Genomic DNA, 56,931 nt, shown 5'->3' on the forward strand with positions numbered 1-56,931 from the left:
TCGCGTTTGTCCCATAAATATATATGTCCCGACGTTCCAGTTGGGGTTGGAGACGCAGTAATGGCTACTGGAACTGTTGCATTCTTCAACGACACTGGCGGCTACGGCTTTATCGAAACCGAGGACGCGGACGAGGACGTGTTCTTCCACATGGAGGACGTCGGCGGTCCCGACCTCGAAGAAGGACAGGAGGTCGAATTCGACATCGAGGAGGCCGATAAGGGTCCCCGAGCCACGAACCTAACGCGCCAATAACGCCAACAGCGAGACGTATCGCCTTTCTCAACTGATCGGTTCGAGAGCGATAGCGCCGTTCAACATCGGCGTCACGAGAGCGGACACGCTTCTGATCGGCCTTCACTGGTCCGGCGACCACCGCACGTCCGAGAGCGTCCGCTGGACGGCTTCCTCCCCGACGGCCTCCGCGAGGTGTTCGAATCCCTGGCGAACCGACCTGTCGTCGGCGTTCGCGACGAGCCGCGAGACGATGAACTCCGGGGTCGACTTGCCGACCGTTCCGAACCGCGGCTGATAATCGACGCGCAATGCGAGATCGCCGGTCAGTCCCTCGGCAAAGATCCCGTCGATCCGAGCCCGGTCGGGAAGCGGACTTAGGTCGTCGGCGAGGTGGGTCACGTACACGCCGAGCGCGCCGCGATCGACGGTTAAGTCGACGAGTCCGTTCAACAGATCGGCGGCTCGACCCGGTTCGGTGATCGCCTCGAACTCGTCGACGAGCATCAGGGTTCGTCCGGACTCGACGAGCGGCGGGACGATCGACTTGAGCGTCGACTCGAGTACACCGGCGTTAAACGAGGCGTGACGTCGATGAAAGACGATCCGGTCGAAGCGGCCGATCTCGGCGTGGTCGGCCGGAACTGGAAGTCCCATCGACGCGAGTAGCGCGACCGCACAAAGGGTCTCCAGAAGCGTCGTCTTTCCGCCGGAGTTGGCTCCCGTAAGGACCGTCACTCGATCGCCGGACGGGGGTCGTTTCGCTTCGGATCTCTCCCCATCGTATTCGGGAAGCGAGTGCGCTCCGACCGCGTAGGTGACCGGACGGACTTCGCCTTCAAGGAATGGATTCCGAGCGCCTTCGACGGCGAGTCCATCGCCTCCGAGGACCGGCTGCGACAGGTCGCGTTCGGCCGCGAACCGACCCAACGAGAGTTCGAAGGCAGCTTCCGAGACCACCTCGACGGCAGTCTCGACGTCCCCGTCGGCATCGTGAATCCGCTCACGGAGATCCGCCGCGACGGCCTCCTCGCGCTGTTCGAACTCCGATTCGAGATCCTCGACGAGGGATCGAAGCGTTCCCGAGACGAAATCCGCCGCATCGACCGCCTCCACGGGTGCAGCCGCGCGGATGCGTCCGGGTTCGATGGCCGTCCGATCGGCGACGTGCTCGACGACGCCGCGTTTGAACGACTCGAAGTCCCGCACCGTTCCCTCGCGAACCTCATCGATGACGTCGAAGGCGGCGTTCTCGAGGTCACGTGCTGCTTCCAGACGGTCGCGAAGTCGGTCGAGTTCCTCGTCGGCGCCTTCGAGAACCGTTATCTCGACGTCGTTGCCGTCTCCGTTTTCGCCGTCGGTTTCGGCCCGTCCACCGGATCGTCTTTGGACGTACCCGAGCGCGCTCGCGGCCTCACGGAGCGCCTCGGCGTCCAACGTCGCGATCGGAGCGAAGGGGCCGTCCTCGACTGCCACCGTCCCGAGCGCGAGGGCGGTCTCGACGGCGACTCTGTCCGTCCCGCCGGCCGCGTCGTACTCCTCGAAGGCATCGAGGACGACCGCGCGGTCGCCCTCGTCGAGACGTTCCCAGGCATCCCGCGCCGCAATCACGTCCGCGAGCCGGGTTTCGATCGCGTCCCGGTCGGAAAGGGGGGTGAGAACGCGGATCCGATCGCCGGCGTGTGCAGTAAGCGCGTAGGTCGCAGCCAGCGCGAGGAGGTCGTCGTAGACCGACCGCGCGTCGCCCGTTGCGAGGACGCCCATGCCGGCTTCGCCGTTCGCCCGCCGAAGGATCCGTGTGGCCCGTCCGCGCGGGATCCCGGCATCGACGAGAGCGCGAACGTCCGCGGACTCGATCGCCTCGACGGCCCGTTCGACGCCGAGCGTCTCTCTGAGTCGCTCGCTCGTCTTGGGACCGACGCCCCAGTAGTCCTCCAGTCGCATATCCCATCGTCCTCGCGGGGTGCCTTGGTGTTTTCGTCCGGGCCGGTGTCCCTCCGTGATCGGATCGGTATCGGATCGCGTCGTGCGATCGTCGGACGTCCGTCCGCCGACAACCAATACTTAATAGGCGCGCTCGTGACCGCATGGGTATGCAACCGACGCCAGATGAGATCACGAGCCTCGTCGGCCGCGAGGTGTACTCGAACAACGGCGTGTTCGTCGGCGAAGTCGAAGACGTCCGTCTCGACATCGAGTCCCGTGCCGTGACCGGACTCGCACTCACCGAACTCAACGTCGAACTCTTCCGGAACCGCGTCCAGTCAGGCGAGGGTGTCATCGTTCCATATCGATGGGTGCGAGCGGTCGGCGACGTGATCTTGATCAACGACGTGATCGAGCGACTGGAATCCGACGAGGAGGAATCCGGAGAAGCGGTCGTCTGAGCCGTCCCCCGTCCGCCAATCGGCGTCTCGATCGTCGACGGGCATCCCGGATCGGACATCCACCCGGCACCTGGACCCGTTGGTTCGTGAGTCGGTCGTGTCGTTATAGCGAACGGGACCGAATGACTCCGTTCCGCCGTTCCGGGCGGGGTGGTAGCTTGCAATTTCGATAACACCCAATAGGGAGGCGCGTGAGAACCTACTCGTGGCCGAACGTCCACACAGCCAAGCGGCCGAGTCGGTTCTGAAAGCCACCGACACGACCGCCGAGGGGTTGTCCTCCGAGGAGGCGCAAGAGCGACTCGCGGAGCACGGCGAAAACGAGATCACCCGTGTGAGCGAACGAACGGCGCGAGACATTCTCCTCGCACAGTTCGACAGCGTTCTCATCTGGGTGCTACTGGCCGCGGCCATGCTCTCGATCTGGGTCGGCCACAGTATCGACGCCATCCTGATACTCATCATCATCGTCGCCAATGGGGCGTTCGGCTTCCTCCAGGACTACCGGGCCGAACGAAGCCTCGAAGCGCTCCGGGAATTGACGTCGCCGACGGCGACCGTTCGACGAGACGGGTCGACGGTCGAGATCGATTCGATCGAACTCGTTCCCGGTGACGTGGTCGAACTCAAAAGCGGAGATGTCGTTCCCGCAGACGGGCGGCTGCTCGAGGAGACTGACCTCGAGATCGACGAGGCGGCACTCACGGGCGAGAGCGAACCGGTCTCGAAGTCGGTGGCAGCGGTCGATCCCGATGCGCCGATCGCCGAGCGCGAGAGTATGGTGTACAAAGGGACGAACGTCACCCGCGGCAGCGCGGTCGCCGTCATCACGACGACGGGGATGGACACCGAAGTCGGGGCCATCGCTCGGGAACTCGCAGCCACTGAGGAGACACGAACGCCGCTCCAGCAGGAGTTGGATGAACTCGGCCGTCGCCTCGGCACCGGGATACTCCTCGTAGCCGCGTTCGTCGTTCCACTGTTGTTGCTTCGTGAGACGCCACTCATTCAGGCCGGTCTGACGGCGATTTCGCTTGCGGTCGCAGCGATTCCGGAGGGACTTCCGGCCGTGGTGACGCTGACTCTCGCACTCGGAGTGCGAACGATGGCTGACGAGAACGCTCTCGTCCGCCGGCTACCGGCCGTTGAGGCGCTCGGTTCCGTCGACGTCATCTGTACCGACAAAACCGGCACGCTTACCGAGGGACGGATGACCGCCAGCAGGGCGTGGATAGCCGACACCGTTATCGACCTCGACGAGACGGGAGCGGAACTACCGAACGACCGCGCCGAACTCCTGTTGCGAGCCGGCGCGCTTTGCAACGATGCGACCCTCGAGGAGGGTGACCCGACCGAGCAGGCGCTGGTCAAGGCCGCCGACGATCACGGGTTCGATGTCGAGGCGTTGCGCGATCAACAGCCACGTACCGACGAGATCCCCTTCTCTTCGGAGAGGAAGTGGATGGGAACCATCCATGACGACGTGGGATACGTCAAGGGAGCTCCGGACGTCGTCCTCTCGAAGTCCACCCGCGTGCTCACGGACGAGGGGCCAACCGATCTCACGTCGGCGACAGCCGAGCGCATTCGCGAACAGGTCGACTCGTTTGCCGACGATGCACTCCGCGTGCTCGCAGTAGCGTATGCTGAGGATCCGGAGGACATCGAGGAGGAGTTGGTGTTCGTCGGGCTGGTGGGAATGATCGACCCCCCGCGCGAGGAGATCGCCGATGCCCTTGCGGCGACCGAGCACGCAGGCATCGACGTGAAGATGGTGACCGGCGACAACGTCCGCACTGCAGGCGCGATTGCCGCCTCGATTGGAATGGGGCGGACGGTCATGGAGGGCCACGAGATCGAGGAGTTGGACGACGAGACACTTTCTGAACGTGTCGAGGCAGTCGACGTGTTCGCCCGTGCGTCTCCCGATCACAAGGTTCGAATCCTGCGCGCACTCAAGCAGAAGGGACACGTCGTCGCGATGACGGGCGACGGCGTCAACGACGCCCCGGCGCTGAAAAACGCCGACATCGGCGTCGCGATGGGGATACGCGGAACCGACGTTGCCAAACAGGCCAGTGATATGGTCCTTCTGGACGACAACTACGCGACCATCGAGCGAGCAGTCGAACGCGGTCGAGCGATCTTCGATAACGTCTGGAAGTTCGTTGCCTATCTCCTGAGCGCGAACGTGGCGGAGGTCGCGATCGTTTTTATAGCCTCCCTGTTCGGCTACCTCATTCTCCCGGCGGTTCAGCTGCTGTGGATCAACCTTCTCACGGACGGATTGCCGGCACTGGCGTTGGGCGCAGATCCACGGAGCGGCGACGTGATGGATCGGCCGCCGCGCGACCCTGATCGGGGTATCATCGACCGTCATATGCTTGGCTTCATCGGCGGAGCCGGAACGATATCGACGGTTATCGCGCTCGGATTGATGTTCTACGTCCTCGGCGGGGCCGCCGACATCACGCCGTATGTGATGACGATGGTGTTTACGCTGTTCGTCGTTCTCGAATTCGAGAAATTATACGTCATTCGGTGGTTCCGGGATACGCCGACGTTCTCGAACCCATGGCTCGCACTCGCGGTCGGATCGTCGATGGGGTTGCAACTGGCCGTTCTGTACACCCCACTCAACGAGTACTTTGGAACGGTGCCACTCGGGATCGCCGACTGGTCGATCATCGGTATCGTACTCCTCGTCGCGCTCCCCGCGTATCTCGCTGTCGTCGTCACGATCAAACGATATCTCCCGATGGAAGACTGAGAGATGCGGATTCGAAGGACAGCCCCGGCTCACTCCCCGCCCAAGCGTATACGAACGGAGTGAGCACGACGACTACCTCGGGACACCGCCATCTGGTTGTGAATCGGGTTCGGTCACGAACCCTTTCACGGCCGGTACGGGGCACGCTTTTAGTGGGACCCGGCGTCACATCGATCTATGGCCACACTCCGGCGCGTCGTCGTCGACGTATTGAAACCTCACGACCCACCCCTCATCGAGTTCACCGATCAGATCACGGACACAGAGAGTATCGAGGGGGTTTCCTCGTCCCTTATCGAGTTGGACACCGAAGTTCAAAACATCAAGTTGACTTTCGAGGGTGAAGATCTGGATTTTGCGGCGATCGAGGACACGATCGAATCTCTCGGCGGGACGATCCACTCCGTCGATGAGGTCGCTTGTGGTGAGTATATCGTCACGGACCGTCGGACGCTACAGGATGGGTGACGAGCCATGGCATCGATGCGACAGCTTATGCGGCGTCTCCTTCGGAAGGAGGACGTTCGTGCGATCTCGCGTCGATATTTCATCTCGAACGGATTTGACGGCACGCTGACGAGTATCGGAATCGTCGTCGGCGCCGTTCTCTCGGGGGTCCCAGACGGCCTCACCGTTATCAAGATCGGGCTTGGTGCAGCAGTCGGTCTTGGAACGTCGGCCGTCTGGAGCGTGTGGGAGATCGAGCGAGCCGAAACGCAGGCGGAGATCAAGCGGATCGAACGGGCGATGCTCACGGATCTCGATGATACCCGTATTCAACGCGAACAAAGCGGTGCCCGGCTCCTGCACGCGACGATGAGTGGGTTGGGTCCGCTCATCGGTATCCTCATTCCGATAAGCCCGTTCGTGTTTGAAGGCACCCTGGTAACGATGCAGGAGGCCGCCCTCATCGCGGTCGGTCTCGGCATTGGCGTGTTAGGCGTGTTCGGAGCGTACATGGGATCGATATCCGGACAGCGATGGTACGTTGCAGCAGTTCGGATGGGAATCGCCGGATTGGTGGTCGCCGTGATCAATCTCTTCATTCCGGGATGACTCCGAATCGACTACCGATCTATTTGTCAGTACGAACCGACTATCCGATATGGAACACGCCGAATACGTGTATACGGTGGGGATGGACCAGTCGGAACTGGACGAGTGCCTTCGAGACGGCGAACACGGCATCCTCGCGCTGGCGGACGGCGACGACGCCTACGCGGTCCCATTGAGCTACCACTACGACGGCGATCGGATCCTTCTTAGAGTGAGTAGCCAGGGGGACGGTGCGGAGAAAACACGGTTTCTGGAGACGACTGATACAGCGACCTTCGTCCGGTATGGCGCCTTGAATGGCGACTCGTGGAGCATCCACATCCAGGGCGCAATCCATCCCTGGAGCGAAGATGTGGATGAGGCCACGCTTAACGAGTGGTTCCCGCCGTTTCGGATCTTCGATGAGTCGATCGAGGACGTCGAATTCACGCTGTATGAACTGGTGCTTGAATCCGTCGTCGGTCGACGAACGACTTCCGTTTCCGAGTGACGTCCGTCCTCCTCTGAACCCGTCCCGTCATCGGAGGGCGGCCACCGACCCGATCGCTAGGAGCCGTTCGAGTTCTCCGAGGAGGATCCCTCGACGCCCATCGCGTCGAAGAGTTTGCGTCTGACTGCCTCCTCGGTGAGCGACAACAGCGTATCGCGGTTTTCGTCGTTGCTCTCGATCCCGGTGAAGATCCCGAGCGGGATCTCAACGGACCCCTGTGTCGAGTGGCCGGTCGTCTCACCCATATCCTCGAAGGCCTCCTGAAGGACGCTGCCAATGTTAATACGGATGTCCTTCGATCGTGCGGCAAGGTGGATATGCTCGTCGGCGACGCCTAACACGGCAGTCGTGGTGATTCCCTCCAGATTGAGCAAGTGTTGGGCGGCCTGTGAGAGCGCGTCCCGATCGCGGATGAACCCGGCACTCGAAAAGAGATGGCTCCCCTGGACCTGCCGGTTCTGGATCGCCTCGGCGAGCACGTCGAGGGTCTCGGGTGACATCGACGGTGATTCGACCTGTTCGAGCGTGTCGTGGTTGGCGAACGGATGGAGATAGGCTGCGGCGGTCAGGTCCGCTGGCGTGGTATCGCGTTTGAAATCCAGCGTCTCCGCGCGGATTCCGTATAATAGTGCCGTGGCGACCGCCTCCGAGGGAGAGAGATCGAACTCCTGGAGGTATTTCGTGAGAATGGTCGACGTGGAGGAGACGTTGGTTCGAATATCGACGAAGGGGGCATCCAGTTCTGCCTCCGCCTCGAGGTGGTCGATATAGATATCGACGTCCGCGTCGATCGTCGCCTCCGGATCCCCCGATTTGGCGTGGTCGACGATGGCGATCGTCTCGTACTCCGAAAGGGATTGTGCCTCCTCACGCGAGAGGAGGTCGATTCCGAGCAGGTTCACGAACGCGCGGTTCTCCTGGTGGCCGATGTCACCGGGATGGAGAATGTCGGCGTCGACGTCGAACGAATCGGCGATCGCCTGCAGTGCCGTCGCGGAGGCGATCGAGTCCGGGTCCGGGGTGTCGTGGGTGAGGATCGCCATCTCGCCGTCGGTTTCGGTGAGGATGTCGCCGAGCTGGCGAGCCATATACTCGAGTTCGCCGGTCTCAAGCGACCGGAGCGCGGAGTCGGCGATGACGGTGGAGGGGTTGATGACGACGTCGGCGCCGAGGTCCCGAAGTTCGTCCTCGCTTACGGGATCGGAGGCGCGAACGACCACGTAGTGGTCGCCACCGGCATCGCGAAGCGCCTCCACGGCAGCCTTGTTGGCGTCGACGTCCGAGGCGAGAATGAGCACGATATCCCGGTCGGCGACGGCGTCCGCGACGCTTGGATCGGAGATGTCCTGCACCTTCGCGTTGAGATCCTGATCGCGGAGGGCCTCGACTCGGCTCTCGTCGCAATCGAGGATCAATACGTCCTTGTCGCGGTCGGTCAGCGATTCCGCGACGGCGTGGCCGACGCTGCCACACCCGAGGATCGCGTATCGCGTCCGTGCAGTCCCGCTCGCCCCTACACTCATGGGTATGCGGGATCGGATCGCCCCACACTTAACAGACCCGCTTGCAGTGTTCGATATCGTGCTCGATATTCGCACGGAGACGTCACGGTGATCGTCCGGGGAATGGTGCTCCGTGGGCGATCCGTGACGACGATCAGGAGCAGCCGGGAAGACGAAAGTCCTTTTATGGTGTCCGGGAAAGTGGACGATGAGGGCCGGTAGCTCAGTTAGGGAGAGCGACGGACTCTTAATCCGTCGGTCGGGGGTTCAAATCCCTCCCGGCCCGTTTTTTCGGCGACCGACACAGAGCAGTGCAATGCGATGAGAGATTCGAACCCGGGGAGTCGCGTGCAACGAACGCAGTGAGCGAGCACGTCTCTACTCGGGTCAACTCCCTCCGGCCGACGTTTCGGCTCCCTCCTGGCTCGCGGTCCAAATCTCGCCCCGCGCTTTCGTTCCCTAACCTCCTGTGAGGTAGGGAGGATGGATCGGAGCGATCCGTTATCGATTCGTGTTCGACAGCGTAGCGCCACAGTCCGGACACGTCTCGTCGTTCGTCGTCGCCGGCGCATCACACGCCGGACAGAAGATCCGATCGCACGGGGGTTCGCCCATGGCTGATCGTTTCGGCAGGATCCGAATGAAGATTGTGGCGCGATAGCTGGTGCCGACCGCGGCGATCGATACCCTACGCGTGGCCCTGCTCCGCGAGCGCATCCTCGATGGCTGCGAGCAGATACTCGACGTTCTTCGGACGAGCGGAGTACCCCATACAGCCGATCCGCCAGATGTCGCCGGCCAGATCGCCGAGTCCCGAGGCGATCTCCAGGTCGTATTCCGCGAGCAGATGGTCGATCACCGCGGCGTCGTCGATGCCATCGGGAACGCGAACCGCGTTGAGGCTCGGCAGCCAGTACTCGTCGGGCGCGTTCATCTCGAGGCCCAGATCCTGCAGGCCAGCCTTCAATCCGCCGGCGATCTCGCGGTGGCGTTCCCAGCGGTTCTCGATGCCCTCCTCGGCGACGAGCCGAAGCGCCTCACGGATCGCGTAGACGTTCGTGATCGGCGCAGTGTGGTGATAGGACCGATCGTCGCCCCAATAGCCCTCAAGTAGCGAGAGGTCGAGATACCACGATCGGGAATCGGTCTCGCGGTCGAGAACCTTGTCCATCGCGCGGTCCGAGAGCGTAAGCGGACTCGCACCCGGCGGACACGAGAGGCACTTTTGGGGCCCCGAGTACGCGACGTCGACGTCCCACTCGTCGACGCGCAACTCCACGCCGCCAAGCGAGGTCACGCAGTCGGCGATCACGTACGCGTCGTGATCGTGGGCGATCGAGGTGAGTTCGGGAACGTCCGGCTGGAGAACGCCCGTCGACGTCTCGGCGTGGACGAACCCAAAGACGTCCGGCTGATGTTCCGCGAATGCCGTCTCGACGTCGACCGGATCGAGCGGCTCCCCCCACGGCGCGTCGACCTCGACGACCTCCCCGCCGGCCCGGCGTGCCATCGAGGCCATCCGTCCGCCGAAGTAGCCGTTCGTCGGGACCAACATCGTGTCGCCGGGCTCCACGAGGTTGCCGATCGCCGCCTCCATCGAGGCGGATCCGGTCCCCGAGACGGGGATGGTCCATTGGTTGTCGGTCCGGAAGGTGTAACGCATCAGCTCTTGGACCTCGTTCATGATCTCGATGAACGAGGGATCGAGGTGACCAACGAGCGGCGTGCTCATCGCCCGCAGGACGCGCGGGTGGACATCGCTGGGGCCCGGACCCATCAGCGTTCGGTCGGGTGGCGTCAGTTCTCCGATCTGCGGCGCGTCCTCGGGTGTCCCCGGTGAGTCGGACATGCCTTCGGCTACCGAGCGACGGGTAAAAAGTTCGACGGAGAGTGATTCGGGACTGAGATGTTTCGCCGGCGACGCCGAAACTGATCGAGACCCCGGAACTTCTTGTAGCGGCGCGGCCGAGTGACGGCCATGCAGACAGTCGTTCTCGCCGCGGGAGAGGGCACGCGAATGCGACCGTTGACCGCCGATCGACCGAAGCCGATGTTGCCGGTCGCGGGAAAGCCGCTCGTCGCCCACACCGTCGAGACCGCCATCGCGGCGGGCGCTTCCCGGATCGTTCTCGTCGTCGGTTACGAGGCCGACGCGGTCCGAACGTACTTCGAGGAGGCTGACGCCGATCTCGACGTTCCGGTGACCTTCGTCACTCAGGATCGACGACGCGGGACTGCCGATGCGGTCGCCAGCGCCGTCCCGGCGCTCGATGACGGCCCTTTCGCCGTACTCAACGGCGACGCGCTCTATGAGGTCGCAGACCTCCGCTCGTTGTTCGAGTCCGGTCCCGCGGTCGGCTCGTATCGCGTCGAGAACCCCTCCGCCTATGGCGTGCTCGAACGTGGCGAACGAGGCTATCTCGAAGGCGTGATCGAGAAGCCGGACGACCCGCCCTCGAATCTGATAAACACCGGCGCATACGTCTTTCCGGCCGAGACACGGGATCGGCTCGACGTCGCCGAAAGCGATCGCGGCGAACTCGAGTTGACGGACGCGCTCCAGCGCGCCTGTGAGTCCGTTGACGTCGACGTCGTTCCGGTCGATCGGTGGCTCGACGTCGGCCGACCGTGGGAGCTCCTCGAGGCGAACGAATGGAAACTTGCGGACCTCGACACCCGTGTCCGAGGAACGGTGCACCCGGATGCGACGATCACCGGCGACGTCGTGATCGAGGACGGTGCGCGGATCAAATCCGGCGTCGTGATCGACGGACCGGCATACGTGTCCGCGGGCGCGACGGTCGGACCGAACGCGTACGTTCGAGGTGCGACGTATCTCGGTGCGGATACCAAGATCGGTCACGCGGTCGAGGTCAAAAACAGCGTCGTCGACGACGGATCGAGCCTCGGTCACCTCTCGTATCTCGGCGACAGCGTGCTCGGACGCAATGTGAACTTCGGGGCGGGCACCAACGTCGCGAACCTCCGTCACGACGGGAACTCGGTCGCGTTCACGGTGAAGGGGGACCGCGTCTCAACGGGCCGACGGAAGTTCGGCGTCGTCTGCGGGGACCGCGTCAAGACTGGGATCGACACGTCGATCAACGCCGGCGTCCGTCTCGACACGGAGACGACCACCGGACCGGGCGAGACCATCACTCGGGATCGGTGAGTCCCGTCGCGGGGATCCTTTCTTGGAATCGAATTCCGCGGCACCCACCAGATATATCACCGACTCTCACCTGTCGTGAACCGGAACATGTCACGGAACCCCCCCGAGTCGAACGCGGGCCCGGAAACCGCCGTCGTGCTCGCCGCCGGCGAGGGGCGACGGCTACGCCCGCTTACCGCCCACCGGCCGAAGCCGATGCTTCCGGCCGCAACGCGGCCGATCCTCGAACACGTCCTCGACGCACTCGTCGACGCCGACGTGAGGGACATCCACCTCATCGTCGGCTACGGCGGTGACCGCGTCCGATCACACGTCGGCGACGAGTACCGTGGTGTCGGAGTTACCTATCACGAACAGACCCACCAACTCGGCAGCGGACACGCGCTGTTGCAGGCCCGGGAGGCGATCGAGACGCCGTTCCTCGTCGTCAACGGTGACCAGATCGTCGACACGGAGATGGTCGCCGAGGTTCGGACGGGTCACGGACACGGGGCGGGGCCGGCCACCATCGCGGTCGTCGAGGCCGACAGAGCCCCACAGTACGGTGCCGTCGCGATCGAGGCCGGCCAGGTGACGAAACTCCTCGAGCAACCGGGCGGAGATGACTATCGACTGCTCAATGCGGGCGTGTACGCGCTCGAACCGGAGATCTTCGGGACCCTCGACTCGGTCGACCCACGCGACGGATCGATCCTATTGCCCGACGCCATCGCAAAACTGGTTTCGGAGGGGGCGAACGTGCAGGCAGTCCAAACCGATGCGTACTGGCGAGACGCCACCTATCCGTGGGATCTGCGGACGCTGACGCGGGAGATCCTCTCCAATCGCGACGTATCGCTACCGGAGGTTCGTCGGAATGTCTACGTCGCCGACGACGCGCGGATCCACGGGACTGCGACGCTCGTTCCTCCGGTTGCGATCGACGAGGGCGTTGTCGTTCGTGCCGGGGCCGTGGTCGGTCCACACGCCGCAATCGGAACCGGCTCCACGATCGGCTCGGGCGCGGTCGTCCGTGATACGGTGGTGGATGCCGATGGCCGCATCGGCTCGAACGCGACCGTCGTCGATCTCGTTTCCGGGGAGAACGTCCACGTCGGCGCAGGCGCCACGATTCCGGGCGGACCGGGAGATGTGCGACGAGGAACGAGAATTCACGAGGCAGTCGAGATCGGTGCAGTCCTCGCCGATCGTGGCGAACTCGGCGGCGGCTCGGTCACGGAACCGGGCACGATCATCGGCCATGACGCGCGCGTCGGACCGGGCGCGACCGTAGACGGCGAGATCGATTCCGAAAGCGAGGTGGTCCGGTAATGTGCGGGATCGTCGGCTGTATGGGCTGTCCGAACGGGACGCTGGAGACCCTGATGGACGGGCTGGGTAATCTGGAGTATCGTGGCTACGACTCTGCGGGCGTCGCGCTCGGACCCGTTCTGGAGACTCGAAAACGGGCGGGCGAACTCGATGAGCTTCGGAAAACGGTAGCCGAGGAGCCGCCGACCGGCGATTTCGGAGTCGGGCATACCCGCTGGAGCACGCACGGTCCGCCCGCCGACCGGAACGCACACCCACATACCGACGAATCGGGGCGAGTCGCAGTGGTTCACAACGGGATCATCGAGAATTATCAACGGATCCGAGACGAACTGGAGGCGGAGGGCGTCACCTTCACGAGCGAGACGGACACGGAAGTCGTTCCCCACCTCATCGCCCGCGAACTCGAGAGCGGATCGGACGCCACGAATGGGGATGGCGGATGCTCGCCCGCCGATGCCTTCCACGCGGTCGTGGATCGCCTCGAGGGGAGTTACGCGCTCTGTGTCGTGGTCGATGGCCACGAGGCGATCTTTGCCGCGAGACAGGGATCGCCGCTCGTGATGGGCGTCGACGAGCGTGCGACGTATCTCGCAAGCGACGTTCCGGCTTTCATCGAGCGGACGCGGGATGTCGTCTTTCTGGAGGACGGCCAGCGGGTTGAACTTCGACCGGACGACTGGACGGTAATGGACGCGGACCGATCCCCGGTCGAAGTCTCGGTCGAAACGGTCGAATACACCGCTGAGGCGACCGGGAAGAGTGGCTACGACCACTACATGCTAAAGGAGATCAACGAGCAACCCGACGCGCTTCGACAGTGTCTTTCCGGACGTCTCGACGAGCTCGACGGAACGATCGAGATCGAGGAGCTCTCCGACCTCGAGGAGCCGACTTCCGTACAGATCGTGGCCTGTGGGACGTCATACCACGCAGCAGTGTACGCCGCGACGTTGTTGCGTGGGGCGGGCGTGCCGGCCGCGGCACACCTCGCGAGCGAGTACGCAACCGCGCCGGCGCCGCTTGGCAAGGGAACGCTCGTCATCGGAGTCACCCAAAGCGGAGAGACCGCGGACACCCTCGCTGCGCTTCGGGAGGCGCGCGCGAGGGGCGCGAGGACGCTGGCGGTGACGAACCAGGTAAACTCGACGGCGGCTCGCGAGTGCGACGACGTCGTCTACATCCGGGCGGGCCCCGAGATCGGGGTCGCCGCGACGAAGACGTTCTCCTCCCAACTGATGGCCACCCTCCTGTTGACGGAGGATCTCGTCGGTCTCGCCGAAGATCTCGATCCACTCATCGAGGCACTCCGGGATCTCCCCGGTGCTATACAGACGGTTCTCGACACCACCGATGCCCGCGAGGTCGCCGCGGAGATCGCCGATTCGGACGCCTACTTCTTCATCGGTCGAGACAGACAGTTCCCGGTCGCACTGGAAGGCGCGTTGAAATGTAAGGAGATAAGCTACGAGCACGCGGAGGGGTTTGCCGCCGGAGAGCTGAAACACGGACCGTTGGCGCTTGTCACGCCCGCTACACCGGTGTTCGCGATCGTCACCGGCGATGGCGAGCGCGCCCGAAAGACGATCGGGAACATAAAGGAAGTCGAGGCGCGCGACGCGCCGGTCGTGGCCGTGACGGACGGTCGTTCGGAGGCGGAACGATACGCCGATCTCGTTCTCGAGATCCCCGAGACACATCCGCTTACCGCGCCCGTGTTGACCAACGTGCAACTGCAGCTCGTGTCCTATCACCTCGCCAACGATCTGGGCCGACCGATCGACAAGCCACGAAACCTCGCAAAGAGCGTGACTGTGGAGTGATCGGCGGGTCTCCGACGAGACGGAGCCCCACGGGTCCGACTCACAATTCCTATACGGCGGGATCGACTATCGAGTAGCAATGCCCGAAACGCCGGATCGATCCGGGGACCCGACCGTAACGCCCCTGGACGAACCGCCATCCTCTCCGTCAGCAGCCACTGGAGAGACGCCGAAGCCGGGATCGGTGACCGTCGTCGGAACCGCTCACGTCTCCTCGGAGAGCGTCACCGAGGTCGAAGAGACGATAGATCGCGAGCGCCCGGACGTCGTCGCAGTCGAACTCGACGAAGGGCGATATCGCCAGCTTCAGGGGGGAACGCCCGACGATCTCGACGCCAGTGATCTCCTGCGTGGCAACACCGTCTTTCAGTTCCTCGCCTACTGGATGCTGTCGTACGTCCAGTCCCAGTTGGGCGAACGGTTCGATATCGAGCCTGGCGCGGATATGATGGCCGCCGTCGAGACCGCCCAGTCGCTGGGGCTCGACGTCGCGTTGGTCGACCGCGACATTCAGACGACTATCCAGCGGTTCTGGGCCCGCATGACCATCCTGGAGAAGCTCCGTATGGTCGGTGGACTCGCCTTCGGCATCACCGATCCGCGGATCGTCGGGGTGACGATCGGACTGATCGTGGGGATTCTCGTTGGTCCCGCGATCGCGTTATTCGGCGGCTCGATCGGCGTCACCGAAGTCCTCCTCACCCGGGTTGCCGGCGGCGTACTCGTAGGAGGCGTGATCGCGTATCTCTTCGAGAGAGGATCGCCGATCGTCTCCGATCCCGACGATCGATTGTTCGTCGCGCTTGGAACCGGAATCGCGACCGCGATGGTGGTTGCGGGGACCGGCGTTCTCGATGGCCCGCTCAATGCCGTGTTCAGCCAGTTTACCATCCGTGCGATCGGCAGCCTTGGACTTGGCCTGCTTTCCGGAGTGGGCGTCGGACTCGTCATTGCCTCACTCATCGGACTCCTCGGTGGTAACGAGTTGCAAACCGAGGAGGGGATCGACGGATTGGACGTCGAGGACCTCACGGATGCGGATGTCGTGACCATGATGATGGAGGAGTTCCGGCAGTTTTCCCCCGGCGGTGCCGAAGCCCTGATCGACGAACGTGACGCCTTCATCGCGCACCGGCTCGTCGCGCTCCGCGAGCAGGGCTTCGACGTCGTTGCCGTCGTCGGCGCGGGGCACAGACAAGGGATCGAATCATATCTGGAAGACTCCTCGCGTCTCCCGGCAATGGAGACGCTCGTCGGCCACGAGCGAAACGCCGGACGCGGGATCCCGTGGGGAACGATCATCGGGTACGGCATCACGGTCGTGTTCGTCGCGTTCTTCCTCCTGCTCGCGATGGCGGGCGTCCAACGGGGGTATCTCCTGCGGGTGTTCGCTGCGTGGTTCGCGATCAACGCCGCCTTTGCGTTCACGTTTGCTAAGCTGGCCGGGGCACGCTGGACGTCCGCCGGGGTCGGCGGCGCGGTCGCGTGGATGACGTCGATCAACCCGATGCTCGCGCCCGGCTGGTTCGCCGGATGGGTCGAGCTTCGGAGCCTGTCGGTCAACGTAAGCGATATCGCCACGCTCAACGAGGTCATCTCCGATGAGACGAAACCGATGTCCCGGATCATCTCCGAGATGTTCGAGGTTCCCCTGTTTCGGCTCATCATGATCGTCGCGATGACGAACGTGGGAAGCGTCGTCGCGAGCTTCCTGTTCGCGACGTATCTACTGCCGCTGTTCGGTGCCGAACTCGGCGGAATCGACGGCGTCTCCCGATTGATGATCGAGGGAGCACGCCAAAGTGCGGAGACGATCTGGGAGGTGCTCGTAACGCGATGACTGCCCGACAAAATTCCCGTGGCGTCCGGATCGGGGGCCTTCAGTTCAGCGGCACCGAACTCAAGGATCTCCTGGTGGCCTGGATAGCACTCGGTATCGCTTTCGCGATCTTCTTCGAGGGAGGTGCGGGGGCGATCGGGTCGCTGCTTTCGCCTACCGGCATCGTCCTGGTGTTCGTCAGTCTGGCAACCGCCGGCGTGGCGTTTCTGTTTCACGAGGTCGGACACAAGGTCGTCGCGGTTCGATACGACCAGATCGCCGAGTTTCGGGCGGATCACGGAATGTTGTTTCTGGCGGTGATGTCCGCCCTTCTCGGATTCATCTTCGCCGCGCCCGGCGCGGTTCATCACCGAGGACGGATCACCCACCGCGAACACGGCCACATTGCGCTGGCAGGCCCGGCCGTGAACCTCGTGTTGAGCGTCGTGTTCGTGCCGATACTGTTCATCGGGTTCGCGACCGCTTCGGATATCCTGTCCGTGCTCGGCGCGCGTGGGGTCGCGATCAACCTGTTTCTCGCGGCATTCAACCTGATTCCGTATGGTCCCCTCGACGGGCGGACCGTGATCACCTGGAGTAAACCCGTCTGGGCGATCACGTTCGCCGTTTCGGCGATCGCGACGGTCGGCTTTCTGATCTCGGGGGCCGGCGTGTACGCGTTCTGATTCGGAGCGCGACCAGCGACGATCGAGCGAGCGGTCACACTCGCTATCCCCGCCGGCAAGCGGTGTGTTTTTCCACCGGCGCGCCACCTTCACGACTATGAGCGACGAGGAGACCACGAACGAGGAGAAACCGAGACTCACGTACGCGGACACCGGAGTCGACATCGACGCGAGCGAGGCCGCGACGGCGGCGCTCGTCGATGCGGTCGGCGACTCGAAGGGCGATTACGCCGGATTGCTCGACATCGGGGACCGATATCTGGCGCTTGCGACCGATGGAGTTGGAACGAAACTGCTCGTAGCCGAGGCGCTTGACGACTACTCCACGATCGGCATCGACTGCATCGCGATGAACGTCAACGACCTCGTGGCTGCGGGGGTTCGACCGGTCGCATTCGTCGATTACCTCGCGGTGGAGGAGCCGGACGAGACCTTCGCCGAACAGGTCGGAGATGGACTCGCCGTCGGCGCGGAACGTGCCGACATCGAGCTGATCGGCGGCGAAACGGCCGTGATGCCCGAAGTGGTCCGTGGACTCGATCTTGCCGGAACCTGTGCGGGTCTCGCCGCGAAGGGTGCCGTCTTCGAAGGCGTCGCCGAACCGGGCGATGCGATCGTCGGGTGGCCGTCCTCCGGGATTCACTCCAACGGATTGACACTCGCTCGCGAGGCGGCGACGCGAAACCACTCCTACACGGATCCCTTCCCGTATGACGGCTATTCGACGATCGGAGAAGCTCTCCTAGAGCCGACCAGGATCTACACCGATCTCCTTGACCCGCTTCGCGAACACGGCGCTCGTGGCGCCGCTCACGTCACCGGCGGTGGATGGGGGAACCTCGAACGGCTCGGCGAGAACCGCTATGCGATCGACGACCCCTACGATCCACAGTCGGTCTTCGAGTTCGTGCGAACGGAGGGGAACGTCTCCGCTGAGGAGATGCATCGAACGTTCAACATGGGGACGGGATTCGTCGCCGCGATCGATCCGGATCGGGCCAAGGAGTTGGCCGACGCGAGCGACGGTCGCGTGATCGGTCACGTCGAGGACGGGGACGGCGTGGCGATCCGCGGACTCGAACTCTGAGGCGCAGGTCGGACGGGAAAGCTGTCGCTTCCGGGAACATGGCGAACAGGGCACACGGCACACCGCTCCATCCCGGCACGTGCCACACCCGCCTTGACCGAGGATAGGTCGATCGTCAACGCACGCGGGGGCTGGCGCGCAATCGGTGATAAACCTGGCTGGAGAGTAGTGGAGGGAGGAGCACGAACGGAGACCGGCCGTCGATGATGTCGTCGTTACGCGCCGTTCGACTCAAGAGAGGTGTGCGGCGATGTCGGCCTCGGTGATTATTCCGACCGTTTCGCCGCCATCCGTCACCATGACGGCCTTGTAGTGATCGAGGAGGTTCCGGAGTTCGTCGACGGTGGCGTCGGGAGCGACGGTCGGGAACGACTCGCTCATGACCTCGCTGACCGGGAGCTCGCTTACGTCCTCGCCGGCGTGGACGATGTCGCTTTGGCTTATCGATCCGACCGGGATCCCGCTTTGTAACACGGGAAGCTGCGAGTAGGCCTCCCGTTCCATCAGTTCCACGGCATCACGGGCGGCGTCGTCGGGAGCGACGCTTATCACGTCCTCATGCATCAGATCGCGTGCCCGGACGACCTCGCCTTCCGCCTCCTCAAGCGCATTGACGATGCGCCGAAGCGTCGAGAGTCGAGGGTCGACGTCCCCGCCCTCGATCCGAGCGATCAACGGCTGTGAGACGCCCGCCGCGTCGGCGAGCTCACTTTGGGTGAGTCCGAGGGAGGTTCGACGCTCGCGCAGGTCCTGTGGGGTCGGAAGCTCCATACACGCTATAACTAACGGTTATTAGAAAAGCTTTCGGCGTCGATCTTTCTCGCCCTGGAACGACGCGTGAACGATGATCGGCGTTATTCTTCGTCGCCCTCGTCCCTCTCGACGACCTCGATCACCTCAAGCGGGACGTCACGAAGCGCCCCACCGACCTCGCTTTTCGCGATGCGGGAGGCGTGTTCCTCGCTGTCCGCGTTGAAGATCTCGATCTCGAGCAGCAGTCCGACGAGGGCCGTTCCGGCGGCGATGAACGCCGAATCGAACGGCTCGCCACAGGCCGGACACGGCGTGGCGCCGACCTCGACCTCTACGTACTGTTTGTCCGTCTCGTTGAGCCGCTTTCCGGCCTCGCTGACGGCGACGCCGATCGCGTCATCGACGTCGTCGACATCTCGAACCAACCAAGCAGCCTCCATCGCGACAAAGTAGTTGCTCATACCCGATTGAGGAGGTCCGGGGTTTCGTGCTTTGCGGTTTCCATCCGGTGTGGCCAAACCCCGGGTTTCGTGGCCGATCAATAGGCGGACGACTGAGAACCCATCCTGATACGTTATGCGGATAGTGGCTCGCACCCAGCGATCGTATCCGGAGTGGAGTTCGACGATCGGCACGACGTTCGCCGAATCGGATCGTTTTCGGAAGATCGCCGGAAGCCGCCGGGACCTCCGGACGGAACGTATATATACGGGGGAGGACTGGCGGCAATCGAAGACCGATGATAACCCGCCTGTATCGAATCCTCCGGACCGGCCTCACACAGTTGACCATCGCCTTCGGGATCGCCGTCTTCCCGTTCGCACTCGCAGCACACAGGGCTGGGATCCCGTTTTCGATCCCGGTCCGACGGCTCGTCGAGGTGGCCGGCGCGACCGAGTGACGGGTATCGAATGATGGGCACGAATGATGGACACAGCTGAGTGACGGATGCGGCCGAGTGGCGGGCATGATCCGAAACTCCCGTTGCGACCGAAGGGTTGCCTTTATCAGCGCCGGCGGCGAACGCGTACCTAATGCGAACATCGACAGGCGATCTCACGGAGGAGCTGTCCGACGACCGGCCGGTCTTCGGACCGGAGCTTGGCGAGTTCTCCGAGAGCGAGCGGCGCGCGGCGGAGGCAGGCGATGAGGAGGGCATGAAGACCGGAACGACAACCGTCGGTCTCACAACCGAGGACGGGGTCGTTCTGGCCACGGACATGCGGGCCTCGATGGGCTATATGGTCTCCTCGAAGGACGTCCAGAAGGTCGAGCAGATCCACCCGACCGGCGCGTTGACCATCGCCGGATCGGTCTCTGCCGCCCAGTCGCTCATCTCCACGCTCCAAGCGGAGACGAACCTCTATGAGGCTCGTCGTGGCAAGGACATGTCGATGGAGGCGCTCTCGACGCTGACGGGCAATCTCCTTCGGTCGGGCGCGTTCTTCGTCGTTCAGCCGATCCTCGGCGGCGTCGACGAGGAGGGTCCACACATCTACTCGATCGATGCGTTGGGCGGAACCACGGAGGAGGACTACACCGTCACCGGCTCCGGATCCCAGTACGCGCTCGGCGTTCTCGAACAGGAGTTCAACGAGGAAATGGCGATCGAGGACGCAAAGACTCTCGCAGCGCGGGCGATCGAGTCTGCCGTCGAACGGGACCTCGCGTCTGGAAACGGCATCAACGTCGCCGTCGTCACCGAGGAAGGCGTTGAGATCACTCGGCACAAGGAGTTCGACGAGGTTCTGTAACCCCGACAGACGTTCCTTACCACTCCGAGAAGCCACCGTCGACGAGCGTCTCCGACTGTTTTCGAATGTATTCGCGTTGTGTCTCCTCGACGGCCACCGCAAATGGGTCCCCGTCGTCGATCCGCTCGCTGACACGATCGCGTTTCCAACTCGCCGGCGTGATCTGCTCGTGGGCACGCCAGCGAAGCGGCGCGATCCACCGTTCGGCCTCCGAGGGGGAACAGCCCGCCGATTCGAGCCCCGCGACCGCGTGGTTTAGCAGATCCTCGAAGATCTCCTCGTGGTCGGTAGTCAGGTCGCCGTGGTTCGCGATCCAGTTGAGGTCGGCGTCAAGCCCGTCGGCGACGGCCGCATAGAAGTTCTCGTGGGCGCGCTCCCACGGAAGGTCGACGACTGGATGTTCGCGTCTCGGAAGCTCCTCCAGCAGCCCCGCGAAGGCGGCTTGGAAGGCGATCGAGTCGCGGACCGTCGGCTGGGCCGCGATCGGCCGAAACTCGATGCGCGCGTTGGCCGCAGAGCGGGTCGCCCCGTCGAAGACCGGACGGACCCACCGCCAGTAGGTACCGTGTTTCGTTCGGAAGGTCGCGAAGTCGTCGTCGAAACGCGTTCCCGGTTCGGGGTCCATCGGGACGAACGCCTCGTCCGCGGCGATCCGATCGACCGCCTCCTCCGTGGTCTCGAGGTCCGCCGGAAATCGGACCTTCGGATCGGCGGTGCGGTCGTTCAGAACCGACTCGAAGACGTGGATCCGGTTTTCGCGTGCCCCCTCGGAGAGCACGCGTTCGGCGTCCCAGTCGTCGTCATACATCTCCGGCGGGAAGAACGGCGAGTTGACTCCGAGCGCCAGGAGCGGACCCGCGATCCGGAGCGCGTACCGAAAGTGAACCGGCAGCGTCGCGGCCTGAGAGACCTGATAATGGGGCTGGATGGACGTGATTAGGCTCTCGGGCATGACCGTCCCGGTCGTAAAGGAGACGCCGGGTGCAGAAAGCCGCGTCTGCCGGTCGGTGTCATCCCCGCCGGTCGCGTTGGCCATCGCGTGATAGCGAACGGCGTCAGTCATGTTCGTCGCAATCCGGATTCCATCGATCTCGACGCTGTCGTCGAGATACTCCGTGGCCATCTCGCCGGCGGGCGGGATCGTCCAGATCCCGTCGGAGACGAGTCGCATCCCTTCTGCGGACGTACAATCGAGTGCGGCCTGTAGACGCGCTCGAACCTCCGACAGCTGTGCCTGGAGCCCGTGTTCGGAAAACGGCTGTGGGCTAGTTGACATTTCGGCGTTGTGGAGACCGAGTTCCTTCTCGAAACCGATCAACTGGAGGAGCCGTCGCGGAACGCGCATGAGCGCGTACTCGCCGGCCCGCGACTCCGCGCTCCAGCGCCCGTCGGCGACCGCGTAGAACTCGTATTCGAATCCGACGATCGACTGATGATTGTCGAAGGCACCCTCCCGAAGTCGTTGTTTGACGATCTCCGCCTCCTCGGCGGCCCGACTGGCGAACGCATCCCGATCGACGTCGAGAACCTCCCGAACGCGGGTGGAGAGATCGTGATCGGTGTCCATACCGGGTTACACAGCTACCACGGTATAAATATCGGTGACCCGGAACGGACGTCGTTCCCGCGGAAGTGCAGATGGCCCTGGCGGCGACCGATGCCACCGATCCATCGGCGCGCTTTTGTCGTCCGATCGCCGACCTCGGGTATGGAGTTCACCGCGTTCGCCGACCGGGCGACTGCGATCGAATCGACCCCGGCGGACCTCGAGACGGTCGGGCTCGTCGGCGACCTGCTCGAAGACGCGAACGACGACTTGAAGACGGTCGTCCGATTCCTGCTTGGCCGCGTCTTCCCGGCACACGACACGCGAACGCTCGACGTCGGGCCCTCGCTTTGTCGGGAGGCGATCGCGAAGGCCGCCGGGCCGAACGTGGATCCCGCGGACGTGGAGGACCGTCTCGCGGATATCGGGGAGATCGGTGCGGTCGCGGCATCCTACGAGTTCGGGGGGCAACGCGGGCTGACGGCGTTCATGGCTAGCTCGCCCGGCTCGGTCGACTCGCCCGGCTCGACAAACTCCGCGGCAGCGAAGTCTCTCACCGTCGCCGAGGTCGATCGACGACTGCGGTCGATCGCCGCCACGGAGGGCGAAGGGAGCGAGCGTACCAAACTTGATGAGCTGTTCGGGTTGTTCAACCGGTGTGACTCGGCGGAGGCGCGGGTCCTCGCCAGGCTCGTGCTCGGTGAGATGCGCCTTGGCGTCGGCGAGGGAGCGATTCGCGACGCCATCACGGAGGCTTTCCTCCCGTCCGGCTCCGAGGACGCGGACGCGCACGACGATCCGGAGACTCGCCTCGATGATCCGGAACACGATTCCGGGGAGACGAACGGGAATCAGGGTAGGTTGACCGGAACGGAGGGCGACCTCGATCCGGTCGCGACGGTGACACGCGCGCTTCAGGTGACGAACGATTACGGTCGTGTCGCGGCGCTTGCCCGGGATCGCGGGCGCGAAGGGCTTCTTGAGGAGGGACTGGAGATCGGTCGGCCGGTACAGGCGATGCTCGCACAGGCCGGGACGGCGGCGGACGCGATCGACGCGTGGGGTCGAGCGGCCGTCGAGACCAAATTCGACGGCGCGCGGATACAGATCCATTATGCCCCGGCGGACGGGATCGGTCCGGAACTGTACTCACGGAATATGGACGACGTGACCGACGCGCTGCCGGAGATCGCAGAACGGGTCGAATCGGCGGTCGACGTGCCGGTGATCCTCGACGGGGAGGTCGTCGCGGTCGATGCGGACGGCGATCCACTTCCGTTTCAGGAGGTTCTTCGACGATTCCGACGAAAACACGACGTCGGTCGGATGCGAGAGGAAGTCAAACTCCGGTTGCACGCGTTCGACTGTCTCCACGCCGACGGCGAGGATCTGCTCGATACACAGTTCCTCCGGCGACACGACCGGCTGCGATCGATCCTCCCGGAGCGGAGCGCGGCGGTATCGATCGTCGAGGACGCGGACGCAATCGCGGCGATCGAAGCGCAGGCACTGTCGGCAGGCCACGAGGGGGTCATGCTCAAGGATCCGGACGCGGCCTATACCCCCGGCGATCGTGGCCAACGGTGGCTCAAGCGTAAGCCGGACGTCGAGACCCTGGATCTCGTCGTGACGGGCGCGGAGTGGGGAGAGGGTCGGCGGGCGTCGACTCTCGGAACCTTCGAGGTCTCCGTTCGCGCCTCCGACCAGAGCGGGGACACGAACTTCGAACCGATCGGCAAGGTGGCGACCGGACTCACCGACGCCGAACTGGAATCACTCACCGACCGCCTCGAACCCTACGTTCGCGCCGAGGACGGGACGGACGTCGACGTTCGCCCCGCGATCGTCCTCGAGGTCGGCTACGAGGAGATACAGCAGTCGCCGACCTACGGCTCCGGGTATGCGCTCCGATTCCCGCGATTTCTCGGGGTGCGCGAGGACAAGGACGTCGCCGACGCGGACACGCTCACGCGCGTCGAACGACTGGCCGACGAGGAGTAACGCGTCCGACCCCTCAGTCCGGGCGGACGAGGAGTAACGCGTCCGACCCGTCGACACGCTCAAAGCCCCCGAGTTCATGGGAACGGGCATGACGGTTCGTCACGACGATCTGACCGTGGAGTGGCTCGGGTACGCGACGGCGCGTCTCGAGACGACCGACGGGGTCGTCGCCTATACCGATCCCGGGCGGTACGGCGTGTTGGACGACTACTGGGCCCGCGACGGTGACCTCGTCGTTGTCACCCACGATCACCACTACAGCTCCGCAGGGATCCGATCGGTGGCCGATGACGACGCGACGATCGTGATCCACGAGGCAGTGGATGCGGATCGGATCGACCGCGACGTCGAGTCCGTCGACTCGTTAGCCGACGACTTCACAGTGGTTCGCGTCTCTGACGAGGAGCACCTCTCGGTGGGCGACGTGGCCCTCTGGTCGGTCCCGGCGTACAACGAGCCCGACGGACCGTGTGCCGCCCCGGACGGAACGGTCCCACATCCCGAGGGATTCGGTTGCGGATTCCTGCTGTCGCTTGCGGGGATGACCGTGTTCTGGCCGGGCGATTCCGACGCACTCGAGGGGTTCACGGAGCTCGACGTCTCGTTGTTCCTCGCGAACATCGGCGGCGGCGGAATCGTTTCGGATCGACACGAGGCGGCCGATCTGGCCGAACGGATGGACCCCGATCTCGTCGTTCCGATCCACTACGACACCTTCGAACAGCTTTCGGCCGACGGTCCGGCATTCGCCGCCGACGTCGCGTTGCGTTCGATCCCGGTCGCACTCGACGAGCGGTCGGCGAACCAGTGACGTGCCCCGATCGGGCAGCCAACCAGTAACGCGTCCCGAGCAGGCAGCGGAGCGAGGAGTGCTTACCGATCTTCGGGGTCGTCGTCGAACTCCATCGCCACGGAGTTGATACAGAATCGCTTTCCGGTCGGGTCGGGACCGTCCTCGAAGACGTGGCCCAGATGGGAGTCACACGAGGCGCACCGAACCTCGGTTCGGCGCATGCCGTGGCTCTCGTCGACCTGTGTCGTGACCGATCCGTCCGTCGCAGCATAAAACGCCGGCCAGCCGCAGCCGGAGTGGTATTTCGTCTCGGATTCGAAGAGAAGGGAGCCACACCCCGCACATCGATAGACGCCGTCGGCGTCATGATCGACGTACTCGCCCGAAAAGCGTGCCTCGGTCCCGTTCTCCCGGAGAACTCGATACTCCTCCTCGGAGAGACGTTCGCGCCACTCGGTTTCATCGCGTTCAACCGTGTTCTCACCGTCGTTCATACCGACGAATACTCGCCCCACGGCGAAGGGTGTTTCGTCAGTAGGGACGGTCATTCCTCCTCGAGATCGACCGACACGCCGAGATCGAAGAGGGCGTCGAAAAACCCGGGGAACGAGACGTCGACGTGTTCGGCACCCCGCACCGTCGTCTTGCCATCGGCCACGAGCGCGGCGACCGAAAGCGCCATCACCAACCGATGATCGCCGCGACCATCCACGACGGCCCCGTTGAGGTCGCTCTCGCTGCCGTGAATCGTGAGCACGTCCGGTTTCTCGGTGACACGTGCACCCATCGCTTCCAGCTCCTCGGCCATCGCGGACACGCGGTCGGTCTCCTTATAGCGGACGTGTTCGCAGTTTTCGATTCGCGTCTCGCCGTCGGCCACGGCCCCCAGGGCCGCGATCGTCGGCAGGAGGTCGGGCGTGTCACCGACGTCGACGGTGACTCCCGAGAGATCGGAGCGACCGACGACGATCGTGGCCTCCGAGTGGCGCCACTCGACATCCGCGCCCATGCGCTCAAGGATCGAGACGATCGCGGCGTCACCCTGAGCGCTTTCGGCGGCGCCCCGAACGACGACCTCCTCGTCGGGAGCCGCGGCGACCGCGCCGGCAGCGAGGAGGTACGACATCGACGAGAAGTCGCCGGGAACGGCGTACTCGCCGTCGGTCGGCTCGTAGTTCTGGCCGCCGGCGACGTGAAATCCGTCCGCACCGTCGGCCGTCTCGCTGTCGAGCGGCTCCGCGGTCACCCCGAATGATTCCAACACGTCGAGAGTGATGTCGACGTACGGTGCTGATTTAAGCGCCGTTGTCAACGATATCTCGATCCCCTCCGCCGTGGCTGCACCCGCCATGAGTAGCGAGGTGACGTACTGTGAGGAGACGTCGCCGGGTATGGAGACCGTTCCGCCCTCGACCGGGCCAAAGATAACGAGCGGAGCCTGACCGTTTCCGCGGGTCGATTCCGCACGTGCACCCAGCTGCGAGAGCGCGTCCAAAAGCGGTCCCTGGGGACGCGAACGGAGCGAGGTGTCTCCGGTAAGGACGCTTCCGCCGTCGGCGAGTGCGGCCGCGCCCGCCACGAGTCGGGTGGTCGTTCCGGAGTTCGCACAGTCGATGACGTCGGCCGGGACGGCCGGCTCGCCGCCGAAGCCATCCACGACGAACGCGTCGCGATCGTCCTCGTAGTCGACGTCGCCGCCGAACGCCTCGACGGCGCGAGCCGTGGCACGCGTGTCGGCGCTCACGAGCGGCGACCGGACGAGGGCTCCGTCGCTGTAGCCCGCAGCGAGGATCGCTCGGTGAGTGTAACTCTTCGAGGGGGGCGCCTGAACCCGTCCGTGTACCGTCCCGGGCGTGATGCGTGCGTCCATACCGGAGCGTGCGTCGCCTGGGATATCAGCGTACCGGAGCCGACTCGGTCAGGTGCGGGCGTTCGCTCGGTGGCGACGAACGTATCGATAGCGGGGCGCGACCCCGAAACGATCGGGGAGGGGACTTTCGGAGGCGGCCTCAGCGTACGGTTTATACGAGCGGACCCGTTAGCGAGGAGTATGCCCCAGTGTGAGATGTGTGGCGCCGAGCAGGCCTCGCTGACGACGACGAAGGTCGAAGGTGCCGAACTGGAGCTTTGTGACTCCTGTACGGACTTCGGCACGGAGGTCCGCGAGGAGCCCGACTCCACGACCACGAGCAAGTACTCCACGACGTCCAGTACGGGCCAAAGCTCGTCAGGATCCTCCGGCACCGGATCCGGCGGAGGCGCCAGTTCCTCCGGCGGAACGAGCCGTCGCCAGGACATGTTCGACGAGATGGAGGAGGTCGCTGCGGATTACGACGACCGTATCCGAAACGCCCGCGAGTCGCGCGGGCTCAGCCAGGAGGAACTCGCCAACCAACTCAACGAGAAGGCGAGCCTCATTCGGAAACTCGAACGCGGCGACATCCTCCCCCCGGACGACGTCCAGCGAAAACTCGAAAGTACCCTCGACATCACCCTCGTCGAGGGCTCGGACGTCGACGAGGAGTGGGATTCCGGCGACTCCTCGACGATGACGCTCGGCGACGTCGTCAAACGGAAGGACTAATCGACGCTTTCGGACGCACGCTGACGTTCCTGACCCTGCGCAATGAGCGTGAGCATCACTGCGATCCGTCGTCGTCGCCGTCGGTCCGCATCATGCCGTAGGTCCGAGTGAGGTAGTCGATGATCTGATCGACCGTCTCGGGTGCGTAGCTCCAGAACCCGTAGAACCGTCCAGGTTCGCGTTCCTCGGCAAGGAGTGCACACTTATTGACGTCGGTTCCGCCGCCATCGTAGGCGACGAACCAGGTCTCCCGTATCTCCGGCGCTCGCTCGACGTGAACGGGAAACTCCGTGTCGGAGACGTCTCCTTCCGGAGCCGCATAGGCGTGGACTGTGAGTCCCTCGCGCTCACAGAGACGGTTGTAGGTCGGTACCGTCGGGGCAAGCGTCGCGAGCGTCTGAAATCCGGCGTGCAGTTCCCCCGATCCGGTTCTCCAGGCGCGGTCCTCGATCTCCCGGGAGGCGGCGATCATTTTCTCGGTCGAATACGAAGTGAAGGTCGTCTCATCGAGGTGATCGAGGACCGATCGATAGGACCCGTCCTCAAATCCTGGCGTCGTCTCCTCGCCGTCGTCGAGCAGTTCGGTCAGAGAAACGGCGGTGAGAAACTCACCGTTCCGGGACAATACCGCGAACTCCCTCGGACCTCCCGTGAGGGTGGCCTCCGTGACCACCAGGTTCCGTTCACCAAAGCGCTCCGCCAGCGTCTCGCGGACATCCGACTCCGCGTTGATGACGGTGAGAGTCGCCGCCTGGGATTCGACGCCGGTGATGAGTTCGATGAGCGACATTTGAGTGTGGGAATCCTACACACGGATACGGCGCGTTGGAGTTTGTACCTTTCGGCGATGTGATCGCGACGAGTGCCAACCTATTTGGTCACGTCCCTCGACCGATTCGAGTGTGTTCATCCTCGTCAACCTGAAGGCGTACCCCTGCGATCCGGTTGCCGTCTCGAGTGTCGCACGCGACGTCGCGAACGACTACGGCGTTCGGATCGCGGTCGCACCTCAGGCGGCCGATCTGGCCCGCGTCGACGCGACCGGCGTCGAGACGTGGGCACAACACGTCTCGCCCGTCGATCACGGCTCACATACTGGCTCGACGCTCGCGGAAGCGGTCACCGAAAACGGTGCGGAGGGGACGCTCATCAACCATTCCGAACGGCGGCTCACGCTGGCGGATATCGACGACGCAGTCGACGCTGCCCGACGAACTGACCTGGAGACGATCGTCTGTGCAAACGATCCCGAACAGGCCGGTGCCGCGGCGGCGCTCGGTCCCGACGCCGTGGCGGTCGAGCCACCGGCACTGATCGGCGGCGACGTCCCAGTCGCCACCGCCGATCCGGGGATCGTCGAGGACGCAGTCGCAGCAGTGGACGCCGTCGATTCGGACGTCGACCTGCTTTGTGGCGCCGGCGTCTCGACCGGCGAAGACGTCGAGGCGGCACGCGAACTCGGCGCGACTGGCGTCCTCCTGGCCTCCGGAGTCGCAAAGGCTGACGACCCGCGATCGGCGCTTGAGGACCTGGTGGCCGGGATCTGAACGCCGATCACCCCTCGGTGTAGCCACGCCACTCATATCGGTCGTTTTTCTCGCGGGTGTCGAGGGATATCTCCACCCCGTTGCCGACCGGATCCTCGAGGTGGGGCGCCTTACTGATCGCCGACCCGTCGATCCCAGCCGTGCTCCCCGATCACCCATCCGCGTCGATGAACTCGGCATCGTCGCCCGCCGAATTGAAGGAGTCACCGTCGGTCGGATCGCTTGACTCGTCACTCGCCGAAGCGGTGGCGTCGTCGTCAATTCGTGCGGTAGAGTCGCTCGCCCCGTCCGTGGGCTCGTCTCCTCCCCCGTCGTCAACGCCGGCGGCAGGGTCGGCTGACCCGTCCGATTCCGATCGAATGCGACCGCCGTTCGCGAGCGCTCTCGCAGCCTCGCTGAGGCCGCTCGCGATCTCGGAGATGGTGGGATCGTCCGGATGAACGGATCCCTCCGCGGTTCGATCCTCGTCTTCGGCCCGGTGTGGATCCCGATCACCTCGCCGATCCACGTCTCCAGCATCGTGGTCCGTTCGACCGTCTTCGACCTCACCGCCGTATCCTCGCTCGTCGGCGGGGACGAAAGCCGTCTCGATCGCCTCGACCGTCCGTTCGAGCGTGGCGTCATCAAGTCGATCCGCGTACGCCTCGCGGACAAGCGCCGGGATCGCATACTCGTAGCGTCCGCGTCCCGAATGACGGATCACGCCGGCGCGACGAAGCGGTCTGTGGCGCGCGTAGGCGTGTTCGGTGTCACCGTCGCCGCCAGCGTCGATGTGGGCGGCGATCGGGTCGCTTTCTCCCTCGCGGCGGTAGTGACGCAACATCGCGGTCGACAACTCCGGGAGCGATTCGACCCGTCCGCGAAGCTCCGCGATCACGGCCTCACGAGTTCCCAAATCGACCGTCTCGTCGAACCGGAGCGCGCTCTCGGCGACGTCCGCTCTGGATATCGGAGAAAGTGCCGCGGAGTCGGCGGTCGTGCCGGAGTCAGTCGATCGATCGTCGGGGTCCGTGGCCTCACCGGATGCGGCGTCGGGGGGCGTCTCCTCCGCTACGCGCGCGCCGTCCGTTTCGGCCGCCCCGTCCGTTCTCTCAGGAATCTCGGAACCGTCCCGAAGGTCGTCGCGTTCACGATCGGCTTCGTACTCGTCGAGTTCGGACTGGTCGTCGGGCCCGCCCTGGCGTGGGTTCCCGTTCCCGCCACGATGGGGCGCCTCGGCCCGTCCGAGGAGGGCCTGGGAGAACCGCTCGGCCATTCGTGAGAGGTCCTTCGCGTCGGCGAGTTCCCGTTCGAGTTCATCGATCCGTGCCTGCTTGCGATCGAGTTTCGTCCGGAGATCGGCCAGCTCGGACTCGCGTCGGTCCTGCTCGTCGGAGATCGTCTCCAGCTCGCTTATCAGGTCACCGGAAACCGACTTCAGCTCCGGGCGCTCGAAGTCCTCGAGCCCGGGCGTTGCGCCCGCATCGAAGGTCTGCTTGCGGTGAAACTGGATCCGACGGATCGACTCGTCCCAGTCGGTCATGAGGAACGCTTCTCCGTCCTCCATATCCTCGATCGCGTTCGCGTACGTCGATCCGAGGATACGACTCACGACGTTAGTGTCGTTATCCCAGGTGAGCCGGTGCCAGACGAGCCAATCACACTGGGTGATGAAGTCCTTTTTGACGTCGGCAGGCCGCTGACTTATCCCGACGATCCCGAGTCCGTGTTTACGCCCGCGCTTGCCGACCTTGATGAGCATCTTGCCGGTCTCGTCCATCCCGCCGCCCTCCGGGATGTATTCGTGACACTCCTCGACGACGAGTAAGAACGGCTGTTTGAGCTTCTTTTCTTTGGCAAAGAGGTGTTTGACGACGTTGAGTATCAGCTCGGAGGCGACCGACTCCTCGAGATACCCCGAGACGTCGAGGATGATCGGCACGTTCTCATCGAGGGCAAGCGTGGCGATCCGCTCGGCATGTTCCGGCGAGACGACGATGTCGCACTCGTCGTCCGCGCCGACGTGAAGGATCTCGTACTCCTCTTTGAGCCCGTAATACTCGCCGTCACTGTCGACGATCAACACCGGGAAGTTGTTGTCAAGCAGGTTCTCGATGAGCACTGACGCGGTGTTTGATTTGCCCGATCCGCTCTTTCCGGTGATGAACGACCGGCCAGTCAATACGTCGACGACCGGCAACTCGACGGGATCGCCGGGGTTGGCGTCCGCATCGCCACCCGTCCCGTCGCTTACCGAGGCGACATGAATCGTCTCCGCGTCTTCATCGCTCATTGTCCACAAGGAGGCGTCGCGGGCCTCAAAGAACTTCGCCCGACGTCTGACGAGCGGCTGACGATCGGCTGCTGCTGCGATCGGTTGTCGCCGATCGTCGATCGTCAGTTGGTGGTCGTGGGTGCTTGGCCGTCAGTTGGTGGTCGTGGAAGATCGATCGCCAATGGTGGATCATCGAAGGTTAGTCACCGGAGGTCGGTTCCAGTCGTCGAGTATGGACTCACCGTTCGTCCGGCTCGAACTCCCGAAGCGATCGCTGATCCACGTCGCGAGGGTTGTCCGGGGGCTCTCGTGTGGGAGCGGTGGTGTCACCAGAGTCACCGTCCTCGTTTCCGGTCTCCGACGCCCGTTCGATCCACTCCGTGAGCGTCGGTTCGTCCGTGACCGGGGCCGAACCACTCGTCTCGGGCGTCCGGGAAGCAGTAGCGGGACCCGCTTTCGCCCCGTCCCGGTCGGTCTCGAAGCCGCCGAGTGTCGCTTGGTCGCTGCCGGCGAAATCGAGATTCGAGACGCGGACGCCGAGTTTGCGTGCCACCTCGTCTTCGAACTCGGTCAGGAGTTCGAGGGCGATCGATTTTACGAGATCCGGATCGTCGACGGGGCCCGGGAGGCTTCTCTCCCGCGTGTTCACCTCGTAGGGGGGTTCAACCACCTTGATCCCGATCGTCCGATACAGACAGCCACGATCGCTTGCGCGTCGGGCGACGTCCGCGGCGAGCGCAGCGACGGTCTCGCATTTGGTGGCTTCAGCGGCGGTCGCCGGAAGCGAGGACTCACGCGAGAGACTCTTCGGGAGTCCGGTCGGTGTGACCGCCCGGTCGTCCTCTCCGCGGGCGCGAGCAAATAGTTCGCGACCCCGATCGCCAAGGATCGTCTCGAGACGATCCGGGTCGGCCGCTGCGAGATCGCCGGCAGTCTCGATCCCCATCTCCGCGAGCCGATCGGCAGTCACGGGGCCGACCCCGTGGATCTCCTCGGTCGAAAGCGGCGCGAGGAACTCCCGGACGGTGCCGGGCGGTACCACCACGAGTCCCTCGGGTTTGTCCAGATCGCTTGCGATCTTGGCGGTCGACATGTTCGGTGCGACTCCGACGCTTGCGGGAACACCCGCCTCCCGCTCGATCCGATCGCGCACGTATCGGGCGTATCCCTCCGCAAGCGTCCGCGCGTCGGCCGGCCCTCGCGCCGAACTCTCGGCTAGCGACGATCGGCCGTCCGGGGCGTCGACCGCCGCGGATTCCTCGTGTTCGGTCGTATTCGCGTCGTCAACGGTCGCCCAGGCGGTCCGGTCGGTCACGTCCAGATACGCTTCGTCGATGCTCACCTCGCGAACCACGTCGCCACACTCGTGCAGGACGGCCTTGACGTCGGCCGCGACCGACTCGTAGTGTTCCATGTCGACGGATCGATAGTGGGCCGTCTCCTCGGGATCGGGCGCGTCCGGATCCTCGGGGTCGGCGTTCACTCGGCGTGGCAACCGATCGAGCGCCGCGGAGATCGGATCGGCACTATCGACGCCGAACGCCCGGGCCTCGTAGCTTGCGGTGGCGACGGCGCCGATCGTCGCTCCCGGTTCATAGCCCATTCCGACGACGACGGGCTCACCGCAAAGTGCGGGCTCGCGAAGCCGCTCACAGGAGGCATAAAAGCAGTCCATGTCGACGTGGAGAACGACCCGATCGGCGTCCTCGCCGTCCGGATCCGCGCCGGGGAGGGTACCGGAGGCCATCGTTCGCGGTTGACGTTCCAGCGACTTAAGCATCGAGCGGTGATGGTCGATGGCAGTCGGCTGCGGACGGTAGTGAGCAGATAGTGAGCAGATAGCGGTCGCCGAACGCCATCGACAGCCGGGACGGGTCGTTACTTCAACCGCTCCTGGAGGAAGGACGGATGGGCCGCCGTGACCCCGTTGACGGCCAACAGCTTCTCGGAGATGACTTCGCCCAATTCGTCTCCGTCGCCGGCGCGGACCTCGGCCATCAGCATGTGGTCGCCCGAGGAGGTGTATAGGGCCTCGATCTCGGGGAGACCCTTGAGCGTCCGGGTCACCTCGACATATTTTCCGCTGTCGACGTCCATTCCCACGAGCGCGATCGACTGCCCCGAGAGTTTCTTGGGGTCGACGTCGGCGGAGTAGCCGACGATGACACCCTCCTCCTCAAGTCGTCGGATGTACTTTCGGACCGTCGGCTTGGACACGTTCGCCCGATCGGCGATCTCGGCGTAGGAGGCTTGTGCGTCCTCCTCCAACACGGAGAGGATACGTTCCTCCGTCGAGGCGGTACTCATATGAATACGTTTCGTGCCACGGAAAAAATACCTTGCGAACACGTAAACGGTCTTTTCGGGACCGAATTCGGTCCGGATCGCCACGCTCGGACGGTCGAGACGGAACATTCCAGCAGTAGCGACAAAAAGCCCACCCGTGAACAGGTGGGATAAAACTGAGACCCGGGAACCGGTCTCGTTCGTAGCCACGTAGCTACGGCAGAGGGTCGTGGGGGGAAATCAGACGTGTTGCTCGAGGAAACGGTCGTAGGATCGTTCCCACTCGTAGTCGTCATCCCAGTATCGCTCTGCAAGCGGCTCATCGGGCATCTCGCCGATCGCCTGTTTCTCCTGTTGGTAGGAGGGTCGCTCCTCGTCAACGTAGAACCGTCCGGTGAGGACCTCGCCCTCGTTGAGGCTCTCCTCCGCGGTTCGCATCATCTCGGCTGCCTCCACGCGGTCGTGGACGTCGAAGTCGTAGTCGTCGGATTCGTTGACGTCGATGTAGGGAACGTACTGGCGGGCGTCCTTGTTCCAGGTCGGACACTGGGTGAGGAAATCGATGTGGGCAAATCCGTCGTGATTCATCGCCTCCACGAGGATCTCTTTGGCCTGATTCGGGTTCACCGCGGCCGTCCGAGCGACGTAGGACGCGCCGGCGGTGAGCGAAAGCGAGAGCGGTTTCACCGGCTCCTTGGCGCTACCGTGGGGCTGGGTCTTCGATTCGTGGCCCTTGGGGCTCGTCGGAGACGTCTGCCCCTTGGTGAGCCCGAAGATCTCGTTGTTGAACACGATATAGGTCATATCGTGGTTCTCGCGGGCCGTGTGGGTGAAGTGGTTTCCGCCGATCCCGTAGCCGTCGCCGTCGCCGCCGGCAGCGATGACCTCGAGGCCGGGGTTAGCGAGCTTTGCAGCCCGTGCGACCGGAAGCGATCGACCGTGGATCGTGTGGAAGCCGTAGGAGTCGAGGTAGCTGTTCAGCTTGCCCGAACAGCCGATTCCGGTCGCGAGAAGCGTCTCCTCGGGGCTGCGTCCCACTTCCGGAAGCGCCTGTTTGAGCGCCTTGAGAACCCCGAAATCTCCACAGCCCGGACACCAGGTGGGCTGCGGCTCGACGCCGGGGGTGTACTCGTCACGGTCGATCTCACGTTCTTCACCGATGGCTGAGAATGCGCTCATGGTTAATCACCTGCTGCGGGGACGAAGGTAGTCGTGGAACTGTCCAGATCGCCACCGTCGACGACGATCGACTCGAACCCTTCGACGATCTCACCGGGCTCGAAGGGGTTCCCGTTGTACTTCAGCAGACTCGAGAGCTTCTCGCCGTATCGACCCAGGTTCTTCTGGATGAGGCCGCGGAACTGTCCGGATGCGGTCATCTCCACGACGAGTACCTCGTCGACGCTCTCGATGAATTCCTCGACCTCCGCGGTCGGGAACGGGAGCATGTCCGAGACGCCGAGCGCCTTCACCGAGTGGCCAGCGTCATTGAGCACGTCGACGGCCTCGGCGACGGTGCCCTGCTGGCTGCCGAAGGTCATAATGCCGTAGTCGGCCTCTTCCGGTCCCATGTACGTCTGGGTGTCGCGATCGTCCAGATGCTCGCGGATCGCCTCTAGCTTCTGTGTGCGCCGATCGATCTGGGCGACACGGTTGTCGGGATCCTCGCTGATGTGTCCGCTTGGATCGTGTTCGTTGCCGGTCGCCAGGTAGCGGCCTCCCTTCTGGCCGGGGATCGACCGCGGCGAGACGCCGTCGTCGACGTCGTGTTGGAATCGGTGGAACTTCCCGTCCTCCGAGTGCGGCTGGTCGGCCAGTTCGGCTTCCGAGAGCGTCTTGCCGAGATCCGCGTTCGGCTCGCGATCGAAGTGGCTTTTGGGAACGTTCACGAGTTCGCCGCCGAGCTTCTGATCGTACAGCAGGATCGCGGGAATCTGGTACTCGTAGGCGAGCTCGAAGGCGAGTCGGCTCTGATCGTAGGCCTCCTCGACGGTCCCGGGTGCCAGGACGACACGCTGGGAGTCGCCTTGGGAGGTATACAACACGTGTTCGAGATCGGACTGTTCGGGCTTGGTCGGCATCCCGGTCGAGGGGCCCGCACGCATCGCCTCGACGAGTACAACCGGCGTCTCCGTCATCTCCGCGAGCCCGAGCGGCTCGGACATCAGCGAGAAGCCACCGCCCGAGGAGCCGGACATCGCCTTGACGCCGGCGTGTGAGGCTCCGACGGCGAGCCCCGCTGCGGCGATCTCGTCTTCGACTTGTTCTGAGATCCCGCCCACTTTGGGCAGATTCTTAGTCATGATCGTGAATACCTCGGTCCACGGCGTCATCGGATAGCCCGCGATGAACCGGCATCCCTCATCGAGCGCGCCGTAGGAGATCGCATCCGATCCCGAAAGCAGTACCTGCTGTTCGTCGTGTTCGCCGGTGGGAATCCCGACGTCGTGAGCATCGGCGTCGTACTCCTCTAACACCGACTCGTATGCGATCTCGAGAACTTCGAGGTTCGGTTCGAGGATCTTGTCGGGCATCGCGTCGCTCATCAGGTCCTCGACGTGCTCGAGTTCCATGCCGATGAGCGCACACGTCGCACCGATACCGGCGGTATTTCGCATTATCTCGCGTCCGGTCTCGCGGGCGAGCCCGCGAAGGTCGAGGGGGTAGACGTGCCAGTCGTTGGCCTCCGCGCGCTCCTCGAAGTCCGGGATATCGGAGACGTCGATCAGGCCCTCGTCGTAGACGATCACGCCACCCTCACGGAGCTCGTCGAGGTTTTCCGAGAGGGGTTTGATCTCCTCGTTGCCGTAGACGGCATCCTCCTGTGGGTTGCGGGCGAAGGAGTCACCCAGCGCCAACAGGAAGTTGTATCCGTCGCCACGGGAGCGTACGGGATCCGCGCTCGCGCGGATCTCGGTATAGGTGTGGCCACCGCGGATCCGCGACGGATAGTGCCGGTGCGTGAACACGTGAAGCCCCGATCGCATCAGGGCCTTCGCGAAGTTCTGGCTCGTCGAGGCGATCCCGTCGCCGGATCCCCCGGAGATTCGCCAGATGAGTTCGTTGTTTGTCATTGGTGGATCTGGCCCTCCGTGGGCCGAGTGATGAAAGATTGCAACGGGCACCTATTAGGGCTTGCTATGGATTCACAATTAACGATCCTGTGGGATTCTCTATTTATAAGGATCGAAGATGTTGAATTCCTGCTTTACTGATCGAATGGATTTGTCCTTCGATCGGCGACGGATTTACCCGTGTGGATACCATATCCAACCAACATGCAAAAGAATGAACTTATCCACGTTCACAACCTGCTCGGGACCCTTTCCCGGGAATTACACGATGAGGGGCACCTCGAATCGGACGACCTCCGCACCTATCGCGAACTCGGAACGTCACCGATGACGATGCACGGATCGCGGGCCGAACACGCGGAAGCCGTAATCGAACTCGCCGACGCGCTGGCGGGAGCCGTCAACGACGACCCCGAGATCGAGGACGAAGCGGATCGCGCCGTGACGGTGTGAACTACCCTACTCGCTCACGGCTGAGGCCGTCCGCTCCTTGAGGGTAGGGCTTCCTGCTTCTACGACGCGCTTTGCAGATACCGAGGTATCCACAGGGAGCGCAGTCTCCACAGGCGTTAACGAATCGCTCTGCGATTCGTTCGCACACCAGAAATCGAAGATTTCTGGGGACGTTGATTCGGAGTGTCCCACTCCTACGTCTTGCAGACCGCGAGAAAGAATGTTCCACGCCGCGTTCGCATCCCTGTCCGCCTCAAACCCGCAGGCGGGACAGGAGTGTTCACGGACCCACAACGGTTTCTCCGTCGAGACGCCGCACGCCGCGCACTCCTTGGTTGTCCCTCTCGGGTTGACCGCCACGAAGTGCGTTCCCTTGCGCTCGCACTTGTATTCGAGCAACGAGAGGAACGTCCCCCACGCGGCGGATGCGGTATTGCGGCTGTTCGACGGCGATTCCATCATTCCCTTCACGTTCAGGTCTTCGACCGCTACGAGGTCGTACTCCCGTGCGTAGTACGCCGAGAGTTTGTGCAAGAAGTCGCGGCGTTTCCGTCGGAGGTCGGCGTGACACTCCGCTACGCGCCGTCGTTGCTTCTCGTAGTTGTTCGACCCGTGTTGCTTCCGTGAGAGCTTCCGTTGCTCTCGCTCCAAGCGTTCACGTTCGTCCGAGAGGTCGAGCGACCCGATCGCCGTGCCGTCGGTGTCGTGAGCGTACTTGAGAATCCCTACGTCGATACCAACCACGTCGGTCAGTTCGTTGGGTTTCTCGGGGGTTCACAGTCCATTTGGACACCGAACGTGGCGAACCATTCGCCCGTCGGTTCCTTCTTGACCGTGACCTGCTTGAGTTTGGCGTCGTCGGGGATGGAGCGGTGAAGCCGTATCGGTATGTCCGCGAGTTTCGAGAGTGACAGGACAGTCTGACCGCCCTTCTTGTCGAGCTTGAAGCCAGACTGACTGTACGTGAAACTGCGGAACTCGCGTGGCGGTTTCCACTTGAGTTGACCGACGCCGTAGCCGTTCTCCTTGAGTGCAGAGAGGCCGTTGAGGTTGTCGAACAGCCGTTCCACGACGGTTTGGAGAACCTTCGAGTACACGTCCGAGAGGCCGTCCCACCACTTCTTGAGGTCGGGGAGCTCCGACCGAAGCGTGGTCATGGACGGCAGTTCGCCGTGTTCGTCTTGGTACTCATTGAGGCGGTGGAGCGTATGGTTGTACAGTTGCCTACAAATGTCTCGGTGGCGGTCCAACTCCTCACGGTGGGCGTCGGACGGTTTGAGACGGTACTTGTAGGCGTAGTACATCAGTTCTCGCGTTCCTCAATGAGTTCGTCGAGTTGGCCACGGACGAACGACGAGAGGTTCAAATGGTTCTCCTCTACCCACTCGGCTTGGTCCTCTCGAATGGTGATATTCTTGCGTCTCACTACGTGCGTATTATGCGCATGAGTGCGCATAAGTGTTACGGAGTGTGGGCCTGTGGGTCTGCCGTAGTAAAGTGTATGAAAGGCGAGCGGCGCTGTATTCCCTCCCTGCTCGCTTCGCTCGCTGAGGAAGGGGGTTTAGCGCCTCAATTCAGCTAATCGGGAAATAGCCACGTTCCGATCGAGGAATAGTCACGTTCCGTTCGAGTTTGTAAGTACTCTTTATACGCCGGGCGTTCCACCCGATCCTATGAGCAAACACGCAGGTGGACCCACGGAGGAGGTGGATCCACGCGTCGATGCTGACTTTGACTACCGGGGCGGGGAACTGGAACGACCGGCGCTCATGGAGGCACTTTCGTCCCGTGTCGAGGGGGACGTGCGTTTCGACGCCTACACCCGACAGCTGTACGCCACCGACGCCTCGGCGTACGAGGTCACACCTATCGGAGTGGTGATGCCCCGTTCGACCGAGGACGTGGCCGCCGCCGTCTCCTACTGTTTTGAGGAGGACGTTCCGATCCTCCCGCGGGGCGGAGGGACCTCGCTTGCCGGGCAGACCGTCAACGAGGCGGTCGTGTTGGATCTCTCCCGGTTCATGGACGACGTGCAGGAGATCGACGTCGAAACGCGAACCGCGACCGTCGATGCCGGCGCTTACATCGGTGATCTCAACCGGGCGCTTGAGCCTGACGGGCTGAAGTTCGCACCGGATCCAGCCTGGCGGGATAAATCCGCGATCGGCGGAGCGATCGGCAACAACTCGACCGGATCGCACTCACTCGTCTACGGCAAGACCGACCACTACGTAGAGGAGGTCGAGGTCGTCCTGGCCGATGGCACCGTGACTACCTTCGGTGACGTCGCCGTCGAGGACCTCCGCGATCGTGCGGCGAAAGCCGGTCTCGACGTGGACGACTCCGGACATCTCGACGTGGGCGACTCCGAAAGCGGGGAAGACGTCACGGCCGAGGTGGACCTGGAGGCGCGGATCGCCGCCGCGGTCGTCCGGATCCTCGACGAGGAGGCCGAGGAGATCGGCGCGCGCTTCCCGGAGTTGAAACGCAACGTCTCGGGATACAACCTTGATCGCCTGCTCGCGGAGTACCGCGGCGAGTACGGTGAGGAAGGAACCGTCAATCTCGGTCGACTGCTCGCCGGTAGCGAAGGGACGCTTGCGATCGTGACCCGCGCGACCGTCTCCCTGGAGGACATCCCGGAGACGAAGGCGGTGGCGCTTTTGACCTACGGGAGCCTCATCGACGCGATGGAGGACGTGGCGCCGATCCTCGAACACGACCCGGCCGCCGTCGAGGTAATGGACGACGTGTTGCTCGGGTTGGCTCGTGACACCGAGGAGTTCGGCGACGTCGTCAGAATGCTACCGGAAGGGACCGACTCCGCGCTTCTCGTGGAGTTCTACGCCGCCGACGACGACGAGGGGCGCCGAAAGGTAGCTGACCTGATCGCCGACCGCGTCCCCGAGGGCGATACCGAAGCCACTCCGAGCGACGGCGCCGCCGAGACCACCGACGCGCCCCACAACGCGATCGCGGCGATGGAGGCACACGACGAGGAGACCCGCGAGCGTTTCTGGAAAATGCGAAAGTCGGGATTGCCGATCCTCCTGAGTCGGACCTCCGATGCCAAACACATCTCCTTCATCGAGGACTGTGCGATTCCGCCCGAACACCTCCCCGAATACGCCCGCGAGTTCCAGCGCATTCTGGAAGAACACGGCACGTTCGCAGCCTTTTATGCACACGCCGGCCCGGGCGTCCTCCACGTCCGCCCGCTCATCAACACGAAAAGCGTCGACGGCGTAGAGACCATGGAGTCGATCGCTGCGGACGTCTCCGATGTCGTCGTGAGTCTCGGCGGGTCGATTTCGGGGGAACACGGCGATGGGCGCGCGAGAACCCAGTGGAACCGGAAACTCTACGGCGAGACCCTGTGGGCGTCGTTTCGTGAGCTGAAGACGGCCTTCGATCCTGGCTGGCTATTGAATCCCGGACAGGTGTGTGGCGACATCGACATGGCGGAGAACCTCCGATTCTCCCCGGAGTACGACTTCGAGACCGGTTTTGATCCGTCCCTGGAGTGGGCCAACGAGAACGGGATGCAGGGAATGGTCGAGCTCTGTCACGGCTGTGGCGGCTGTCGCGGCCCCCAAGAGACCACCGGCGGCGTGATGTGTCCCACCTATCGGGCGGCCGAAGAGGAGATCCAGTCGACGCGCGGCCGAGCGAACATGCTGCGGCAGGCGATGTCCGGTGACCTTCCCGAGGATCCGACGGACGACGAGTTCGCGAGCGAAGTCCTCGATCTGTGTATCGGCTGTAAGGGCTGTTCGAAGGATTGTCCGAGCGAGGTCGACATGGCGAAGCTGAAAGCCGAGGTGACGCACGCCCGCCACCAGGAACACGGATCGAGCCTTCGAGATCGGCTGTTTGCGAGCATCGAAAAGCTTGCCCCGGTGGGATCGACGTTCGCGCCGATCGTCAACGCCCTCCCGAACCTTCCCGGCGCAGGGTGGGCGATGGAGAAAACGGTCGGGATAACGAACGAGCGCGATCTCCCGCAGTTCCGATCGGAGAGCCTGATCGACTGGTTCGAGGCTCGCGGTGGAGCCGCCGTCTCGGCTGCGGAGGCCGCCCACCGCGTGTTCCTGCTCCCGGACGTCTATACGACCTATATGCATCCGGCAGCCGGCAAGGCCGCAGTTCGTGTTCTCGAGGCAGCCGACTGTCACGTCGCGATCCCCGACGTCGAGGGGAGCGGCCGGCCGGCGTACTCGAAGGGATTCATCGATCGCGCCCGTGAGACAGCCCGATCGACCGTGTCGGAACTCGATCCGTACATTCAGGACGGCTGGAGCGTTCTCAGCGTTGAACCGTCCGACGCGGTGATGCTCCAATCCGATTACCTCGACATCCTGGGCAGTGACGACGAGTCCGTCGTTCGCGTTGCGGAGAACGCCTACGGCGTCTGTGAGTTCATCGACACCTTCCGGCTCGACGAAGCCCTCCCGTTCGAGGCGCCCGCCGAGACTCTCACGTACCACGGCCACTGCCATCAGAAGTCGACGACGAAGGATCACCACGCCGTCGGCGTTCTTCGGCGAGCGGGCTACCCGGTCGACCCGCTCGATTCGACGTGCTGTGGAATGGCCGGATCCTTCGGTTATGAGGCGGAACACCTCTCGATGAGCGAGTCGATCGGGAGCATCCTCGCCGATCAGATCGGAGGGAGCACCGGCGACGTGGTCGTTGCCCCCGGTGCATCCTGTCGGTCACAGCTCGACCACCTCGACGTCGAGACGGACGGCGAACCACCACATCCCATCGAGAAGGTCGCGGAAGTCCTCGCGGAGTGAGCCGGGGACCGTCTCCAAGAGGTGAACCGGGGCGGACCTCGAAACGGGCGCCGGGAACGTCCCTCACTCGAAGGTGAACGCGATCGAACCCTGATCGACCACGACGAACCGATCGAGCTCGTCGAGTTCACACGTGACCCGGGCACGATCGTCGTCGGCGATGTTTTCATCGACGGTACAGGCCAATCCCCGATCCTCGTAGTGGACTCGCCATGGGTCGGGACGATCGGTCAATATCGACATCCGTCGGTCCGTCGTGTTCTCGTAGGACGTCGCACCGACGTTGTCGGGATTGCTCCGGTGTTCAATCCGGATCTGGACCGTCCGGTCGCCCCCCACGCCGGCGGGGCCGTCGTTTTTGAACGTCACGTCCTGAAACAGCGCCTGATCGGCTCCAACGACGCCGGGCGGGCCCTTGATCATGACGGCACCATCACGACTCTCGCGGATCACGGCCCCGTTCACGAAGCGGATCGACTCGTCGTCGACCGCAAAGACGATCGACGTGACCCGCCAGGAGGCGGTCGTGTTGCCCGCGACGTCGTGGACCTCGAAGTCGACGGTGTCACTGGCGCGTATGTCCGCATCCGAAAGCCGGATCTGTGTCGATCGCGTCGGCGTTCCAGCCAGAACGTCACGATGGTTCTCGGCGAGCACATCGAAGGCCCGCTCGGCGTTGTTCACCCGCTCCGTGTTGCGGGCATCCTGTAATCCGCTGAGCCCCACGGTAAAGACGATACCGACGGAGGCGATCACGAGCGAGAAGACGAGGACGAATCCGATCACCTCGCTCACTCCCCGCCGGTCATCGCGGAACATATCGACTCGAACAGGACCCGTCCCAATAAGTATGTCCTCGAACGGTGCCGTCGTCAGCTCTCGAGTTCCGTTCGACGCACGTGGGTATCCGGATGATCGAGCAGCGATTCGTCGAATTTCGTTCCCAATCCGGGGCCCTCGGGAATCGGGAGTCGACCGTCCTCGACGGAAAGGGGCTCCGTCACGAGGGTTCGATGCCAGCCGTCGTACCGATCGCGGATGGTCTCCATGACGTAGAGATTCGGAATCGTCGCCGAGAGATGGGCATCGGCAAAGTGCAACACGGGTCCACCGGAGTTGTGGGGTGCCACGGGAAGGTGCTCAGCCTCCGCGAGATCGGCGATCGCACGTGCCTCGCTGAGGCCGCCGGTCCAGCAGATATCGGGCATTACGACGTCGATCGCCCCCGTACGGAGGGCCTGCCGGAACTCGTAGCGCCCCATGAGCCGCTCGGAGACACACAGTGGCGCCTCGGTCGCCTCCGCAAGCCGAGCGTACGCATCGAGATCGCCCTTCCGAATCACGTCCTCGACCCAGAGCGGGTCGTATCGCTCCACCGCGCGGACGAGTTTCTTCGCGGGCGTCACCGACCACAGACCGTGGAACTCGACTGCGATGTCCATCGCGTCGCCGACCGCGTCTCGGATCCGTTCGAGCGGCTCCAATCCGGCCGCGAGATCGGAGTTCGAAATTCGCTGTCCACGCGTTTTCGCCGCGAACTCGTCGAACGGCCAGATCTTCATGGAGGTGATCCCCTGATCGAGGAGGGATTCGGCCAGCGCCACCGGCTCGGTCATGAAGTCGTACTCCTGCTCGTAGCTCGTGTTATACGTTGGAATCTCCTCGCGAGCCTTCCCGCCCAGAAGCTGATAGATCGGCTCGCCCGCGACGCGCCCCTTCAGGTCCCAGCAGGCGATGTCGAGTGCACTCATCGCACGCAGTTCGGCGCCTGCATGGCCGTAGTAGTTGAAATAGGTCGCCAGATCGTCGCGGAGCCCCTGGACGTCTCGAGGATCCTCGCCGAGGACGTGATCGGCGATCGGTCCATGGAGGGCCGCAGTCTCCATTTCCGCCTGCGGGAACGTCTCGCCGAGTCCGACGAATCCCTCATCCGTATGGATGCGGAGGGTCGTGATGTCGATGTCCCGCTCGGTATCTATCAGATCGGAGTCGTCGTCGTAAGTGACCGTCTCGATCGCCGTCACGTGCATGAGCCATCCTTCGTAATCCGGGTACAGAGTTCTTTCTCCCGGATCCGGGCGACCGTCGATCTTGGATTCGTTCGACTGTCCACGACGCCCATCGACGTCCATCCGGGAGGGGTGGAGCACTCCGCCGAGCGCGGGATATACTAACCATTATGTGCAATAATTCCAACCATCAAATATGCAAACACGCCCGTTGGGCGAAACCGGTCACGATAGCACCGTCATGACGTTCGGCACCATCGCGTTGAACTGGCTCGAACAGGAGGGCGCAAACCAGATGGTCGAACTCGTCCTCGATCACGGGGTCAATCACTTCGACGTCGCACCGGAGTACGGCGACGCGGAACTCAAGTTGGGACCGAAGCTTCGCCAGTACCGTGACGACATCTTCCTCGGGTGCAAGACGCAAAAGCGAGGATACGAGGGAACGAAACGACGGCTTCAGGAATCGCTCGACCGCCTGGGCGTCGACAGCATCGATCTGTATCAAGTGCACGGCCTGGAGTACGAGGAGGAACTCGACAGGATCACGGCCGACGACGGCGCGCTCGCGGCCATGCGTGAGGCGAAACGGGACGGTATCATCGATCACATCGGATTGACTAGTCACGGGGATCCACGACTCATCCTCGATGCGATCGACCGCATCGACGATCTCGAAACGCTGATGTTTCCGCTGAACCCGGTCGTCGCCGGGAAGGACGACGACGAATACGACTATCAGGCGGTACTCGATCGAGCCAACGAGGAGAACATCGGCACGATGGGGATCAAAGCGTTTGCGAGGCGATCGTGGCCCCCGACCGAGGAACTCCCGGAACGTGATCGGGCATACGCCAACTGGTACGAACCCGTTGATACGCCCGCCGAGATCGAGGAACGCTTCAACTTCGCAGCCGCACAGGACATGACGACCGTCGTCAGTCCGGGCGATCCGAAACTCGTTGCAATGGTGCTCGACGCCGCCAGCCGATACGACGGGATGGACGAGACCGCCCAGCGTTCGCTCATCGAGCGATCCCGCCACGACGACAGCCCCGTCCCCGAGCAACTCCACCACTGAAAGCCAGGCCGAAATGGACGTCCCCCGGACGGTGACGACTGCGCTTGAGGACCGCCCCGTCGCGGGAGCGATCTGTTTGGAGGCCGGTGCGGGGGTCGGAAACACGACCGCCGGACTGCTTGCCAAGGACGCCGAGCGCGTGTACGCCGTCACGAACGATGAAGCACACACGCGTATCGTTCGCGATCGGATCGGCCGTGAACAGGCCGATCGGACTGCCGTCCTCAGGGCGGATCTGATCGAGACGCCGCTTGCGAGCCGCTCCGTGGATCTCATCACCGCTCACGGACTGTTCAACATCGTCCCACCGGATCGTCTTCCGGCGATCATCGAGGAACTGACGCGGGTCGCAGCCCCGGGTTGTCATCTCGTCGTCGACGACTACGAGCCACTTCCCGAAGACGCCGCTGTCTCTGATCTCTTCGCCGTCGAAAACGCGGCCACCGAACTCGCGACGGGTCGCTCCGCATTGACCTTCTACCCGGCGACGATGCTTCGTCACCTCTTGGAGGGGTACGGCTGGGAGTTCGACCGGGAACGAACCCTTCTCGATCCGGTCCCGTGGACCGAACACCATCTCGAGGCACATGCCACCGTGGCCCGTTCCAACGCTGAAACGGCGCCACGGGAGATGGGGGATGTACTGATCGCGGAGGCGGATCGGCTGGTCGCGGCGATCGGGGACGAATCAGTCGGGACGATGTACAGCATTGCGATGCGGCTTCCGGAATGAACTCGATCTCGTCACGTGGCGCGGGGATTCCTCGATACCGCCGCACTCACAGCCAGGGTGCGCGCGTCGCGTCGTCGGCGTCGCGGTCCTCCTCCGCCCGGGGATGATCCGCCGCGTCCTCCTCCGGATTCACCGTCTTCTCGCTCGGCTCCGCCGCCTCATCCGACGGAGCTCCGAAGGCCGCCGGCGCCCGATCGGTGTCGGCCGGATCGCCGCCGAGAACGGCTTCGGAGAGACTGCCATCCGCGATCGCGGACGGGATGGAACCCCCATTTCGGTCCGCCGGGAGCCACGCGGACGGGGCCCTCCCAGTCGGAACCTGATGTAGAGCCTCGGGTGCCTCCAGCGGATCGGTCACGTCGGGTGCACGCGGAGCGTCATCGGGACCGTGGTCGGTCGGGCCGCCATGACGTCCGATCGTGATCGCGTCCGGATCGGCGTTGGGGTCGTAGGCGAACAGGCCGGTGACGACTAGTACCGCCAACGCGATGGGCGCGTCCGTCTCGAGCAGGCCGAGGATGGGCAACGCGAGCACGCCGAGCGCGACCGCGGAACCGAATCGGAAGCGGTCGATGTCGACGTGTCCACGAAGCTGGGGAGCCGACAGCGCGACCGCGAGCGCGAACGCGACTCCGACCGCCGCCGCCGCCGCGCCGCGAGCGACGATCTCGGGATCGCTTGAGAACGCCAGCTCGGCGCCGGATGGTGAGACGCTCGCGACGAGACCGAGCGCGATGATGACGCTGGGGTTCGGAAGCACGTCGGCGACCTTCGAGGAGGCCGTCTTTGCGGCGACCGTCAGGATGACGAGCCCCGCGAATCGCTGGAAGATCGCGAGGTCGAGGAGCCCGGCGATCGTCGGCGCTATCGCGGCCTGGAGAGCGGCGATCGGGACGATGAGCGCTCCGATCACAAGCACTGAGCGGACCTGCTTGCGACGGGGGCCGTCCATCTCGGCGAGAATAACCGCCATCGTCGCGGAGCCGCCGAAGATCAAGAGCCCAGTCTCGACGATGCCGACGAACGTGGATAACGCGCCCGCCAACACGAGCGCGGGGAAGATCCCATCGATGAGCGGGAGAGCCATCACGGTGGCGAGCAGCCTGATCGCGCCGCCGACGCGCTCCTCTAACCGGAGCGCGATCGGATGCTGAGAGACGCTCATTCAGACTGGCAAGCCCTCACCGTGGGGCAAACGGCAGTATCCGGACGACCCACGATGGCCGAGACGAATTCGCGTGGCATCGAATCCGGAGCGGTCCGTACAGTCCCCAGTAAATGTAAATGTGCCGGGCTTCGCTATCGCGATCGGCCGTCCGGCAACACTCGTACTGGCGGGACTGTCGGAGTCCATACTAATGGATAGAGATGGATCGAACATAAACGTTGTGCGATCCCCGTTCACATGCCGGTGTATGATCGCCGGTATCCGTACGTGATCGTGACGTTTTCCCCGAGTTTTCGATCGTTCGTCCGGATCGTTCGGGTCGTCCGACCGCTCTCGAGATCCACGACCGAGAGTATCCATCGGTCGTGACTCCAAAACGGAGACCTGCCGATGGCGACTCGCAACGCTTTTGCTGGCGACGCCACGACGGTTTATATGGCGAAGGACGCTCCTATTGGCGGCCCGTTCTCCGAGAAGCTTCGAGTCCCCGAGGCGTTAACGTTCGACGACGTCCTGTTGCGACCAAAGGAAAGCCGCGTCGAGCCCGACGAGGCAGACGTCTCCTCACGCGTCTCCCGGAACGTCGAGATCAACATTCCCGTTCTTTCGGCGGCGATGGACACCGTCACCGAATCCGAGCTCGCGATCGCGATGGCCCGCGAGGGCGGACTCGGGGTGCTTCACCGAAACATGACCGTCGAGGAGACGGCGGCGGCAGTCGAGCGAGTCAAACGCGCACACGAACTCGTCATCCGTCGGGAGGACGTCGTAACGGTCACTCCGGAGATGACGGTCCGCGAGGCGGACGCGACGATGGAACGCGAGGGCGTCTCCGGCGCACCCGTCGTGAACGACGACGACGTCGTTTTGGGCATCATCTCGGGGACGGACATCCGTCCCTATCTCGAGGTCGGCGAGGAAGACGCCGTCCGCGAGGCAATGACCGACGAGGTCATCACCGCCGGCGAGGACGTGACCGCCCGTGAGGCCCTCGAATTGATGTACGACCACAAGATCGAACGCGTCCCGGTCGTCGACGAGGACGACCGGCTCGCCGGGCTCGTGACGATGCAGGGGGTTCTCCAGCGCCGCGAGCACGAACAGGCCGCTCGCGACGAGGATGGACGCCTGCTGGCCGGTGTGGCCGTTGGCCCCTTCGAGGAGGATCGGGCCGTTGCCGCCGACGAGGCGGACGTGGACGTGATCTTCATCGACTGTGCCCACGCGCACAATATGAACGTCCTCGAGTCCGCTCGTGCGATCAAGGAGGTGGTCGACGCCGACGTCGTCGTCGGGAACATCGGCACACGCGAGGCAGCCGAGGCCGCCGTCGACTTCGCGGATGGTGTCAAGGTCGGCATCGGACCGGGATCGATCTGTACCACTCGCGTCGTCTCCGGCGCCGGAATGCCGCAGATCACCGCGGTCTCCGAGGTCGCCGACGTCGCATCCGCAGAGGACGTCCCCGTCATCGCAGACGGCGGGATCCGCTATTCGGGCGACGCGATCAAGGCGATCGCTGCGGGCGCGGACGCCGTGATGCTCGGGTCCTATTTTGCGGGCACCGACGAGGCGCCCGGCCGCATCATCACGATGAACGGCAAAAAGTACAAACAGTATCGCGGGATGGGGTCCGTCGGCGCCATGCAGTCGGGCGGTGGCGATCGCTACCTCAAGGATGCCGACGAGGAGGAGGATTTCGTACCGGAGGGCGTCGAGGCCGCAACGCCCTACAAGGGCACGCTCGCCGAGGAACTCTATCAGCTCGTCGGTGGAATGCGATCGGGAATGGGATACGTCGGCGCGGAGACGATTCTCGGCGTGAAAGAGCGCGCCGAGTTCGTGCGCGTCTCCGCGGCGGGCCAGACGGAGGGGCACCCCCACGACGTGATGATCACGGACGAGGCGCCGAACTACAGCCCTGAGGAGTGATCGAGACGTCAGAATGGAGCGAAACCGTCCCCGCCCATCGAGGAAACCAGCGAAATCGGCCCACAAGGGGTATTTTGATATGCAAAGACGACACAACGTTTCAGTAAGCGACCTAGTCGCCAACTCGATGACCCATGAGTGAGGAACCCCCGCTCGTCCTCGTGGTCGAGGACGAACCTGATCTGGCGGATCTTTACGCCGCGTGGCTCGGCGACGAGTACCGCGTCCGAACTGCCTATGGAGGCCAAGAAGCGATCGACTCACTTTCGGAGGAGATCGACGTCATCCTCCTCGATCGACGAATGCCTGGCCTCTCCGGCGACGAGGTGTTGCAAGCGGTTCGCGATCGCGGGCTCGACTGTCGGGTCGCGATGGTGACCGCGGTCGAGCCGGATTTCGACATTCTCGAGATGGGATTCGACGACTATCTGGTAAAGCCCGTCACGAAGGAGGCGCTCCAAGAAACCGTCGAGGAACTGAACCGCCGGAGCCAGTACGACACCGACGTCCAGGAGTTCTTCTCGTTGGCCTCAAAGCGGGCCGTGCTCGAGTCCGAGAAGGGACGAGCCACCCTTGAGGAGAGCGAGGAGTACCGGAAACTCACCGATCGCCTCGACGAGCTTAAGAACTCACTCGATGATGCGATCACGAGTATGAACAGCCACACGGATTTCGAGGATCTCTTTCGGGAGTTCGAAACGGACGAGCCGGACAACATCGGGGAACTCGAGGACGGCTGAACTGCCGGTTCGTCCGCACCGATCGATCAGCAGTCTTAGTGGTCACCGACGAACGATACCGGTTCCTCCCAGGCGTCGCGCCCCGAGACGGTCCGTTGCGGGAAGGGAATGGAGATGTCCGCCTCGTCGAACCGCTCTTTGACGGACTGGACGTACTCGGCGCGCGTCGTCACGAAATCCGCTCGCGAGGGGTCCCCGATCCAAACGCGTGATTGGAGGCCGACGTAGGAGTCGGCAAGCTCGTTCAATCGAACCGAGGGCGCCGGATCCGCGAGGATATCCGGATGTGTTTCAGCCTCCTCGAGGATGATCTCGGTTGCCCGATCGATGTCGTCATCATAATCGATACCGAAAACGAACTTCAACCGAAGCGTGTCCTTCGCGACGGGATTTTTCACCACGTTATTCGTCAACTCGTAGTTCGGGACCGTCAGAAGCTCGTTGTCGAAGGTTCGAACGCGAGTTACCCGAAACGAGATGTCCTCGACGACGCCGTTGTTTCCGTTCCATTCCACCCAGTCGCCGATCCGAAACGGCTTATCGGTGTAGATGAACACGCCGGAGACGAAGTTCCGAATCACGTCCTGGAGCGCGAACCCGATCGCCAGCGTGGCCGCCGCCGCGATCGTCGCCAGCGATTGCAGAAAACTGCCGTATCCCGCGAACCCGAAGGCGACCGCGATCCCGCCGAAGAGCACGACGATCGAGACGATCTTGTTCAGTGGTTGCCGCGCGTGGGGGTCGAGTCCACGATTATCGAGCACGCGCTCGACGATCGGGGTGAACACGGCTCGATTGAGAACGAGTACGATGGCGATGACGGCAAAAAAGACGAGCGTCGAGACGACGGTGCCGGCGAACTCCTGGCCGAGAAACGGCGCCAGCGCGTCCTCAAGCGGTTGTATCTGCGCCACCGCCGGGTTCCTCATCGATGATATACCGCGGTGTTACCGCGTGTTTCGATGAGATCGGCGTTGACTTCCTCCGCGAGTTCGGTGGCCAGATCCTCGACGGTCGTCCCGCCCCGAGCCGACCGAAGGAACTTCACCTTCACGAGCGTTCGATCCGCGAGTTGGTCCGACAGTTCCTCGATCACGGCCTCGATCCCGCCCTTGCCGACCCAGACCGTAACGTCAACGTCGTGGGCCTCCTTGCGTAGTTCCTGATCCGACATATCACTACCCAGGAGCCGACACTAGTTGAAACTTGAGACTTGGAACCGAGACGTGTTCGGCCGGCACGAACTGCGATCGCCGGGTTAACGAAACGGATACCGATGCGTCGCGCCGCATTCGAGACAGCGAACGACGACGTGGCCGGGACGGGTCCGGACCCTGGCAGTGACGCCCGGACGGAGATAGATATCACAGGAATCACACGTCCGTCGTTCGAACTCCCGACCGGCGGGACACCGGTTTCGCTCGGCGATACGGCGGGCACGCCGAACGTACTCGCGGGAGCGATCGTACTCCTTGAGGACGACCGCTTCACGCGCGAGCGTCAGCAGGCGGTCGATGCGCTCCTCGGGAATCCCCATACGACATAGCTTCCGGCCCGCCTCAAAGGCGTTGCGAAGCATCGGGTCGGGAGATGGCGATGCGGCCGTCAGTCGGGAGGCGTCGGTGTGACCGTCGGATCGGAAGGTCGATCTGACTGTCGGATCGAGAACCATCGCCCATCGTCGACAAGAGCAGAACGATCGATCCGCTTCCGATCGGACCTTCAGCCCCGCGGGCCGACGTCCTCAGTCGTCCTCGATAGCCTGTGCGATCCGCTGGAGCTGACGGGTGACGTCACGGACCTCGTCGCGGAGCTGTCGGACCTCACGGACGAGTTCCTCGTTGCCCGCGCCCTCTTCGCCGCCGCGCTCGTCGGGACGACCGCCGGGACCGCCGCCCATGCCGCCGGGACCGCCGCCACCGGGACCACCACCCATCATGCCGGACATCATCTGTGCAAAGGGGTTGCCACCGCCGCCCATGCCACCGGGACCGCCGCCACCGCCCATCATCTCCTCGGGGCTGGGACGCTCGCCTTCGCCCTCCTCGCGTTCCTTCTCACGCCGCTCTCGGATCTCCTCGACCCGCTCTCGGAATGACTTTTCCTCCTCGGAGTCCTCGCTGGACTCGTTCGCGTCGACTGCATCGTCGCCATCGTCGACCGGTTCGTCATCAGCCATACCCGCGCTTCGGGTTCGTCTCCGAAAAGCGTTGTTGCTCGTCGTCGATCGACAGCGACCGCTGAGACCAGAGAGTACGGGGCCGGGCGATCAGGCGGCTTCGGCCTGATCGATTGCCTCCTCGATGACCGCGCGTGCTCGCGTGACGAGCGCGTCAACCTCGTCGCTTTCGGCGTACAGTCGGATGTATGGCTCGGTGCCCGACGGGCGCACGAGCAGCCAGGCGGCGTCCGGGAACTCGAGACGGACTCCGTGTTCATTCGAGACCGTCGCCTCCGGAAACGCCTCCGGAAGCGCACGATCGAGTCGAGCCATCACGGTTGCCTTCCGCGCGTCGGGACACTCGATGCTCACCTTTCGATAGGGTCGCTCGGTCACCGGATCGCGGAGCGTTTCGAGCCTGGACTCGGCGACGAGACGCGCAAACACCGCGGCGGAGCAGACGCCGTCCATCCACTCGCCGAACCCGAGGTGGGTGTGTTTCCACGGCTCGGCGGCGAAGACGACCCGGGTGGATCGTGGCGCGTTCGCGTCGAGGGTCGACTCCGCACGAACGCGTGCGATCCCCTCGTGGAGCGCACCGAGGCGGACTCGCTCGACACGTCCGCCCGCCTCGCGGACCCGCTCGTCGATCCGCCCGGAGGCATTCGGCGTCGTAACGACGACGGGGTCGTCGGCGTCGCTCGCGCGCGTGTAGCGCTCGGCGAGGATCGCGAGCACGGTGTCCTCGTGGACGATCTCACCGTCCGCGTCGACGATCACGATCCGATCAGCGTCCCCGTCATGGGCGATACCGAATGCGAACCCATGCGTCTCCCCGGTTTCCGATGGACGCCCTGGATCGTCGACCCCCGCGTTGGCGTCGGCGACGAACTCCCGCAGGTCCGCGATCGATTCGGGTGTCGGCTTACTTCCACGCCCCGGGAAGTGACCGTCGACGTTAGCGTTGAGCGTCACCACCTCAGCGCCAAGCATCCCGAGCACCTGCGGGGTTGCAAGCGAGGCCATCCCGTTGCCGCAGTCGACCGCGATCCGGATCCCGTCCGCGGGAGCACCGAACCCGCGAGCGTACTCGGCGACTGCCTCCCGATAATCCGAACGAACCTCGATCGACTCCGGAGTCGTCCACCGGTCCCACTCAGCCGGGCCGGCATCCCCGGCGACGCGCTCCTCGATGGCCGCCTCGAGATCGCGATCGAACTCGACCCCGTTCCGGAAGAGCTTGATCCCATTGTCGTGGGGAGGGTTGTGCGAGGCAGTGAGTACGATCCCGTACCGATCGCGGGCGGCATACGCGAGCGCGGGCGTCGGGAGAACACCCGCCCGGTATACCGTCGCTCCCGCGGAACTCGCACCGGCGGCGGCCGCGTCCGCGAGGGCCGGTCCGGTGACGCGTCCGTCCCTGGCGATCACTATCTCCGAGGGCGTCGATGCTGCGTGGTCCGTAACTGATTCCGTATCGTCCGCGGTGTCACGTTCGTTTCCGACGGGGGCATCCGCGATCTCCAGAGCCACGGCCCGACCGACGGCGAGTGCGAGATCCGGGGTGACCCGTGTTTCGGCATCTCCGCGGATCCCCGCGGTTCCGAAAAGCTCCATACGGCTCCTCCGTCGTCGCCGGTTATATATCTCGGCCGTTCGTTCCGCGCGTATGACCACCGAATCGGGAGCACCCGAGCGAAACGATTCCGACACGGATCGCATTCGGGCGCACGTTCACGTCTCCGGGCATGTCCAGGGAGTCTACTACCGGGCGACCACCCGCGATACGGCTCGCGAGCGCGGCGTCGACGGGTGGGTCCGCAACCGCTCCGATGGGCGCGTTGAAGCCGTCTTCGAGGGACCCCCGGACGCCGTCGAAGCGATGGTCGAGTGGTGTCACACGGGCAGTCCGGCGGCGAGCGTCGACGATGTGACCGTCGACTACGAGGAGCCGCAGGGGATCGAGGGCTTCGAGATCCGTCGGTGAGGTTCCGGGTCCGATCGCACTCAATCTCCCCGATTTCCAGGCTGCGTTGACTCCGGATCGCGATCAGATTCGACGGCGACCGTCGACTGGGTCGCTCGGCGAGGAGTCGTGATCGCCGTTTCGGTCCCGGTCCGCCACTCGTTCCTGGTCGTGGTCCGCCACTCGTTCCTGGTCCCGGTCCGCCACTCGTTCCTGATCGCGGTCCGTCTCTTGTCCTCCTGCCGGCTCTCGTCTCTGCTCTCGGCTTCCACCAGTCAACAGGTTTTGGTTCCCATCCTGCCCCGCATCCTCGCTCGGATGGCTGGTCGCCCGCTTTTCGATCTCGCCTTTCAGGCCCGTCGCGTCGAAGTCGTGATCCGGTCGGATCGCGACGAAATCCAGGAATCTCCGGGCCGAAAGGAGTTGGGCGGGAGTGTAGGCTGAAAGCGCTGCCTCGACGGCATCCCGCGGGCCGATGAGCGGTTCGAGGGAGGCCAGCGCGCTCGCGAGATCGTATGCGCGCGCGTCCTCTCGGGCGTCGCCATCGACGTTCGTCGCGTCGATGAAGTGGAGTTCGCCATCGAGTATCAACACGTTCTCCGCACGGAGGTCACCGTGGGCGAGTCCGGCGTCGTGAAGGGTCGCAAGCGCGTCGAACAGCTCGGGCGCGAGTTCGCGTTCGCGCTCCTCGTCGAGTTCGTCGAGTGGGCGAAACTCGGGGAGGTATTCGGAGACGAGGACGCCCATCCCGTCTACCTCGACGACTTCGATCGGTTCGGGCGCGTTGACGCCCAGATCGCGCATTCGTTCGGTCGCCTCCAACTCGTGGAGGGCCATCTCGTAAGGCGTTTCAAAACGCTCGAAGAAGCCTTCCGTCCCCGAGGAGAAGGCTCCGAGATTTCGGCCGGTGGTAAAAAGCGCGTGGACGAGCGTGTTCTGTCTCGTGATCACCTTCACGAACAGGTCATCGTCGATCACCATCGGCGTCGACAGCCAGTTGTCGGCGTCCAGAAATCGGACGTGAACCGTGTCGCGATCGTAGCGATCGGCGAGTTCGGTGACGACTCGTTCGATCTCGGGCCAGTCGATCCGCCCGCGCACGAGTCGTCGAAGCTCCATACGTGGGCAAGGGCGGCGACGCGGATAAATGGTCGTCCCCATCCAGTCGGAGTCCGCCCCGCCGCGTATTTTATACGACCCGTCGACCCAGACGTAGCCATGGACTTCGAGTTGTCCGCCGAACACCGGATGATCCGTGAGACGGTTCGGGAGTTCTGCGAGGCGGAGATCGCTCCGACCGCCCAGGAGATCGAGGACGAGGCTCGCTTTCCCGAGAAGGTGTTCACCCAGCTCGCTGATCTCGACGTGATGGGCGTGCCGATCGACGAGGCGTTCGGCGGCCTGGGCGGCGACCAGCTACTGTACGCGCTCGTCGTCGAGGAACTCGGCCGCGTCTCCGGAGGGATCGGACTCTCGTACGCCGCCCACGTCTCCCTCGGCGCGAATCCGATCGCGCGGTTCGGCACTGACGACCAACGCGAGCAGTGGCTACGCCCGCTTGCGGAGGGCGACGGGATCGGTGCGTGGGCGCTCACCGAACCCGAAAACGGATCGGACGCCTCCTCAATGGCCACCACAGCCGAGCGCGACGGCGACGAGTACGTGTTGAACGGGACCAAACAGTTCATCACGAACGCGACCGTCGCGAACTCGATCCTCGTGAAGGCCATCACCGATCCCGATGCGGGGGCAGACGGGATCTCCACGTTCATCGTCGATCCCGAGGCTGACGACGGGTTCGAGGTGACCACCGTCTGGGAGAAGATGGGGCTCAACTGCTCGCCGACTTGCGAGATCGTTCTCGACGATGTCCGGATCCCTGCCGATCGCCTTCTCGGCGAGGAGGGCGATGGATGGGACCAGGCGATGGAGACGCTCGACGGCGGCCGAATATCGATCGCCGCACTTTCGACCGGGCTCGCTCGTGGGGCCTACGAGGCGGCGACGGAGTACGCCGGCGAGCGCGAACAGTTCGGACGACCGATCGCGAAGTTCGACGCCGTCCGCGACATGATCGTGGACATGCATCGGAAGATCGAGCGCGCGCGGCTTCTCACCCACGAGGCAGCCTGGCGATACGACCGGGGAGAGCCCGTAACGCGGGCGTCAGCGCTTGCAAAACTCGATGCCAGCGAGGCGGCCCGCGAGGTCGCGGAGGACGCCGTCCAGGTGCTTGGGGGATACGGATACACGGAGGAGTTCGCTCCCCAGCGGTTCTATCGCGACGCCAAGTTGATGGAGATCGGTGAGGGAACAAGCGAAATCCAACGGCTCATCATCGGTCGCGAACTTGGGCTTTGAGATCGTCCTTGACAGCCCCCCGAGGAGTAGGCTCCGAGTCACTCCCGACAGTCGTGGGTTACGAGCCGGTTCGTTCCCGTTCCATCGGCCGGCTCCGGCCAGACCCGCCGTTCGACGTAGGTGATCCGAACGGACTCGATCGGCTCGCCGGTCCGCTCCTCGACACGGTCACAGAAATGTGCCGCGGTGGAGCGGGAGACGGCCGGATCGTCCTCGACGGAGATCGCGATCAGATACTTCCGCCACCGCGCGGTGGGATGGGTCTCGGCGACGTCCGGCGGTGGATCGGTCGTGACTGACGACCGGCCAAATCCGTCGAATCGCTCACCGCTTGCCGACTCGGCGTTGATCACGAACCAGCGATCGACGCCCGAGGGATCGGGTGCGAACATCTCCCAGCCATGGTCGGCCGGATCGATCCCGCCGTTCCCGCCGAGATCGACGTATCCGAGTGCGGCCACGTTCCACGCAAGCGACCCGACGAGTAAACACGCGATGAGGACGATCGGGACCGCACGGAGCACGCGTATGGCCATCGATCGAGAGGGATTGCTCCCGGAACGATCGACTGGTTGTTCGAAATGACCGACTGATTGCTC

General features: G+C 63.9%; 51 protein-coding genes, 1 tRNA gene and 2 pseudogenes (1 of these 54 only partly in view). 27 read left to right on the forward strand and 27 right to left on the reverse strand.

The features are described 5' to 3' along the window. Positions 1-60 precede the first annotated feature (60 nt). Entirely contained in the window at positions 61-255 is a 195-nt protein-coding gene (locus ACERIT_RS01660; protein WP_373673073.1) for a cold-shock protein, read from the forward strand. Between the two features lie 102 nt (positions 256-357). Here the strand turns inward: ACERIT_RS01660 and ACERIT_RS01665 are convergent, their stop codons facing one another. Then, a complete protein-coding gene (locus ACERIT_RS01665) occupies positions 358-2,178 on the reverse strand; it encodes a DNA mismatch repair protein (RefSeq protein WP_373673074.1) in 1,821 nt (606 codons plus the stop codon). Positions 2,179-2,327: 149 nt separating this feature from the next. On the opposite strand from ACERIT_RS01665, the gene ACERIT_RS01670 reads away from it, so the two are divergent. From ACERIT_RS01670 to ACERIT_RS01690, 5 genes are all read left to right on the forward strand, one after another. Further along, complete coding sequence (locus ACERIT_RS01670; RefSeq protein ID WP_373673075.1) at positions 2,328-2,621, forward strand: PRC-barrel domain-containing protein; 294 nt, start codon at positions 2,328-2,330, stop codon at positions 2,619-2,621. Between the two features lie 205 nt (positions 2,622-2,826). Beyond that, positions 2,827-5,391 carry a calcium-translocating P-type ATPase, PMCA-type gene (locus tag ACERIT_RS01675; RefSeq protein ID WP_373673076.1) on the forward strand — a complete coding sequence of 855 codons (2,565 nt, stop codon included), beginning with the start codon at positions 2,827-2,829 and terminating at the stop codon, positions 5,389-5,391. 177 nt (positions 5,392-5,568) lie between these two features. After that, the gene (locus ACERIT_RS01680; RefSeq protein WP_373673077.1) at positions 5,569-5,859 is read left to right on the forward strand and encodes a DUF211 domain-containing protein; all 291 of its coding nucleotides are present in this window, start codon (positions 5,569-5,571) and stop codon (positions 5,857-5,859) included. 6 nt (positions 5,860-5,865) lie between these two features. After that, a complete protein-coding gene (locus tag ACERIT_RS01685) occupies positions 5,866-6,447 on the forward strand; it encodes a VIT1/CCC1 transporter family protein (RefSeq protein WP_373673078.1) in 582 nt (193 codons plus the stop codon). A gap of 49 nt (positions 6,448-6,496) precedes the next feature. Continuing rightward, positions 6,497-6,937, forward strand: a complete 441-nt coding sequence (locus ACERIT_RS01690) for a pyridoxamine 5'-phosphate oxidase family protein (RefSeq protein ID WP_373673079.1) — start codon at positions 6,497-6,499, stop codon at positions 6,935-6,937. 56 nt (positions 6,938-6,993) lie between these two features. Here the strand turns inward: ACERIT_RS01690 and ACERIT_RS01695 are convergent, their stop codons facing one another. Next, a complete protein-coding gene (locus ACERIT_RS01695; RefSeq protein WP_373673080.1) occupies positions 6,994-8,460 on the reverse strand; it encodes a DHH family phosphoesterase in 1,467 nt (488 codons plus the stop codon). Between the two features lie 191 nt (positions 8,461-8,651). Between ACERIT_RS01695 and ACERIT_RS01700 the strand changes: the two genes are divergently transcribed. After that, positions 8,652-8,725, forward strand: a tRNA-Lys gene (locus ACERIT_RS01700). A 215-nt stretch (positions 8,726-8,940) separates the two neighbouring features. Here ACERIT_RS01700 and ACERIT_RS01705 read toward each other — a convergent pair. Further along, positions 8,941-9,054, reverse strand: a complete 114-nt coding sequence (locus ACERIT_RS01705; protein ID WP_373673081.1) for a zinc ribbon domain-containing protein — start codon at positions 9,052-9,054, stop codon at positions 8,941-8,943. Between the two features lie 73 nt (positions 9,055-9,127). Next, complete coding sequence (locus ACERIT_RS01710) at positions 9,128-10,288, reverse strand: alanine--glyoxylate aminotransferase family protein (RefSeq protein WP_373673082.1); 1,161 nt, start codon at positions 10,286-10,288, stop codon at positions 9,128-9,130. A gap of 129 nt (positions 10,289-10,417) precedes the next feature. Between ACERIT_RS01710 and glmU the strand changes: the two genes are divergently transcribed. The 6 genes from glmU (at position 10,418) to purM (ending at position 18,337) form a co-directional block, all read left to right on the forward strand. Beyond that, positions 10,418-11,611, forward strand: coding sequence for a bifunctional sugar-1-phosphate nucleotidylyltransferase/acetyltransferase (glmU, locus tag ACERIT_RS01715; protein WP_373673083.1), 1,194 nt, complete (start codon positions 10,418-10,420; stop codon positions 11,609-11,611). 87 nt (positions 11,612-11,698) lie between these two features. Then, complete coding sequence (locus ACERIT_RS01720) at positions 11,699-12,922, forward strand: sugar phosphate nucleotidyltransferase (RefSeq protein ID WP_373673084.1); 1,224 nt, start codon at positions 11,699-11,701, stop codon at positions 12,920-12,922. Then, entirely contained in the window at positions 12,922-14,745 is a 1,824-nt protein-coding gene (gene glmS, locus ACERIT_RS01725) for a glutamine--fructose-6-phosphate transaminase (isomerizing) (protein ID WP_373673085.1), read from the forward strand. The genes ACERIT_RS01720 and glmS overlap by 1 nt, the downstream gene beginning before the upstream one ends. A 79-nt stretch (positions 14,746-14,824) precedes the next feature. Further along, a complete protein-coding gene (locus ACERIT_RS01730; RefSeq protein ID WP_373673086.1) occupies positions 14,825-16,585 on the forward strand; it encodes a TraB/GumN family protein in 1,761 nt (586 codons plus the stop codon). Next, positions 16,582-17,250, forward strand: a complete 669-nt coding sequence (locus ACERIT_RS01735) for a metalloprotease (protein WP_373673087.1) — start codon at positions 16,582-16,584, stop codon at positions 17,248-17,250. Before ACERIT_RS01730 ends, ACERIT_RS01735 begins: the two co-directional genes overlap by 4 nt. A gap of 97 nt (positions 17,251-17,347) precedes the next feature. After that, the gene (gene purM, locus ACERIT_RS01740; RefSeq protein WP_373673088.1) at positions 17,348-18,337 is read left to right on the forward strand and encodes a phosphoribosylformylglycinamidine cyclo-ligase; all 990 of its coding nucleotides are present in this window, start codon (positions 17,348-17,350) and stop codon (positions 18,335-18,337) included. A gap of 231 nt (positions 18,338-18,568) precedes the next feature. Here purM and ACERIT_RS01745 read toward each other — a convergent pair whose 3' ends face one another. Then, complete coding sequence (locus ACERIT_RS01745) at positions 18,569-19,108, reverse strand: CBS domain-containing protein (RefSeq protein WP_373673089.1); 540 nt, start codon at positions 19,106-19,108, stop codon at positions 18,569-18,571. Between the two features lie 83 nt (positions 19,109-19,191). After that, positions 19,192-19,551, reverse strand: coding sequence for a DUF555 domain-containing protein (locus ACERIT_RS01750; protein WP_373673090.1), 360 nt, complete (start codon positions 19,549-19,551; stop codon positions 19,192-19,194). 278 nt (positions 19,552-19,829) lie between these two features. Between ACERIT_RS01750 and ACERIT_RS01755 the strand changes: the two genes are divergently transcribed. Next, positions 19,830-19,991 carry a hypothetical protein gene (locus ACERIT_RS01755; RefSeq protein WP_373673091.1) on the forward strand — a complete coding sequence of 54 codons (162 nt, stop codon included), beginning with the start codon at positions 19,830-19,832 and terminating at the stop codon, positions 19,989-19,991. A gap of 133 nt (positions 19,992-20,124) precedes the next feature. Further along, positions 20,125-20,844 carry an archaeal proteasome endopeptidase complex subunit beta gene (psmB, locus tag ACERIT_RS01760; RefSeq protein WP_373673092.1) on the forward strand — a complete coding sequence of 240 codons (720 nt, stop codon included), beginning with the start codon at positions 20,125-20,127 and terminating at the stop codon, positions 20,842-20,844. A 16-nt stretch (positions 20,845-20,860) separates the two neighbouring features. Here the strand turns inward: psmB and ACERIT_RS01765 are convergent, their stop codons facing one another. Further along, complete coding sequence (locus ACERIT_RS01765; RefSeq protein ID WP_373673093.1) at positions 20,861-22,411, reverse strand: hypothetical protein; 1,551 nt, start codon at positions 22,409-22,411, stop codon at positions 20,861-20,863. Positions 22,412-22,552: 141 nt separating this feature from the next. On the opposite strand from ACERIT_RS01765, the gene ligA reads away from it, so the two are divergent. Continuing rightward, complete coding sequence (ligA, locus tag ACERIT_RS01770) at positions 22,553-24,391, forward strand: ATP-dependent DNA ligase LigA (RefSeq protein WP_373673094.1); 1,839 nt, start codon at positions 22,553-22,555, stop codon at positions 24,389-24,391. Positions 24,392-24,479: 88 nt separating this feature from the next. Beyond that, complete coding sequence (locus ACERIT_RS01775; protein ID WP_373673095.1) at positions 24,480-25,202, forward strand: MBL fold metallo-hydrolase; 723 nt, start codon at positions 24,480-24,482, stop codon at positions 25,200-25,202. Positions 25,203-25,264: 62 nt separating this feature from the next. Here ACERIT_RS01775 and msrB read toward each other — a convergent pair whose 3' ends face one another. Both msrB and aroA read right to left on the reverse strand, forming a co-directional pair. Further along, positions 25,265-25,678, reverse strand: a complete 414-nt coding sequence (gene msrB / locus ACERIT_RS01780; protein WP_373673096.1) for a peptide-methionine (R)-S-oxide reductase MsrB — start codon at positions 25,676-25,678, stop codon at positions 25,265-25,267. A 50-nt stretch (positions 25,679-25,728) separates the two neighbouring features. Further along, positions 25,729-27,054, reverse strand: coding sequence for a 3-phosphoshikimate 1-carboxyvinyltransferase (aroA, locus tag ACERIT_RS01785; RefSeq protein WP_373673097.1), 1,326 nt, complete (start codon positions 27,052-27,054; stop codon positions 25,729-25,731). Between the two features lie 180 nt (positions 27,055-27,234). On the opposite strand from aroA, the gene ACERIT_RS01790 reads away from it, so the two are divergent. Then, positions 27,235-27,768, forward strand: a complete 534-nt coding sequence (locus ACERIT_RS01790) for a multiprotein bridging factor aMBF1 (protein WP_373673098.1) — start codon at positions 27,235-27,237, stop codon at positions 27,766-27,768. 55 nt (positions 27,769-27,823) lie between these two features. On the opposite strand, the gene ACERIT_RS01795 is transcribed toward ACERIT_RS01790, so the two are convergent. Then, the gene (locus tag ACERIT_RS01795; protein ID WP_373673099.1) at positions 27,824-28,558 is read right to left on the reverse strand and encodes a DICT sensory domain-containing protein; all 735 of its coding nucleotides are present in this window, start codon (positions 28,556-28,558) and stop codon (positions 27,824-27,826) included. A gap of 112 nt (positions 28,559-28,670) precedes the next feature. On the opposite strand from ACERIT_RS01795, the gene tpiA reads away from it, so the two are divergent. Then, positions 28,671-29,315 carry a triose-phosphate isomerase gene (gene tpiA / locus ACERIT_RS01800; protein WP_373673100.1) on the forward strand — a complete coding sequence of 215 codons (645 nt, stop codon included), beginning with the start codon at positions 28,671-28,673 and terminating at the stop codon, positions 29,313-29,315. Between the two features lie 151 nt (positions 29,316-29,466). Here tpiA and ACERIT_RS01805 read toward each other — a convergent pair whose 3' ends face one another. The 5 genes from ACERIT_RS01805 to ACERIT_RS01825 all read right to left on the reverse strand — a co-directional run bounded on the left by ACERIT_RS01805 (position 29,467) and on the right by ACERIT_RS01825 (position 36,929). Continuing rightward, a complete protein-coding gene (locus ACERIT_RS01805) occupies positions 29,467-31,587 on the reverse strand; it encodes an ATP-binding protein (protein WP_373673101.1) in 2,121 nt (706 codons plus the stop codon). A 220-nt stretch (positions 31,588-31,807) separates the two neighbouring features. After that, the gene (locus ACERIT_RS01810; protein WP_373673102.1) at positions 31,808-33,316 is read right to left on the reverse strand and encodes a helix-hairpin-helix domain-containing protein; all 1,509 of its coding nucleotides are present in this window, start codon (positions 33,314-33,316) and stop codon (positions 31,808-31,810) included. 131 nt (positions 33,317-33,447) lie between these two features. Further along, complete coding sequence (gene lrpA1 / locus ACERIT_RS01815; protein ID WP_373673103.1) at positions 33,448-33,876, reverse strand: HTH-type transcriptional regulator LrpA1; 429 nt, start codon at positions 33,874-33,876, stop codon at positions 33,448-33,450. A 219-nt stretch (positions 33,877-34,095) separates the two neighbouring features. After that, on the reverse strand, positions 34,096-35,034 hold the full coding sequence (locus tag ACERIT_RS01820; protein WP_373673104.1) for a thiamine pyrophosphate-dependent enzyme: 939 nt from the start codon (positions 35,032-35,034) through the stop codon (positions 34,096-34,098). Positions 35,035-35,036: 2 nt separating this feature from the next. Next, complete coding sequence (locus ACERIT_RS01825) at positions 35,037-36,929, reverse strand: 2-oxoacid:acceptor oxidoreductase subunit alpha (protein WP_373673105.1); 1,893 nt, start codon at positions 36,927-36,929, stop codon at positions 35,037-35,039. A gap of 204 nt (positions 36,930-37,133) precedes the next feature. Here ACERIT_RS01825 and ACERIT_RS01830 point away from each other — a divergent pair, with 204 nt between their 5' ends. Next, complete coding sequence (locus ACERIT_RS01830) at positions 37,134-37,382, forward strand: UPF0058 family protein (RefSeq protein ID WP_373673106.1); 249 nt, start codon at positions 37,134-37,136, stop codon at positions 37,380-37,382. Positions 37,383-37,388: 6 nt separating this feature from the next. On the opposite strand, the pseudogene ACERIT_RS01835 reads toward ACERIT_RS01830, so the two are convergent. Together ACERIT_RS01835 and ACERIT_RS01840 are read right to left on the reverse strand one after the other, a co-directional pair. Next, positions 37,389-38,686: pseudogene (locus ACERIT_RS01835) on the reverse strand (RNA-guided endonuclease InsQ/TnpB family protein). Next, complete coding sequence (locus ACERIT_RS01840) at positions 38,686-38,808, reverse strand: hypothetical protein (RefSeq protein ID WP_373673107.1); 123 nt, start codon at positions 38,806-38,808, stop codon at positions 38,686-38,688. Before ACERIT_RS01840 ends, ACERIT_RS01835 begins: the two are co-directional and overlap by 1 nt. 247 nt (positions 38,809-39,055) lie before the next feature. On the opposite strand from ACERIT_RS01840, the gene ACERIT_RS01845 reads away from it, so the two are divergent. Next, the gene (locus ACERIT_RS01845) at positions 39,056-42,181 is read left to right on the forward strand and encodes an FAD-binding and (Fe-S)-binding domain-containing protein (protein WP_373673108.1); all 3,126 of its coding nucleotides are present in this window, start codon (positions 39,056-39,058) and stop codon (positions 42,179-42,181) included. Positions 42,182-42,244: 63 nt separating this feature from the next. On the opposite strand, the gene ACERIT_RS01850 is transcribed toward ACERIT_RS01845, so the two are convergent. Next, positions 42,245-43,000 carry a hypothetical protein gene (locus tag ACERIT_RS01850; protein WP_373673109.1) on the reverse strand — a complete coding sequence of 252 codons (756 nt, stop codon included), beginning with the start codon at positions 42,998-43,000 and terminating at the stop codon, positions 42,245-42,247. 53 nt (positions 43,001-43,053) lie between these two features. Next, positions 43,054-44,211: a mandelate racemase/muconate lactonizing enzyme family protein gene (locus ACERIT_RS01855; RefSeq protein WP_373673110.1), complete on the reverse strand. Its 1,158-nt coding sequence runs from the start codon at positions 44,209-44,211 to the stop codon at positions 43,054-43,056. 175 nt (positions 44,212-44,386) lie between these two features. On the opposite strand from ACERIT_RS01855, the gene ACERIT_RS01860 reads away from it, so the two are divergent. Further along, entirely contained in the window at positions 44,387-45,271 is an 885-nt protein-coding gene (locus ACERIT_RS01860; protein ID WP_373673111.1) for an aldo/keto reductase, read from the forward strand. A gap of 13 nt (positions 45,272-45,284) precedes the next feature. Then, positions 45,285-46,004: a class I SAM-dependent methyltransferase gene (locus ACERIT_RS01865; RefSeq protein ID WP_373673112.1), complete on the forward strand. Its 720-nt coding sequence runs from the start codon at positions 45,285-45,287 to the stop codon at positions 46,002-46,004. A 46-nt stretch (positions 46,005-46,050) separates the two neighbouring features. On the opposite strand, the gene ACERIT_RS01870 is transcribed toward ACERIT_RS01865, so the two are convergent. Next, positions 46,051-47,169, reverse strand: coding sequence for a DUF5794 domain-containing protein (locus ACERIT_RS01870; RefSeq protein WP_373673114.1), 1,119 nt, complete (start codon positions 47,167-47,169; stop codon positions 46,051-46,053). 438 nt (positions 47,170-47,607) lie between these two features. Between ACERIT_RS01870 and guaB the strand changes: the two genes are divergently transcribed. Together guaB and ACERIT_RS01880 are read left to right on the forward strand one after the other, a co-directional pair. Continuing rightward, a complete protein-coding gene (gene guaB, locus ACERIT_RS01875) occupies positions 47,608-49,104 on the forward strand; it encodes an IMP dehydrogenase (protein WP_373673115.1) in 1,497 nt (498 codons plus the stop codon). 134 nt (positions 49,105-49,238) lie between these two features. After that, complete coding sequence (locus tag ACERIT_RS01880) at positions 49,239-49,844, forward strand: response regulator transcription factor (protein WP_373673116.1); 606 nt, start codon at positions 49,239-49,241, stop codon at positions 49,842-49,844. 35 nt (positions 49,845-49,879) lie between these two features. On the opposite strand, the gene ACERIT_RS01885 is transcribed toward ACERIT_RS01880, so the two are convergent. From ACERIT_RS01885 to ACERIT_RS01905, 5 genes are all read right to left on the reverse strand, one after another. Next, positions 49,880-50,773, reverse strand: coding sequence for a mechanosensitive ion channel family protein (locus ACERIT_RS01885; RefSeq protein WP_373673117.1), 894 nt, complete (start codon positions 50,771-50,773; stop codon positions 49,880-49,882). Continuing rightward, positions 50,770-51,018 (reverse strand): YhbY family RNA-binding protein, encoded by a 249-nt coding sequence (locus ACERIT_RS01890; RefSeq protein ID WP_373673118.1) that lies wholly within the window; start codon positions 51,016-51,018, stop codon positions 50,770-50,772. The genes ACERIT_RS01885 and ACERIT_RS01890 overlap by 4 nt, the downstream gene beginning before the upstream one ends. 84 nt (positions 51,019-51,102) lie before the next feature. Next, positions 51,103-51,381: a ribonuclease P protein component 4 gene (locus ACERIT_RS01895; protein ID WP_373673354.1), complete on the reverse strand. Its 279-nt coding sequence runs from the start codon at positions 51,379-51,381 to the stop codon at positions 51,103-51,105. Positions 51,382-51,588: 207 nt separating this feature from the next. Then, positions 51,589-52,023 carry a hypothetical protein gene (locus tag ACERIT_RS01900; RefSeq protein ID WP_373673119.1) on the reverse strand — a complete coding sequence of 145 codons (435 nt, stop codon included), beginning with the start codon at positions 52,021-52,023 and terminating at the stop codon, positions 51,589-51,591. Between the two features lie 90 nt (positions 52,024-52,113). Next, on the reverse strand, positions 52,114-53,622 hold the full coding sequence (locus tag ACERIT_RS01905; RefSeq protein ID WP_373673120.1) for a phosphomannomutase: 1,509 nt from the start codon (positions 53,620-53,622) through the stop codon (positions 52,114-52,116). 52 nt (positions 53,623-53,674) lie between these two features. Between ACERIT_RS01905 and ACERIT_RS01910 the strand changes: the two genes are divergently transcribed. Further along, a complete protein-coding gene (locus tag ACERIT_RS01910) occupies positions 53,675-53,992 on the forward strand; it encodes an acylphosphatase (protein WP_373673121.1) in 318 nt (105 codons plus the stop codon). A gap of 306 nt (positions 53,993-54,298) precedes the next feature. Here the strand turns inward: ACERIT_RS01910 and ACERIT_RS01915 are convergent. Further along, positions 54,299-55,090: pseudogene (locus ACERIT_RS01915) on the reverse strand (RIO1 family regulatory kinase/ATPase); the annotation flags it as partial. A 99-nt stretch (positions 55,091-55,189) separates the two neighbouring features. Here ACERIT_RS01915 and ACERIT_RS01920 point away from each other — a divergent pair. Then, a complete protein-coding gene (locus ACERIT_RS01920; RefSeq protein WP_373673122.1) occupies positions 55,190-56,332 on the forward strand; it encodes an acyl-CoA dehydrogenase family protein in 1,143 nt (380 codons plus the stop codon). Positions 56,333-56,370: 38 nt separating this feature from the next. On the opposite strand, the gene ACERIT_RS01925 is transcribed toward ACERIT_RS01920, so the two are convergent. After that, a protein-coding gene (locus ACERIT_RS01925; protein WP_373673123.1) for an HTTM domain-containing protein crosses the window boundary here: on the reverse strand, positions 56,371-56,931 show its end. Its footprint extends 1,017 nt past the window's final position; the window shows 561 of its 1,578 coding nt (coding positions 1,018-1,578); its start codon lies beyond the right edge, outside the window; its stop codon occupies positions 56,371-56,373.

The organism is Halopenitus sp. H-Gu1, assembly GCF_041821145.1.
GTDB lineage: Archaea > Halobacteriota > Halobacteria > Halobacteriales > Haloferacaceae > Halopenitus.

Excerpts from the sequence above, each read along its gene's own strand:
- ACERIT_RS01660 (WP_373673073.1), top strand. The coding sequence starts at position 61 with ATGGCTACTGGAACTGTTGCATTCTTCAACGACACTGGCGGCTACGGC.
- ACERIT_RS01665 (WP_373673074.1), bottom strand. The coding sequence starts at position 2,178 with ATGCGACTGGAGGACTACTGGGGCGTCGGTCCCAAGACGAGCGAGCGA.
- ACERIT_RS01670 (WP_373673075.1), top strand. The coding sequence starts at position 2,328 with ATGCAACCGACGCCAGATGAGATCACGAGCCTCGTCGGCCGCGAGGTG.
- ACERIT_RS01680 (WP_373673077.1), top strand. The coding sequence starts at position 5,569 with ATGGCCACACTCCGGCGCGTCGTCGTCGACGTATTGAAACCTCACGAC.
- ACERIT_RS01685 (WP_373673078.1), top strand. The coding sequence starts at position 5,866 with ATGGCATCGATGCGACAGCTTATGCGGCGTCTCCTTCGGAAGGAGGAC.
- ACERIT_RS01690 (WP_373673079.1), top strand. The coding sequence starts at position 6,497 with ATGGAACACGCCGAATACGTGTATACGGTGGGGATGGACCAGTCGGAA.
- ACERIT_RS01695 (WP_373673080.1), bottom strand. The coding sequence starts at position 8,460 with ATGAGTGTAGGGGCGAGCGGGACTGCACGGACGCGATACGCGATCCTC.
- ACERIT_RS01705 (WP_373673081.1), bottom strand. The coding sequence starts at position 9,054 with ATGGGCGAACCCCCGTGCGATCGGATCTTCTGTCCGGCGTGTGATGCG.
- ACERIT_RS01710 (WP_373673082.1), bottom strand. The coding sequence starts at position 10,288 with ATGTCCGACTCACCGGGGACACCCGAGGACGCGCCGCAGATCGGAGAA.
- glmU (WP_373673083.1), top strand. The coding sequence starts at position 10,418 with ATGCAGACAGTCGTTCTCGCCGCGGGAGAGGGCACGCGAATGCGACCG.
- ACERIT_RS01720 (WP_373673084.1), top strand. The coding sequence starts at position 11,699 with ATGTCACGGAACCCCCCCGAGTCGAACGCGGGCCCGGAAACCGCCGTC.
- glmS (WP_373673085.1), top strand. The coding sequence starts at position 12,922 with ATGTGCGGGATCGTCGGCTGTATGGGCTGTCCGAACGGGACGCTGGAG.
- ACERIT_RS01730 (WP_373673086.1), top strand. The coding sequence starts at position 14,825 with ATGCCCGAAACGCCGGATCGATCCGGGGACCCGACCGTAACGCCCCTG.
- ACERIT_RS01735 (WP_373673087.1), top strand. The coding sequence starts at position 16,582 with ATGACTGCCCGACAAAATTCCCGTGGCGTCCGGATCGGGGGCCTTCAG.
- purM (WP_373673088.1), top strand. The coding sequence starts at position 17,348 with ATGAGCGACGAGGAGACCACGAACGAGGAGAAACCGAGACTCACGTAC.
- ACERIT_RS01745 (WP_373673089.1), bottom strand. The coding sequence starts at position 19,108 with ATGGAGCTTCCGACCCCACAGGACCTGCGCGAGCGTCGAACCTCCCTC.
- ACERIT_RS01750 (WP_373673090.1), bottom strand. The coding sequence starts at position 19,551 with ATGAGCAACTACTTTGTCGCGATGGAGGCTGCTTGGTTGGTTCGAGAT.
- ACERIT_RS01755 (WP_373673091.1), top strand. The coding sequence starts at position 19,830 with ATGATAACCCGCCTGTATCGAATCCTCCGGACCGGCCTCACACAGTTG.
- psmB (WP_373673092.1), top strand. The coding sequence starts at position 20,125 with ATGCGAACATCGACAGGCGATCTCACGGAGGAGCTGTCCGACGACCGG.
- ACERIT_RS01765 (WP_373673093.1), bottom strand. The coding sequence starts at position 22,411 with ATGGACACCGATCACGATCTCTCCACCCGCGTTCGGGAGGTTCTCGAC.
- ligA (WP_373673094.1), top strand. The coding sequence starts at position 22,553 with ATGGAGTTCACCGCGTTCGCCGACCGGGCGACTGCGATCGAATCGACC.
- ACERIT_RS01775 (WP_373673095.1), top strand. The coding sequence starts at position 24,480 with ATGACGGTTCGTCACGACGATCTGACCGTGGAGTGGCTCGGGTACGCG.
- msrB (WP_373673096.1), bottom strand. The coding sequence starts at position 25,678 with ATGAACGACGGTGAGAACACGGTTGAACGCGATGAAACCGAGTGGCGC.
- aroA (WP_373673097.1), bottom strand. The coding sequence starts at position 27,054 with ATGGACGCACGCATCACGCCCGGGACGGTACACGGACGGGTTCAGGCG.
- ACERIT_RS01790 (WP_373673098.1), top strand. The coding sequence starts at position 27,235 with ATGCCCCAGTGTGAGATGTGTGGCGCCGAGCAGGCCTCGCTGACGACG.
- ACERIT_RS01795 (WP_373673099.1), bottom strand. The coding sequence starts at position 28,558 with ATGTCGCTCATCGAACTCATCACCGGCGTCGAATCCCAGGCGGCGACT.
- ACERIT_RS01805 (WP_373673101.1), bottom strand. The coding sequence starts at position 31,587 with ATGAGCGATGAAGACGCGGAGACGATTCATGTCGCCTCGGTAAGCGAC.
- ACERIT_RS01810 (WP_373673102.1), bottom strand. The coding sequence starts at position 33,316 with ATGGCCTCCGGTACCCTCCCCGGCGCGGATCCGGACGGCGAGGACGCC.
- lrpA1 (WP_373673103.1), bottom strand. The coding sequence starts at position 33,876 with ATGAGTACCGCCTCGACGGAGGAACGTATCCTCTCCGTGTTGGAGGAG.
- ACERIT_RS01820 (WP_373673104.1), bottom strand. The coding sequence starts at position 35,034 with ATGAGCGCATTCTCAGCCATCGGTGAAGAACGTGAGATCGACCGTGAC.
- ACERIT_RS01825 (WP_373673105.1), bottom strand. The coding sequence starts at position 36,929 with ATGACAAACAACGAACTCATCTGGCGAATCTCCGGGGGATCCGGCGAC.
- ACERIT_RS01830 (WP_373673106.1), top strand. The coding sequence starts at position 37,134 with ATGCAAAAGAATGAACTTATCCACGTTCACAACCTGCTCGGGACCCTT.
- ACERIT_RS01845 (WP_373673108.1), top strand. The coding sequence starts at position 39,056 with ATGAGCAAACACGCAGGTGGACCCACGGAGGAGGTGGATCCACGCGTC.
- ACERIT_RS01850 (WP_373673109.1), bottom strand. The coding sequence starts at position 43,000 with ATGTTCCGCGATGACCGGCGGGGAGTGAGCGAGGTGATCGGATTCGTC.
- ACERIT_RS01855 (WP_373673110.1), bottom strand. The coding sequence starts at position 44,211 with ATGCACGTGACGGCGATCGAGACGGTCACTTACGACGACGACTCCGAT.
- ACERIT_RS01860 (WP_373673111.1), top strand. The coding sequence starts at position 44,387 with ATGCAAACACGCCCGTTGGGCGAAACCGGTCACGATAGCACCGTCATG.
- ACERIT_RS01865 (WP_373673112.1), top strand. The coding sequence starts at position 45,285 with ATGGACGTCCCCCGGACGGTGACGACTGCGCTTGAGGACCGCCCCGTC.
- ACERIT_RS01870 (WP_373673114.1), bottom strand. The coding sequence starts at position 47,169 with ATGAGCGTCTCTCAGCATCCGATCGCGCTCCGGTTAGAGGAGCGCGTC.
- guaB (WP_373673115.1), top strand. The coding sequence starts at position 47,608 with ATGGCGAAGGACGCTCCTATTGGCGGCCCGTTCTCCGAGAAGCTTCGA.
- ACERIT_RS01880 (WP_373673116.1), top strand. The coding sequence starts at position 49,239 with ATGAGTGAGGAACCCCCGCTCGTCCTCGTGGTCGAGGACGAACCTGAT.
- ACERIT_RS01885 (WP_373673117.1), bottom strand. The coding sequence starts at position 50,773 with ATGAGGAACCCGGCGGTGGCGCAGATACAACCGCTTGAGGACGCGCTG.
- ACERIT_RS01890 (WP_373673118.1), bottom strand. The coding sequence starts at position 51,018 with ATGTCGGATCAGGAACTACGCAAGGAGGCCCACGACGTTGACGTTACG.
- ACERIT_RS01895 (WP_373673354.1), bottom strand. The coding sequence starts at position 51,381 with ATGGGGATTCCCGAGGAGCGCATCGACCGCCTGCTGACGCTCGCGCGT.
- ACERIT_RS01900 (WP_373673119.1), bottom strand. The coding sequence starts at position 52,023 with ATGGCTGATGACGAACCGGTCGACGATGGCGACGATGCAGTCGACGCG.
- ACERIT_RS01905 (WP_373673120.1), bottom strand. The coding sequence starts at position 53,622 with ATGGAGCTTTTCGGAACCGCGGGGATCCGCGGAGATGCCGAAACACGG.
- ACERIT_RS01910 (WP_373673121.1), top strand. The coding sequence starts at position 53,675 with ATGACCACCGAATCGGGAGCACCCGAGCGAAACGATTCCGACACGGAT.
- ACERIT_RS01920 (WP_373673122.1), top strand. The coding sequence starts at position 55,190 with ATGGACTTCGAGTTGTCCGCCGAACACCGGATGATCCGTGAGACGGTT.